Here is a 45,507-nt window from a genome sequence, read left to right as displayed (position 1 = left end):
AACTCGCGAATCATTTTTCCTTTATTTCGTCTTCTTGCAAAATTGGGATGCTCCCAACGAAACGGCTAATTCAATGAGATGTAGTGTCATAATCTTGCGGAGATCAAATGAATACTAAAGTTTTTGAACGGTCATTTCAGAATTCTAAACACAACCAAAGCCAAGTATTTCATCGTGAAATCGAGGTAGCTAATACTAAAAAGAAATCATTACAACTGGTTGAAGCTGGCAGAACACCAGAAGAAGCTACTTTTAACCTGTCAACCTATTTATCCCAACGACAAGGCTTAGTTGAAGAGGCGCTTGAGCGCTCAATTACTGTGGTCTATCCAGAAAAAATCTATGAGGCTATGCGCTATTCCCTGCTGGCTGGGGGAAAACGCCTGCGCCCAATTCTGTGTCTTGCCAGCTGTGAATTATCTGGAGGCACAGTTGATATGGCGATGCCTACTGCTTGTGCGCTGGAAATGGTTCACACCATGTCTCTGATCCATGATGACTTACCTGCTATGGATAACGATGACTATCGGCGAGGCAAACTGACAAACCATAAGGTTTATGGTGAAGATATTGCCATTCTAGCTGGTGATGGACTTTTAGCCTACGCCTTTGAGTTTATTGTGGTGCAGACAAAAGGAGTTCCAGCAGAGCATTTGTTGCAGGTCGTTGCTAAGTTAAGTCATGCGGTTGCTGCAACGGGTTTAGTAGGTGGTCAAGTTGTTGATCTCGAATCGGAAGGATTGAAAAATATTAGTTTAGAAACCCTCAACTTTATTCATGCCCACAAAACCGGGGCTTTGTTGGAAACCTCTGTTGTCACAGGAGGGCTTTTGACGGGAGCTGATGAAGAGATTTTGCAACGGCTTTCTCGTTATGCTTGCAATATTGGTCTTGCCTTTCAGATTATTGATGATGTGCTTGACATTACCGCAACTGCAGAGCAACTAGGTAAAAGCGCAGGCAAAGATTTACAGGCGCAAAAAGCAACTTACCCCAGTTTGTTGGGCATTCAGGAATCTAAAAACCAAGCGAAAAAATTAATTGAGGAAGCTAAGGCTGAACTAGCTCCCTTTGGAGAGAAAGCTATCCCTCTGATGGCGATCGCTGACTACATTACAGATCGAACTCACTAGTGGTCTACCACATTGATTTTGAGGGGTGATTAAAAAACCGCAAAAACGCAAAGAGGAGGACACCTCCGTTCGGAGGTTCCTCCCGCCCTTGGAGAGTGTCCGTCACAAAATTAAGAGGAAAAGAAGATGAGTCTGAACATCGTTTTACCCATCAGAATTAATGTGGCGAACCACTAGTTTCAAAAAAGTTTTGTCTAGGATTTAGTATCGAAGGAGGAATCAATGATCACCGAATCAATGACCACCAAAATAGTAACTGCAGCAGAAATGCCGAACTGTTATGAAACAAGTAAAGCTTTTTTAAAACAAGGATTGCAGCGAATATTCACGTATGACATTGATACCAACGAAAATTGGCTTGTTTTATATCAGGCTTTATATCAGGTTTATCCAGAGTACCAGTATGCGCTAGTAGAATCAGCTACGCAGCAGATGATCGCTCTTGGAAATTGTATTCCCATAGCATGGAAAGGAACCTTTGAACAGTTGCCCGACGAAGGTGCTACTTGGGCGGCAACTCAGATGCTTACCGACAACCACTCACAAGGTCATCAACCTAATATTTTATGCGCTGTAAACATTGGCGTTCTACCCGAATATCGCGGTAGGCAAATAAGCAGTTTTATGCTCCAACAGATGAAGAAAATCGCTCAGGTTAATAAGCTTAGTTCGCTTATTGTTCCTGCGCGTCCAACCCTAAAACATCTTTATCCTCTCACGCCTATGGAGCGCTACATCACTTGGCAGAATGAAAACGGTCTTCCCTTCGATCCTTGGTTACGTACTCATGTCAAGCATGGAGCTAATCTAGTTGGTATTTGCTCTAAATCCGCGACCATTATCGATACTATTAGTAATTGGGAAGCCAGAGTTAATATGCGTTTTCCAGAAACAGGTGACTATGTTATTCCCGAAGCATTATCCCCTCTAACAATTGACTTTACAAACAATCAAGGAACTTACATAGAGCCTAATGTGTGGATGCACTATAATCTTGCTTAACGGGTGTGGTCAAAAGTAGTTAGTGGGTGCGATAAGCCTCTGGCTTGACGCTACGCGTATCGCTCTTTGTACCAGCAGTGCTCGCTTGAAGCCCTAAACCAAATTCTTTTTCCAAGCTCAATCATAATAATAATCAATGTAGCAGAGGCAGGACAAAGCAGAGCATTGCTCCCCCTCCTCCTCTCCTTTTTGGAATCCAAAGGGTCGAGATGAAAGGCTGCGTGTCATTATCCTGCTTATGGGTCGTAGTTAGAAGAGAAAGTGTAGCCTCATGAATCTGAATTAAGACTTCCTCAACTTCAAAAGTATACTTGGCCTCACTCAGTAAATTCAAGAAACTAAGTTGAATGTGAACTGAAGCTGGATTTGATAGTTGTGATTGGCGGCTTCAACTCTTTTAACACGACTACCCTGGAAGAAATTGCGATTTGAGAGAAGGCTATCCCTAGAAATGGCGATCACTGATTACGTCACAGCTAAAACTCATTAGTTTCAACAAAGTTGTGCATAAGATTAAATATCAAAGGAGGAATAAATGAGCACCAAACTTGAGACAGTCAAAAATTTGACCTTAACTCAACCGGAAAGGGAAGTTAATAAAAGGGCGATGAATCTTCCTGCAAGCTGGTACGTTGCCATGCCCTCCAAAGCTTTGGGTAAAAAGCCAAAAGAAATAGAGTTGTTTGGTCAGCCACTAGTTGCTTGGCGGGATCAAAATGGTCACCCAGCAATCATGCAGCGTTACTGTTCACACAAGGGCACTAGTCTGGCGATTGGTAAGGTAGTAGACGGTTGTATTCAATGTCCTTTCCATCACTGGCGCTTTGATAGCTCCGGGCAGTGTGTTTTCATACCTGAAGTAGACAAAATTCCCCCAAAGGCTCGTCAGGCTAACTATGTCACAGCCGAAAGATATGGTTACATTTGGGTATGGTACGGCTCTGAGACTCCTATGTTCCCTTTGCCTGAGTTTCCAGCTGCTGAAGACGACAGACATAACTATATGCCTTTCCGCTTTGCAGACCTAACCAAAACAACAGTACGACATGTGATTGAAAACGGTTTTGACCAATATCATATTATTACAGTACACGATCTGAAGATTTCTGAACCTATAAAATTTACTCTGCTTACTGACCAGTACACAGCAGAAGTGAGCGAACCACCGATTCCAAAAGAAGCCAGGTTTGCAGCAAAAGTTGAATTCCCAATCCATGATTTAGATCCAGTAGCCCGGACACTTGGGTTTAATGCTGAAAACTTTACGGTACTGCTAGATAGTTGGCCTGCAGGACAGAGGGTTACGGCATTTGTAGACGGTAAGGAGGTGTATAAGTTGGTAGTAGGAATGACTCCGATTGCTGAAAAAAAATCAATCCAGCACATATTGGTAATGGTAAAGAAAACTGGCAAATTCTGGCTGGACATATTTCATTACGTGGTTTTTAGTTTGCAAAACAAACTTGGTGTGAAGGAAGATATGCCAATCTATGACAACACAAATCAAAACTTTGGAGTGGCTGACGTCAAGCACGACCTGGGAGTCTTGAAGTTCAGAGAATTCTACCAAAGATGGATTGATAAAGTCGAGTAATGTGACAGAAAAACCAGGGCTGGCACTATGAATTATCCAGCTAGCCCACGAAATTTTAATTCCTGTAGCTGGAGTCAAAGTGAAATAGCCTTGGCTATTGTAGTTGTGAAATGAAGAACGGCAAATGAACATAAAAGCATTTAAGCGATCGCTCCATAGTTCCGAACGTTACTATCGCAAGGGATTTGGGCATGAAGCAGAAGTCACCAAGATGCTGTACTCCGAGTATCAAAGCAGCTTAATTCAGCAGATACGGGAGAACAACTACACATTGCAAAAGGGTGATGTCACAATTAAGCTGGCAGAGGCGTTTGGATTTTGCTGGGGAGTAGAACGAGCGATTGCTCTGGCTTACGAGACACGCCAGCAATTTCCCACCGAACGTATTTGGATCACCAACGAAATCATTCACAACCCCTCGGTCAATCAAAACTTGAGGGAAATGCAGATTGAATTTATTCCAGTCAACGAACAGGGAAAGAAGGATTTTTCTGTTGTTGCTACGGAAGATGTTGTGATTTTACCTGCTTTTGGTGCTAGTATTCAGGAAATGCAGCTGTTAAACCAAAAAGGCTGCAAAATTATGGATACGACTTGCCCTTGGGTATCCAAAGTGTGGAATAGCGTTGAGAAGCATAAAAAACGTAACTACACTTCAATTATTCATGGCAAGTACAACCACGAAGAAACAATTGCAACCAGTTCCTACGCAGATAAATATCTCGTTGTCCTAAACCTGCAACAAGCAGAGTATGTCTGCAACTATATCCTTCATGGTGGAGACCGTGAAGAATTCTTGAGGTTATTTGCCAAAGCTTATTCTCCTGGATTCGATCCAGACATCGATTTAGAATGGGTGGGTATTGCCAACCAAACCACTATGCTCAAGGGAGAAACCGAGCAGATTGGTAAGTTATTTGAGCGTACGCTCATGCGTAAGTACGGTCCTGCCCAAATCAATGACCATTTCTTGAGCTTCAACACAATCTGTGATGCTACCCAAGAACGTCAAGATGCAATGTTTAAGGTTGTAGAAGACAAGCTGGATTTGATGGTAGTCGTTGGCGGTTTTAACTCTTCTAACACAACTCACTTGTATGAAATCTCAAGCGATCGCGGGATTCCCTCTTACCATATTGACAGTGCAGAGCGCTTGGGACCTGGTAACCGCATCCAACACAAAAAATTACATCGAGACGACATAGAAGTGCTTGAAGATTGGTTACCTAATGGTCCAATTGTCGTAGGAATTACTTCTGGAGCTTCGACACCAGATAAAGTGGTTTCTGATGTCATTGAGAAGATTTTTGCCATCAAAGCGGCTATGAACTGTGTTTTAAACTAGTCGAACGTCCCTAACTGGAAGAAAGCATCACATAATCCCATTTTCCAAAAAGGTTTGTGCGGTCTATGGGCTACCTATGGGCGGCACAACCTCTCCACTCACTCATAACACAACAACAACTACAACCTTTGAGGCGAACATATGCGCTCTTACTCCTTGATTGCTTCAGCAAAAATTAATTTGTATTTGGAGATTATTCGCGATCGCCCAGATGGCTACCATGATTTGTTAATGGTACTCCAAAGCATCGACCTAGCAGATCAAATTGATTTGCGCCCACTCGGAACCGATGCCATCCGCCTGTATTGCGACCATCCAGAAGTACCACAAGACCATCGTAACCTTGCTTATAAAGCGGTGGCAATCATGGCAGAGAAATTCCCTGACGCCTTTGCCAAGTATGGAGGTGTCGATATTACAATTCACAAGCGGATTCCCGTTGGAGCAGGACTGGCTGGTGGTTCAACCAATGCTGCTATTGAACTGCAACCGCAAAAAAACATTGACCTGACCGTCGCGGCTCAAACATATGCCCTTAGGGCAGGCACATTACAAAATTAAAAATATGCCCTACGGGCACACTACACGCAATTCAAAAGCTCCTGTGCAGGAGACACAAAATTCAAAAATTGGAATTTTACTATCATGAAAACAATATCTCTCCTTGGCTCAACAGGTTCTATTGGTACCCAAACTCTCGATATTGTTAGCCAGTACCCCAACGAGTTTCGGATTGTGGGGTTGGCAGCTCTACGGAATGTAGAGTTGCTGGCTCAACAGATTCGTGAGTTCCAACCTGCAATTGTGGCTATCTGTGACGCACAAAAGTTGCCGGAGTTAAAAGAGGCGATCGCCGACTTAGATCCGCAACCAATTCTTTTAGCAGGAGAAGCCGGAGTCATTGAAGTGGCTCGTTACTGCGAAGCTGAAGTTGTGGTGACTGGTATTGTTGGTTGTGCAGGTCTACTACCTACAATTGCAGCAATTAAGGCAGGCAAAGACATAGCTTTGGCAAACAAGGAAACTCTGATTGCAGGAGGACCAGTGGTTTTGCCTTTGGTGCAGCAGCATGGTGTGAAGCTTTTGCCTGCAGATTCAGAGCATTCAGCGATTTTTCAGTGTTTGCAGGGAGTGCCAAACGGGGGACTGCGGCGTCTAATGCTGACTGCTTCTGGGGGAGCGTTCCGGGATTGGTCTGTTGATAAGTTATCAACAGTGACTGTTGCTGATGCCTTGAAGCATCCCAACTGGTCAATGGGTCGCAAAATTACAATTGATTCCGCCACTCTGATGAATAAAGGATTGGAGGTCATTGAGGCTCACTGGCTTTTTGGTTTGGATTACAACCATATTGATATTGTCATACATCCCCAAAGCATTATCCATTCTTTGATTGAACTGCAAGACACTTCAATGCTAGCGCAACTGGGGTGGCCCGATATGCGTTTGCCCCTGCTGTATGCTTTGTCTTGGCCAGAGCGAATTTACACTGCTTGGCGGCAGTTAGATTTGGTCACGGTAGGGGAGCTGACTTTTCGTGCCCCAAACCACCAAAAGTACCCGTGTATGCAACTAGCTTATGCTGCGGGTCGAACTGGGGGTTGCATGCCAGCAGTACTGAACGCTGCGAATGAGCAAGCTGTAGCTTTGTTTTTATCAGAAGAAATTCAGTTTCTGGACATTCCACGTTTGATTGAACGGGCGTGCGATCGCTATCAAGTCCACAACTACTCCTCGCCAACTCTTGATGATATCATTGCAGCAGACCAATGGGCAAGACAGGAAGTTGTAGCCGTGAGTAAAACCTTGGGGCGTTACACGATCACAGTGTGAAATTTTTAACTCAGTCGGCTAAGTCCCCACTTATAACGCGAAGCGTTTAGGTGTGGGATATAAGCCGGACAATTAGGAGGTAAACCCGAATCAATAAAAAAGGTCGCTACCCATGAACATTAGGATCGGCAATGGTTACGATATCCACCGTTTAGTTGTAAATCGCCCCTTGATTTTAGGAGGGGTGGAGATTCACCATGAATTGGGGTTGCTCGGTCACAGTGATGCTGATGTGCTGACTCACGCGATTATGGATGCGATGTTGGGAGCTTTAAGTTTGGGAGATATTGGTCATTACTTTCCACCCACGGACTCTCAGTGGGCAGGTGCTGATAGTGTAGTTTTGCTGACTAATGTGCATCAACTAGTACAGGATCGAGGGTGGCAAATTAGTAATATTGACTCTGTTGTGGTGGCAGAGCGACCTAAAGTCAAGCCCCATATTCAGACAATGCGTGCCAAACTCTCAAGTGTTCTAGAATTGGAACCGGATCAAGTCAGCATTAAGGCGACCACAAATGAAAAACTCGGTCCTGTCGGACGGGAAGAGGGAATTGCTGCCTATGCAACAGTCTTGCTATTGAGCCATACCCCCAACTAAAAGTTGGGGATTTGGGCACCGTAACTTTAGCTATCGGCTAGAGGTAACCTCTCGTAGAACTTTTTGTCAAGAGGTTGCCTTGACTGTTCTGCCAATCGTTGCCGGAGGATGAATTCAGCGATCGCTAAATCCACAGGCGTCGTCACTTTCAAATTTGTCTCCTCCCCTTCCACAATCTGCACAGGCAGCTGGCATTGTTCAAACAAGGCAGCATCATCTGTGACTTCCCAACCTTGGCGACGACCTTCAGCATGACACTGCTGTAGTCGCTCTACTTCAAATCCTTGAGGGGTTTGAGCCGCCCAGAGTTGACTTCGATCTGGCGTACTGGTAATCAGATGTGTCTTTTGATCTACAACTTTTATGGTGTCTTTGACAGGAACAGCGGCAATCAGACCTTGACAATGGAGAATTGCCTCAGCACATCGGTCAAACAAATTTGGTGTTGCCAAACATCTCGCTCCATCATGAATCAACACGTGTTTTGCCATGGGGGGTAGAGACTGCAACCCGTTGTATACCGAATCTTGACGGGTTGCTCCTCCTTGAATGAAATGCACTGGCTTACTCAGGGATAGGTTCGACACGATTGTTTGTAAATCAGCCCGGTCTTGTGGCTGAAGAATTATGCCTATCCAATCAATGGACTCAGAAGCATCAGCGGCCAAAAGTGTCCAAGCAATTAAAGGTTGGTCTAACAAGGTTAGCAGTAGTTTATTTCTACTACTCCCCATTCGGCGACCGCTTCCTGCGGCTGGAATTAGTAAGTACACAACTATTTAAAATATATGCAAATTCAATAAAACACTACCATTAAAAAGGCAGCAAAATTAACGCTTCCAGGGCGTGAGCACTTTTTTCTACGCTTGCTGCCGAAACGGAGAGATGTCTTAACCGAACGGTATTGACTCTGTTCCCTTAACTTCCTGGTTAACTCCCGGATCTTTGCTTGTCTCAAGTTTGATGTTTTGTTACTTTGTAGTTAGATTTGAAAACAAAATATAAGTTTTGTTTGGAATTGATATTTTTTATCGAGATGACCTTGATAAAAATTTAGAGTGTGATACAATTGAAGTGACGGTTGTGAAAAAACAAAATTTTCCATGACAACATAAGCTACTTCCAATTTTCTAGGAAGAAGCTTCTCACGGTTTTTCAAGTCACTATCAAGTTTCTAGATTTTTTCGCTAAGCGAAAAGCAGCTTTTGCCTGCGTCAAGCAAGGTAATTGTCGCCTTCGTTTTTGGTATCACATCGCACACAATTGCCTACTCAGGAAACTAGTTCATACAAGATGACCAGAAGGAGCGTTTTTACCTGACGCTTACTGTTCTTCTATTCTACTACCCTAGAGTGCAATGATCAGATCCCAACGGCTTCTACAAGGCTCGCCGTTGGCATAGTATGAGCGAATGGCTTTACAGCCTATCTTTGTATCCCTAATGACCATCCAATCCAAATAAGTTGAGTCGAGACATAGTTGCAAAGCGCGTAACTCTCTAAAATTCTATAGCAACCCCAAGTAGCTATGAGTCATAACTCTTTAACTGACATTCAATGGGCGCGTATTACACCTGACAAGGTAGTAGTGGCGACTGCCAATCGCACTTGGTTACATCAACTTGATCCAGCAAGGAGCGACGATCCTTTTGCCCAACAGATGGTCAGCGCAGGTAGTGTAGAGACAACCCGCAGGCTCTTAGAGGGGGCTGTCGCATCTGCTCATCGCGCTGTTTCGCCAAGTAACGAACCACCTACATTAAGCCCGAGGCGTTGGGTATGGCGACTTGCTGGTTCTTACCATCTTAACCGCTGCACTCCACAACTGCTAGAAGCTGTATGTCCTTGCAAACTTCTCAAAGCTTGATTAGTGTCGATATCCCACAATTTGACCGTGTGTTCATGAGTGCTAGTAGCGATCGTCCGGTTATCCGGACTAAAGGCAATAGATTGTAGCCAACTCGAATGTAATTGCAAAATTCTCAGGCATTCACCGGTGCTGACACTCCATAACCTTAACGTTTGATCCGGACTAACACTCGCTAGTATCTGACCATCCGAACTAAAGGCAACTGACCAAACCCAACTCTTATGCCCGACCAAAGTCCTGAGGCACTCACCTGTGTTGGGATCCCACAACTTGATTGTGTGATCCCAAGAGGCAGTTGCGATCATTGTCCCTCGAGGACTGAAGGCAACTGACCAGATCGCAGCTTCATGTCCCAAGCAAGTTCTCATGGCTTGACCTGTACTGAGTTCCCACAACTTCATTGTGTAGTCCTCACTACCACTGACCACCATCTGACCACCAGGACTGAAGGCAACTGACCGAACTGCAGCACCATGTCCCTGGAGAGTTTTCATGACTTGACCTGTGCTAACATTCCACAGCTTCACCGTTTTGTCTGCACTACCACTAACCAGGGTATTGCCTTGTGGACTAAAAGCGACTGAGTATACCCAATTGGTGTGTCCGTAGAGAGTCTTCAAAATATCACCAGTGGTGACATCCCACAACCTTACCGTCTGGTCGTTACTGCCACTCACCAGCCTCTGACCGTCCGAATCAAAGGAGACTGAGAGTACCTGATTGGCATGCCCTTGGAAAGTTCTGAGGCATTCACCGTTACTAACGTTCCATAACCTCACCGTCTGATCCCAGCTGCCACTAGCCAACATCTCACCTTCAGTGTCGAAGGTGACTGAAAATACCCAGTTAGAATGTCCCTGAAAAACTCTCAGACATTCACCAGTGGTGACATCCCATAGCCTCACCGTCTGGTCGTGACTGCCACTAGCTAAGGTATCACCTTGTGGGCTAAAGGCGACTGCATATACAGGATTGGTATGTCCTTGGAATGTTCTGAGACATTTACCGGTGCGGATACTCCATAGCTTTATCGTCTGGTCATCACTGCCACTGACCAACATCTGACCGTCAGGACTGACAGCTATTGACCGTACTCCATCATGATGTCCCTGGAACGTTTTGAGGCATTCCTCAGTATTTATATCCCACAATTTGACTGTTTGGTCTTCACTACCACTCAGCAGTGTCTGACCATCCGGACTAAAGGCAATAGAGAGTACCCAATTGGCATGTCCTTGAAACGTTTTGAGGCATTCACCAGTGCGAACACTCCATAGCTTTATCGTTTGGTCATCACTACCACTGGCGAATACCTCACCATCCGGACTAAAAGCAACTGACCAAACCTCATGATTGTGTCCCTGCAAAGTTTGAAGACATTGACCTGTACCAACACTCCATAGCTTGACAGTATTGTCACTACTTCCGCTGGCAAGAATTGTCCCATCAGGACTAAAGGCAAGTGATAAAACCCAGTTAGCATGTCCCTTACAGGTGAGGAGTGGTAGACCATCCGCAACTTGGTACAAGCGAATATCACCATTAGTATCACCCATAGCCAAAACTTTGCCTTCAGGGCTAAAGGCTACCGACAAAATACCACCAAAGGTTTCAGCAAACAAAGACTTAGCTAAATTTGCATTTTGAAAATTGACATCATGTAATTTCACATTTCGCAAGTCTGTTTGCCAAACAGTCAGATCAGAAAAATCATAGTTGCTCAGATCAATCTGTAGATGACAAAGTAGATTAAGAATATTTCCAGCGGTGTAACTTTGTTCTAGCAGATATTTTTCTCGCAGCATTGCTAAAATTTTCTGCAACTGATTTTCCAAGCTTTTTTTACTTCTAAAAATCATCAGCAACTCATGTGTAACAGGTTGGAGGATGAGGCGAATTTGAACTTCTCTAATGTAATCTTTCGCCGTTGCCTTCATTAAGGCATGACTCCTAAAAAAATCAAGATTTTGAGTGACAATCTCCTCACAAACGTGCTCTATCAATCGCTGAGTGACATACTCCATGACTACAGGTTGTAGAGTGACGAGTGTTGCACTTTTCTCAACTAGCGTTCGCCGTATCAGAGATTCCAAACTTTCCAGTAACCTTACCTGTGGTACTGATGAGACCATGTCTTCTTGCAATTGTGAAAGCGCAATCGGCTCACGGTTAATAGCTAGCCAGTACATTATGTTTTTTTCTAAATTAGACAAGCGCTCAAATTGCTGGTCTAAAATATCACGGATCTCTCCAAAAACAGTTGTTTCTTGTTGCAAAAATTCAGTAATATTACCACCAAAGACATCTTGAATTGTGGTAGCAACTATCTTCAAGGCTAATGGATTGCCTGCATAGCGCTGTATCATTGGTGCCCATTCATCTTGTGCTGCAGATAGCCCCTTGATTTTAACGATTTCCCACCCGTCCACTACCTGCAAACCACTCAGTTGTAATGAGCGAACAGGTAATGCTTGTCCTTCCATTGATGCCACTTCTTTAGGTTTTTCCCGACTAGTTAGCACTAAGCAACTTTGGTGAGTTGCTTCTCCTACGAGTCTTATGAACTCACCATACTCCTCATATCCCTCTAGGTATTGTCCCACTCGGATACCACTGCGTAAAATCGACTCCAGATTATCGAGTATCAGCAGACACCGATGACTTCGTAGATAATCAAGTAGCCGGGATACCCTCTCGCTTAAGCTTTCTGGTAAATTAACTGGTGTTTCCTGCTGCTCGGATAAAAACTGGATTAGATTAGCCAGGATAGCTTTTATCGACGGGGCTTCCCGTAGTGAACGCCAGATAACGTACTCAAAGTTCTCCTGAATCTGTTGAGCAAGCTTTACAGACAGAGCCGTCTTACCAATGCCTCCCATTCCCAATAATGTCACCAATCGGCAGCGCTCATTGAGAATCCATTGCTCTAACAGGGCAAGTTCTTCTGCTCGTCCATAAAAAACCGATGTAGAAATAGCTTCCCCCCAATCTATGCGCGTATTAGAGCTTAAATAGTCACTCTTATCTAGTTTTATCTGAAAAGCTTTAAAAAGCTCCTCAATACTTCTTTTATCAACTCCTCCTTCGCGATTTAGTACCTTGGAGATTGTACCGGTATACAACCCACACCGGGCGCTTATTTCTTCAAAGGTATACCTGTTGCCAAAATTTTCCTCTGTTTCCGACTTGCGTTTTGTCTCCTGAAATTTTTCTAAACCCTTAGGAGTTAGTACAACGCCACGCTTACGTCTCCAATTCTGGGAATTCATATATGAAGTATTATAAAGAACTTCTTTTTTAGAATAACCCAAGTTGCGGGTTAGAAATTACAGAATTATTTAACTTAGATTCGACACCCGAAAATGTCACCTAGCGTTATTACTGAAATTATTTTTTACAGTGATTCAAATAATACTAATTACAGTGAAACAAAGATTACATTGCTATTCATGCAGGTTTTCAAACAAGCTGATTCGTTTCTCAATAAGCACCAACGAAAAATAATAAAGAAGCAAGTAATATTTGTCTGGATTTGATAATCAAAATTGATTGTGACTGTTGGATTTTAGACTCATGAGTACTAAGCTGTTGCGCTTTTAATTTGCACTTTGGAATCTACTGCCCAATACAAACATTTCCACTCGCCAAAAATTCTTGGTTATATGTTTTGTACCCAGCTTGACAACGTTAAGTAGTCAAAGTGCGGCACAATACCCATCAGTCTGAGTATTCGTCTTGTTGCTGAGTGTTGAGTACCTGTTGAGATGCCATGACTATGGCTGACAGCTCAGACTCGCTCAATCCGTTATTGGCAGCCTCTATAATCATCCTAGCTAGTTGCTTTGGTGTTAAGTTTTTGATACTAATTGCCATGGAAGCGATCGCTGCATCCGATGTCTCGTGGGAAATAGCAACTTGATTTTCTATACTATCTGAAGCTTCCATGTCCCAGATGCTGCTTTACCTCAATTAGCTTCTGTCCAATATCGATAATATCTTGAGAATTACGGCGCATTAGCGTCTTAATTTCGTTGGTGCACTGTTGAACAACTAGTCGCGTTTGGGCTTCTAAAATACCATATTCAAAGTTTACAGTTTGCCCAGAAGGCAATTGGTCTAACAGTTGTGATTGTAAATCAGTATGATTCATGTGATACTAACTCCGTTTTTTAATGGTAATGGCACTTTAGAAACTGAAGTTTAGACTCAAGCCACGTGATACACGATGAAGTTAGAAGATTACAGCAGGCTTCGCTCACGCCAAGGCTAAAACCAAAATCCTTCATGTGTCTCCTCATCCTTACTAGGGGTTAGTGAAATTAACTTATGCACCTAGAGCCTGTTTCTCAAGAAATGTAAAGTGAATAAATTAACATTGTCATACCAATTCTCTAAGAAACATTTATAGATACAAGCCATTTGAGTAATGCATGTAGCTATCGTGCAGTAATTCAAAGAGTACTTCCTGCAACACATCCAGCACTGTACGATGGATCGCGCGGCGGCTACCCAAGTCTGAATTTTATTCTTTTGTGTCACTAAACTCCAAGAGCGAATTATGTTGTGTCATGAACCGTTTCTTTGCTAATTCCGTAATTGAGACGGGTGCAATATCTGAGATAGCGAAATTCGATTAAAGCAGCCCGATCACATTCACGTTGTTCTAAGTGTAGTTAGTACCAACGCTTGACTGCTTTCAGATTCTTATAACGATTTGTCAGATTCTTACAGTGTTAGCTAACTTGCTTTGGGGTCATTCCGGTGAATCGCTTGAACTGTTCCATCTTCAGATTGATTAATTGTTGTGCTATAATGCAAGATGTCCAATCGTCGAACAAAAGACATCATCTGGATTGTATCTCCGTTTGAGGTTGAGCAAGCGCTCATACTGGGACTTAGACGACAAAAAACACAGATAAAATAGCCTCAAACGTATATCCTAAAAGACTTTGACATCGTTTTGCTTGGTTTGTTAATAGATCTGGATTTTAGCCACTTTTACATTTGGTGTATTTTCATTGCCCTACAAAGGTTTGAGGCTTGTTTCTGACCTAAAAAATGTTTAAGTCCCGCTAGTCAATCATTGAAACCCTCTTGCCATCTGCCATCTGTCATCTGCCTTGCTGTTGTGCATTTTGAATACACAACAGCTTAATCGCTTGTCTTCCGAAGCCCACCTGACAGTTTAAGCAAAGCCCACCCTACATAAACAAAGCCCGTCTACGCGGGCTTTGTTCATGTTGCCCCAAGCTTGAGCTTATGGGCATATATGGACATTTTTCTACTTGCTACCCGCCCCTGTCGGCATACCCAAAATATCTTCAATCTTGGGCATTTTTTCCAACGGAATCACTCTACCTTCATCCTCAAAACCAGCAATTTGATCAAAGTTCAAATACCGATACAAATTATCAGCAAAAGGATGAATCTTATTCGCCACAATCTCAAGATATTCTTGCACCGTGGGAATTCTTCCTAACAGTGCACAAACAGCTGCTAATTCCGCTGAACCGAGATAAACTCGCGCATCTTGCCCCATGCGGTTATTGAAGTTGCGGGTGGAAGTAGAAAACACCGTCACACCATCAGCAACCCGCGCCTGATTACCCATACACAAGCTACATCCTGGCATTTCTGTCCGCGCACCCGCAGCATTGAAAATGTCATACACACCTTCTTCTTTAAGTTGGTGTTCATCCATGCGAGTCGGCGGACAAATCCATAACCGAGTCTTCACAGAACCTGCACCTTCTAAGACTTTACCAGTTGCGCGATAATGACCGATATTTGTCATGCAAGAACCAACAAAAACTTCTTGCACTGGATCATTGGCAACTTCCGATAATAATTTGACATTATCGGGGTCATTGGGAGCAGCGACAATAGGTTCTTGAATTTCGTTTAAATCAATTTCAAGAACTTCCGCGTATTCTGCGTCTGCATCCGCTTCCAAAAGCACTGGATTTGCTAACCATTCTTCCATCTTGGCAACGCGACGCATAATAGTACGCTCATCGTGATAGCCCCGTGCTACCATGTTCTTCAACAGCGTTATGTTGGAACGCAAATATTCAGAAACTGTCTCAGTACTGAGCTTGATAGTACAACCTGCACAAGAACGTTCGGCGCTAGCGTCGGTGAGTTCAAAAGCTTGCTCAACTTTCAAATCTGGTAAGCCTTCTATTTCCAAAATCCGCCCAGCAAAGACATTTTTCTTGTTCTTCTTCTCTACTGTCAGTAAACCTTTTTGAATTGCTACATAGGGAATAGCATTCACAACATCCCGCAAAGTGACGCCAGGTTGCAACTCACCTTTGAAACGTACTAAAACAGATTCTGGCATATCCAAGGGCATCACACCCAACGCCCCAGCAAACGCCACTAACCCAGAACCGGCGGGAAAAGAAATACCCAAGGGAAAACGGGTGTGGGAGTCGCCACCAGTTCCCACAGTGTCGGGAAGTAGCATCCGGTTTAACCAGGAGTGGATGATTCCATCACCGGGGCGCAATGCGACACCGCCACGAGAAAAGAAAAACTCAGGTAGTTCTTGATGAGTTTTAATATCAACAGGTTTGGGATATGCTGCTGTATGGCAAAAACTTTGCATCACCAACTCAGCAGAGAAACCCAGACAAGCGAGTTCTTTTAACTCATCGCGGGTCATTGGTCCTGTGGTATCCTGGGAACCAACAGTCGTCATCATCGGTTCACAGTAGGTACCGGGACGAACACCTGATAAGCCGCAAGCTTTGCCCACCATTTTCTGTGCTAAGCTGTAGCCTTTACCTGTGTCAGCAGGTTGCTGGGGACGGGTAAATACTGTGCTGGGTTCTAAACCAAGTGCAAGTCTTGTTTTGTCGGTGAGAGTACGTCCAATCAGTAAGGGAATACGTCCACCTGCGCGAACTTCATCAAGAATAGTGTCAGGTTTGAGGGTGAAGGTAGAAATCACTTCGCCTGCTTCATTGGTGATACTTCCTTTATAGGGATATATAGTTATCACCATCCCGGTTTCCATCTTGGAAACATCGCACTGGATGGGGAAAGCACCAGCATCTTCAGCAGTGTTGAAAAAGATGGGGGCTATACTTCCGCCTAAAATATATCCACCTGCTCGTTTATTCGGTACAAAAGGAATATCATCCCCAATGTGCCATAATACAGAGTTGATTGCTGACTTGCGGGAGGAACCTGTACCAACGACATCTCCCACGTAGGCGACAGGGTACCCTTTTGTCTTTAACTGGGCAATAGTTTGCAACGCCCCAGGCATTCTACTTTCCAGCATTGATAATGCGTGTAAAGGAATATCTGGGCGAGTCATAGCTTGGGGCGCAGGGGATAAGTCGTCGGTGTTTGTCTCACCCGGAACTTTGAAAACGATGACGTTGATGAATTCTGGGATAACTGGACGAACGGTAAACCACTCGGTTTGGGCCCAAGAGTCTATCACTCGTTTAGCGAAAGGATTGGTTTTGGATAATTCCAAAATATCGTGAAAGGCATCATACACCAACAGGGTTTTGCTTAAGGCGGTGGCGGCGTATGCTGCTATCGGTTCTTTTCCTTGCCCACCCATCACCAAAGGAGTTTCAGAAGATGATGATAAGGATACGCTAGGAGTTTGTAAAAGTTCGATTAATGATTGGACATTGTAGCCACCTATCATCGTCCCTAGTAATTGTACAGCTTCGATGGGTGAAATGAGGGGGCTAGTGATTTCTTCTTTGGCTATGGCGGTGAGGAAACCAGCTTTGACATATGCGGCTGGATCGACTCCAGGAGGAATGCAATCGCGCAACAACAGCAGTAATGTCTCTTCTTCACCCGCAGGGGGATTTTTTAGTAGTTCGCACAGTTCGGAGGTTTGATTTGCATCTAAAGGTAGGGGGGGAATTCCTTGTGCGGCTCTTTCGGTAACGTGTCTGCGGTATGATTCCAGCATTCTGATCTCCAAATATTCGATCCAAAATTCGATTCAGTGTTTACAGTGACTTCCCATTTGTTATGGGTGATTTTTGCTAATTGTCAATAACAAGCTAGATGAACAGGTGAGAAATTTCCCGAGGTGAAGTTTTTCGTCTAGCAAGGACTTATAATTATCACTGGATAACGCCCTAGCGAGTCAAGCTCTTTCCAGTTAAGTTTATTGCTGGCGATTCTTTATTGAGTTGTCCATCTTTTTCTAAGATAAGATATTTAACTTGTCCGTTGCACAGCACTGCTATTGTATATGTCCAAAACATACACCGTTGAAATTATCCACCAAGGCAAAACTCATACTTTGCAAGTTCCCGAAAATGAAACCATTCTATCAGTGGCTGATGCGGCTAAATTGGATTTACCAAGTTCCTGTCATGCTGGTGTTTGTACGACTTGTGCTGCCCAAATTCTATCCGGAAGCGTGGATCAAAGTGATGGTATGGGTGTAAGCCCAGAACTGCAAAAAAAAGGTTATGTATTGCTTTGCGTTGCTTACCCTCGTTCTGATTTAAAAATTGAAACCGAAAAGGAAGAAATTGTTTATCAGTTGCAATTTGGTAAGTAGAGATGTTTGAGACACCTTGTCTGTACATCAGTATTGGTGTTATATAATTAAGTAATACCAATTTTGTCTGAAAATGCGCCCAAGTCTATGAGGAACAAACCACAAAGGGCGCAAAGACACGTAAGCGCAAAGCGCACGCCAAGGGCGAACGCGCGGCGTGTCCCCTTGGGACTCAGTGGCTTCCCGCAGGGTAGGACACAAAGAAATCAAGAAAGAAGAAATCAAGAAAGAAGAAATCAAGAAAGAAGAAATCAAGAAAATTTGGTTGCCTTACAAAGAAATCGTATAAGGAGTGAAAAAATGACAACCCATTTTATTACCGCAGAAATAGATCTACAGGAAACTCCCACAGAACTCCAAAAAGCAATTGAAGTAGAGTTGAAAAAACAGGGAGAACCTTTGCGTTGGGCAGTGACATCCGTGGACGTGAAACAACAATCATGCACTGTTGAAGCTGTTGTTACTACAGAAGGCTAATGGATAATAACTAATAGCAACACTCCCTCACTCGTTATTTCAAGTAAGGTGGTAAACCTCACCCTGCCTCCGGCTTCCCTCTCCTTATTAAGGAGAGGGATTGAAGATAAAATCTGATATTAAGATTAAATGAGACCTGCCTACTGAGAAATAACTAAATAACTACAGCCTTCCTAAATAGGATATGAAGATCCTCCTCTTCTTCTCTTTCTTTTCTTTGCGTCCTTTGCGCCTTTGCGGTACCCTGCGGGAAGCCGCTCCGCGTCTACGTTTTTTTATTCACGACTTATCTAAGATTGCTGTATCACAAGTAAATAGCAATTTCTTTTCAGTTTTGACTTTATTCGTGCGTCAATACACCGCTATCTTAATTATTCCCACAGGCATTGGGGCTGCAATAGGAGGTTATGCAGGAGATGCATTACCAGTTGCTAAAGCTGCTTCACAGGTTTGCGATCGCCTCATCACCCACCCCAATGTCCTCAATGGTGCCAGTCTGTACTGGAACCTGCCCAACACTTTCTACGTTGAAGGTTACGGACTTGACAAATTTGCCGCTGGGTGCTGGGGTTTACGTCCAGTTCATCAAAATCGCATAGGTTTGCTTCTTGACCAAGCGATAGAACCAGAATTACGGCTACGACACTTACAGGCAGCAGATGCAGCCAGAGCAACTCTGGGATTATCCATGACAGATTACGTTATAACTGATGCACCATTAAACGTAGAATTACGTGAATCAGCATCAGGGATAAGTTGGGGAACGATAGGCAACCCAGATAGTTTATTACGGGCGGCGGAAGTTTTAATTAAAAAAGCGGGGGCGGAGGCGATCGCAGTTGTTGCCCGTTTTCCTGATACTCTGGATGAACAAGCAGACCAAAACTATCGCTTAGGTAAAGGAGTCGATCCCATTGCTGGCGCAGAAGCTGTCATCAGCCATTTGATTGTCCGAACTTTTCAAGTTCCTTGTGCCCATTCACCTGCTTTTTTCCCTTCACCTGTAGATCCCAATTTATCTCCCCGTTCTGCTGCTGAAGAATTAGGTTATACTTTTTTACCATGCGTGCTTGTTGGCTTGAGCCGCGCACCCCAGTTTATAACTGAGACGTCATACGAATTGTCCGAATTTGGTGATATTTGGGCAAACCAAGTTGATGCAGCAATTGTACCAGCAACTGCTTGTGGCAACAGCGCTTTACTGAGTTTAAGTCAGAGCAGGCGATGCCAAATTATTACTGTGGAGGAAAATCAAACTCAGGTAGAGGTTCGACCCCAACCTTTAGGTATAAAATCAATACAGGTCAACACATATTTAGAGGCAGTAGGTGTATTAGCCGCCCTCAAAGCAGGCATTAACCCATCTGCTCTGAGCCGCAATATATCGCCTTTACAATCTCTAATAAATAGTTAAAAAGTTATTTTTTCTCCTTGTCCTCTTGTCCCCTCATAGATTATCGTGGCACAACAGCAAAAGCAAGAGCCAGAAATCCCCTATTTGACACGCACTCAAGTGCTGGTGGCGATGGGAGTGACTGCAGTTCTTTTATGGATAGTCGCCAAAGTGTGGCTACAATTTGGTAACTTTGCCCTCATGCGTTGGCGTTGGGATCAAACAGAGTTGCTTTGGGGTGTGTTGTTAGGTTTAGGCATCACCGCCTTAAGTACCATTACTTATCGCCTATGGCTTCCCTATCGTAAAAGCGCTGATTTTTACTTAGAAATGGTGCTAAAGCCTTTGGCTTTGCCAGACTTGATATGGCTGGGGTTGCTACCTGGATTAAGTGAAGAATTGTTATTTAGAGGTGTGATGTTACCAGCCTTTGGATATAGCTATGCGGCTGTGATTATCTCAAGTATTTGCTTTGGTGTCTTACACCTGAGTGGTTCCCAACAATGGCCTTATGTTATTTGGGCAAGCATTGTGGGAATATTATTAGGTTCTAGTGCTCTCCTTAGTGGTAACTTGTTGGTACCAATTGTTGCTCATATTCTGACCAATTTGATTTCTAGCTACTCATGGAAGATTAGGCAATCTCAAATTGTTAAAAATTGAAGAGGAATTGGGAAGTGGGAATCTAACTCTTAGCCGCTTCGCTGATGAAAAGCGCTCTCAGCGAAACGACGCTTATTCAAGAAGTCTAAAATGGTAGCGAGTGCTAGAATTGCAAGACTGACTTGGATTGCAAGGTTCCACTTTGACTAGAAAAACTCCGCCCTTGCGATCGCCTGTTTGCGAAAACTGAATCTTTCCCGTTGCTCCTGGCGCTGAAAATTTTGGGTTAGATAAAGCTTTTTGCAACTCCTGGCGGGTGTTACCTTCTTTCAAGCCAGTGATAATTGTTTGAAGTGCATCATATGCTGTCGCAGTTCGTGGACTCACTTCTCCACCCCACAGCCCAACGGCTTTTTGAGCAAAAGATTTGTTTCCAAGAGCATCATTATGCCAAGAGACTCCAAGCACCATTCCTTTGACATCTGCTTGCCCATACTTTAAAGTTCTTTCAGTGTACATTCCTTGGAAACTGAAAAGTGGTAGTCTACCTTTATTTTCTCGTGCCACATCAATAGCTAAGTTCAGTTTATCTGGTCTAGGAATGAGTATCAAACCTTCTGCTCCATCACTGATGGCTTGACTGAGAAAAGCACTAGGTTGAAAATCTGGAGCGCTCAAATCGCAAGCTGTACTGGTAACTTTACCTCCATATTTTTTGATGGAATCAGTATATTGTTCTACAATTTCCTGACTGACTTTTTCCTGATTAACTATAAATGTAGAGTCACTACAAATAGCGATGTTGGTGAGGCGAGTTTTTTGAATGATATAACTGGCGATCGCATCACTAAAAACATCAAACTTTGGAGTCGCATAAAAAACGTATTTTGTTGGTTGAGATGGCTTTTTTGGATTGACTGTTGAAACCATTACCAAACCACCTTTATTATAAATTGATGGGTCGCGGCTAAACCCTACAACAGCGACGATACTGGTATCCTTAACCAATTCCGTGCTGAGTTCTTTCATCACATCAAAGTTATCAATACTAATAATCTCAAGTTGCAACGGTAGACCATTAATTCCTCCACTGCTATTCACTTCATCTTGAGCTTGAGCCACTCCGCGTAAAGTCTCTTCTGCTTCATTTAAAGAAATACCAATTGGTACAATGACAGCAACCTTTAGGGATTTCGATGTCCCTATTTTGGCATTATTTAAATAAATTAATGTCTCAGGATCATTACGTTTAGCTTGCAAGGATAATTGGAATTTACTAACCGCAGTGCTAAAGTCACCAGCTTCAAATGCCTTGCTTCCAGCATCTTTCTCAGGGGGTCTTTCTTCCCTGACAAAAACTTTCTCACCCAAGCTCATCCGGTTTTTTAAAGGTGAGTTGATATAAGATGGAGAAATTGAAGCACTATTTGGTTGAAATTGCCCAGAATACTCTTTATCTGGACGAATGACTCTACCCATTAACCATAAAATACCTGCTATTAGTAATCCAGCCAGTCCTAAGGAAATAAGGAGGCGAATATTTTCTTGATTTTTCATATAAGATGACGACCTCAGCCAACCAAAAATTATCTCTAAAATTAGAAGTATTTCGAGATAAAGCTGTTCAAGATTTGAGAAACAGTTAAGAGAGTAAAAGTTAGTAATCCAGCAAGAATGGCTAGCAAGATTAAAACTAAGAATCCATCTATTCCTGCTTTGAGAAGATTAACAATGTAAAAATTCTTGTAGATAAATACAACAAATAATGTTGTGATTCCGGTAACGATAAATAAATAAGTTTTTTCAAAAACTGAATAAGGCTGGACAAAGATGAATCCTACGAAAACGAACAGCCATAAACTAGAACTAATCCACATAGTTCCGACAGAACTGAGAAGGGCGATCAAAAGAAACGAACTCCCTGAACCTGTCATAATTGCCCAAGGCAATAATTTCTCTACAGAGAACTGCCCTTGATATTGTGGTGGTTGCTGTTGAATTTCTTGCGTCAGTGTTTCTGGTTGAACAGGCGAGAGTATTGTATGCTGTAGGGGAGAGTGTGGGGACAACACAAAAAACGAATCTTGTAAAACAGCCTCTGCTGTCTGATAACGTTGATTATAATCCTCTTGCAATAATTTATCAATAATCAGCCCTAATTCCTCAGTGATTGGTTCTGTTAAATACTGCCGCCAGGTAGAAGTCCAGCTATAGCCTTGTTTCATCCATATCTCCCACGGTGAAACACCAGTCAACAAATGAAAAGTCGTTGCTCCCAAGCTATAGAGATCACTCGCAGGATAAGCTTCACCCGAGTACATTTGCTCATAGGGTGCATAACCAAAAGAACCAATACTCGTTCCTGGTTTCGGGTTCACTGTTCCAGTCTTTCGCTTCGACACTCCAAAATCAAGCAGCACCAACTTACCATCACTTTCACGGCGAAGGATGTTTTCTGGCTTAATATCTCGGTGAATCACCTGCTGCTGATGTACCGCTATCAGAACAGGTAATAAATCTTGCAAGAATTCTTGAATCTTTGCTTCGTCAAACACACCCTTGTGTTTTAATTCCTGCAACAGATCGTCCCCTTCGATAAACTGCTGCACCAAATAAAGGTAGTTACGTTCCTTAAAATAGGCATAGAGGGTAGGAATTTGGCGATGTTCCCCTAAATGTTGTAAACGTTTTGCTTCTTGCTGAAACAACTCCATCGCCTTTTGGCGTGACCAGCTTCCTTGAACTTGTGGTGCTAGTTGCTTGACAACACATTTCTCATCAAGCTTATCTGCATCCTCAGCAAGGTAGGTGCGAGCAAATCCGCCGCCTCCTAATGGTTTGATAATGCGGTAACGACCCCTGAGTAACTCAATCAACTCTGCCCCGCAATTCTCACAGAACTTTGTTCCTTGTGAATTTAGGGGATAAGAGCATTCGGGATTTAGGCAGCAAATCATAATATTGTTGCTGTCTTTGATAAGTGTTATTACTGTCTTTTATTAATCGTAATCAATATACATCAAGTTTTCTGAACTTTCCGGATTTCTGATCTGCGAATGTAACAAATCTCAAATCTTGCGCCTCATGACTCTTATAATTACAAGTCTGATTTCAGAGAATCTAGGTTCCCTTACCGAAAAAGGGAATAGGGAACAGGGAACAGGGAACAGGGAACAGGGAATAGGAAACTCTTAACGCTTAATATAAACTCAGATAGGAATCTTATATGTAGTAGTTCTTGTTTGAATCAGATAGTAGAGACTGTACTGTACAGTCTCTACAGTATTGTTCACTCATCACTCATGACTTTTAAAGAGCTTCGGGTGGGGCAATATCAGGTCCAACGGTGATACTAACACGATTAGACAGCCCTGGCTTAGAAATTGGTTTTGTTTCCTGCGATGACTTAGTGAATGATGAAGAGGGTGGAGTTGCTGCATCTTTATTGATCATTTTGTCTGCACTTGCTTGTTGGGACGCCATGATTGATAGTCCTCCGACGGATCCAGCGACAAGGGCTGCATAGCCTAGGTAAAAATGTACCGGATGCAGTGCTATTCCTAATCCGAAATTACTTTTATGCTCATACTTGGCAGGTAAAATTGCTTTTACTGGCTCTGGCGCAGGCAAGGAAGCAGCTAAATCTGTGCCATTTAATCCAAGAGCGTTAGCCATGACACGGACGAAACCACGAACATACACATCCTCTGGTAATAACTCCCAATCACCCTTTTCCAGTGCCTCCATATGATGCAGGGGTACGTGAGTGTAAGCGTGAAGTTGGCTCAAAGAAAGTCCTTGGGATTCACGAGCCTGCCGTAGTTGTTGACTGATTTGACGCCGAGTTTCTACTCGCTGCTCAACTGCCATTTGCAAGGCTAGTTCAGCTTGTTTCCGTTTTTTACCAAAACCTCGCCACCCAATTTTCGTTTTCGTTTTGGGACGGTTTTGTTTGGTTTTTGCGGAATCATTTGCCTTGTGACTTTCTACTTGAGATTCTGATGGTAAATCAGCTTTCTCATCAGTCTTGATAATCGTTTTTTGGTCAACCACACTTCTGAAATTTTGTGATGAATCATTACATGATTCATCGGTGGAATTTGTCTTTTCAATAGTTGATGTTTCAATCGTGGTGTCTTCTTGCGGCTTCTCTTTAACTTTTTGATACTGCTGCACAAATTGCCGAAATGCTAAACCAATCGCTTCTCTACCTACTGCTTTAAACAAAACATTGGCTTGCTCAGTTGAAGAACCTAGTAATTTTTGCAATATGACTACAGCACGGCGATAGACTTTACTCTGATGCAGTTCAGCTTCTATTTCACCTAAAAGCGTCCGCAATTCATCTTGAGAAATTTCAATAGTTGGATTGTCGAGAATTTTTAACAAATATGATGTAGTAGCCATTGTAGGGAGCCTCTTGCGGCAATTAAACAAAGGGAAGTTCTATCTGTATAATCTCTTCTACAGTGTCCTGATTTTTCCGGATTGTTACTGAGTTTTTTTTCTCAATATAAGAAAAATCAAAAAAAATCAAAAAAAACAATTATGCGAACTCTATAATGTCGTGTTTATTTATGGGTTTTATACCAATAATCAAATAAATTTTTACAGTTGAATTTTGGCATGATATTTTACCTCATTTTTAAAATTGTAGAGGTCATGCTAAAATTTGCAGGAATTGTTTTTTAACAGTTATCAGTTACCAGTTATCAGTTACCAGTTACCAGGCAGGAAACGGACTCGTCCACCCCTTGTTCACTGCGATGCACTGACTCGCCCTGAGCGTAGCCGAAGGGGCTTGTCGAAGTGTTCACTGCGTAGGTAGCTGTTCACTGGTTGAACAAGGAAGAATCAAAAAGTAATTCTGTACAACTGTGTGCGAGGTAGAGTGGTAAAACTCAAGAACACCAAATTTTAAAATAGGCGTGGTCTTCTATGAGTGTGGATCTTAATTCCCCACTCATAAATTCTGAGTTCTTCTTTTTGCTAAAGTTTGTACTCAAGAGCTAAGAATTCTGGACTCAGCAAGAATAATAAAAGAGCGAACAGCTTCTAAATATACAGAAGGAGCGACTTGTGCTACGTTATTATGTGCTGCACCAGGAACGAGAATCAATTTTTTTGGTTCAGGAGCAGCAGCATACAATTCTTGGCTCATCAAAGCAGGTACGATGACATCATCAGTACCATGAATAAATAAAACTGGGATTTTTAAGTTTGGCACCTTCCTAATCGAATCAAAATGCTGTCTCAGGATTATATCGACTGGAAACATTTTAAAATTGTTCCTGTAAGCAAGAACTTTCCGGATCGAGGTAAAAGAGCTTTCTACAACTAAGCCAGCAGCGTTTGGTTGTTTGAGAGCCAAATCAATAGCTACTGCACCTCCCAGGGAGTGTCCGTAAATAAAAATTTTGCTGGGTGGAATCTGTTGCTGGTAGACTAGGTAGTCCCAAGCTGTAGCTGCATCTTGATAAACCTGTGATTCATTGGGAAAGCGACCTTCACTACGACCATAACCACGGTAATCAATTAGTAACATTGAAAACCCTAGTTGATGAAACCAATGTGCACGAGTAACATTTGCACCAATGTTGACACTATTACCATGCAGGTAGAGCAAAACTTTGCCATTTGGTTGGTTTGCTTCTATCCACCAACCATGAATCTGTTCTACCTTACCTGATTTAGCTGACACAGGCAACCAAACATCTTCATAAGGTAAGTTATAAAACTCTGGTGTTGTGTCAATAACAGCAGAGGGAAAAAAAATAAATCGCGTTTGCTTGAGAAAAAGAAATATACATACAGCAAAATAGCTAATTGCTACAACGACTCCTACATAAATTAAGAATGGAAATATTAGTTGCACTGAATCTTGCAGCTTATTTATTTTCATGTAAGTATTTATAAATACAATATTTTTAGCGGTACCAAAGAACTCTATCAAGAGAAAGTGATGAATCCATTATCAAAAATGATTTAAAATACAGATGAGTCAAAAAATGTACATAAAATTAAGTAGCTTGTGATTGAATGAGAAAACATTAACAAAGAACAAGGAGAAGAGAGTGAAGCTGTTAAAGAAAGATCAACAGGAGCAACTGGTAGAAATAGTTGCACATCTACGGCAAGTACGAGAGGAAAGATCGGTAGGTCTAAAAGAACTCGCAGCTTACACACGTATTCAACCCGCCATCTTACAAGCTATGGAAGAAGGGCGATTTGAAGAATTGCCCGAGCCAATTTATGTCCAAGGGTTTATCCGTCACTATGCAAATGCTATAGGACTTGACGGTGCTGCTTTAGCAAAAACTGTTGCAAATATTTGTTTGACTCCTGAAGAATCAAATAATGATCATCAAGTGGTAGATGAAAAACCAACCATATATATACCTCTTTTTGTACCTTACGTCCTGTTATTAGCTGTCGCTTCCTTTGGATTGTTTTATCTTCTCAATCCACAACGTTCAGTTCAATCTTCTAGTCAAAAAGACTTGTCACCGCTTGCGGCTGAACAAAACACGGAATCTGCAACTCAAGCTTCATCATTAACATCCTCCCAACCAAAAACTCGTCCACCTGTCACTTCATCAACAACCAAGGCTTTATCACCTGCACTAACTACTATAACCCCAACTCCATCATCTGCACTAACTACTATAACCCCAACTCCATCACCGCAAGAGGCGACAACAACTCCAGTCGAAGTTACTCTTGAATTGCAGGACAAATCATGGGTACGAGTGAAAGTAGATGGCAAAACTGAGTTTGAAGGGGAATTAAAGAAGGGAGATAAGAAAACCTGGACAGCAAAAAAAGAGGTGATGGTTCGTTCTGGTAATGCTGGTGCGGTATTGATTTCTACGAACAAGAAGCAACCAACACCATTAGGAAGTGTGGGTAGTATCAAGCAAGTGACATTCACTCCAGAAACAGCTAATAGTCAATAGTAATGAGTCACGACTCATCACTACTAATATAAAAGATATAAATGACTATAGTTGCGGCGATCGCTCTTTCCAAGTCGTTGATTGCTCATAAGCATAAGCGACTTGAAACAGTTGGTCTTCTCGCAGCACATTACTGATCAGCTGTAAACCAATTGGTAACCCATTGTTATCAAAACCGCATGGGACGCTTATACCCGGTAAACCAGCAAGATTGACGGGAATAGTCATCAAGTCAATTAAGTACATACTTAATGGATCTGAAGTTTTTTCCCCTGCTTTAAATGCAGTGGTGGGAGCTGTCGGACAAACTAAAACATCAACTTTTTCAAAAGCTTTTTCAAAGTCTTGCTTAATCAGGGTGCGAATTTTTTGAGCCTTAAGATAATATGCATCGTAATAACCAGCCGAAAGGGTGTAAGTTCCAATCATAATCCGGCGTTTAACTTCTGCGCCGAAACCAGTCGCACGGGTGCGAGCATACATTGAAATCAAGTTATCTGCATCAGGAGCGCGGTAGCCATACTTAACGCCATCGTAGCGAGCTAGGTTTGCCGATGCTTCAGATGGAGCAATAATGTAATAGCTGGGTAAGCCATAGCGAAACCGAGGACAAGAAATTTCTTGAATTTCCGCTCCCAACTCTTTTAATTGTTTAATCGCCTTGTTGACAGCTTCTTCGACTTGTGGATCCAAACCTTCACCAAAAGTTTCTTTGATGACACCAATTTTGAGCTTTCCTTTAGGGAACTCTGGTTTTAAGTTAGCAGTGTAGTCAGGAATTTCGACTTTTAGGCTGGTGGAGTCTTTGGGATCGTAACCGGCGATCGCCTTCAATAATATCGCTGCATCTTCCACTGTGCGTGCAAATGGTCCAATTTGATCCAAAGAGGAAGCGAAAGCCACCAAGCCATAGCGAGAAACGAGTCCATAAGTTGGCTTCATTCCCACAACACCGCAAAAAGAGGCTGGTTGTCTAATCGAACCACCAGTATCAGAACCCAGAGAGACAACACATTCTCCTGCTGCGACTGCTGCTGCTGAACCACCAGAAGAACCGCCTGGAACCCGCGACAAATCCCAAGGATTAGCTGTGAGTTTGAAAGCAGAGTTTTCTGTGGAACCTCCCATAGCAAACTCATCCAAATTGGTTTTACCTACCATCACCGCACCAGCATCTGCCAGTTTTTGGGTGACAGTTGATTCATATGGGGGTACAAAATTTTCTAAAATTCGAGAGGCGCAGGTGGTGGGAATTCCCTTGGTACACAGATTATCTTTGATCCCAATCGGAATCCCTGTGAGTATGCCGATTTCTTCCCCAGCAGCGATTTTAGCATCCACTTGCTGCGCTTGCTCTAATGCCTGTTGTGCAGTCACGCATAAAAAACTGTGCAATTTTGGCTCTAATGCTTGAATGTGGTCTAGAGCTTCTTGAGTAATTTCAACGGCAGAGCGTTCTTTCTTAATTAGCTGTGTGTGCAACTCGCGGATGGACGCCATGATTACTTTATATTACGACTCAAGTCCTTGATTTTAGTACACTTTGACGACTTCTGCCCACTTGATTGGGCTGTCCAGGTATTCTCCTTAAATGCCAATTGGACTAAATTAATATTTATTTCTGTAAAAATGGGCGTTACAGGCTTTTGACAATTTTAGAAATTAATTGATTTTATAGGTTTTAGGGGCTGGAAAAATGGTGAAAATTGTAACTCGAAAAACTCTCAGCACGCAAAATGTTTATGACATAGGGGTAGAGCGCGACCATAACTTTATTATTAGAAATGGCTTGGTTGCTTCTAATTGTTTCAATAAATCCCATTCAACGGCATATGGTTATGTCACATATCAAACTGCGTACTTAAAAGCGAACTATCCGTTGGAATACATGGCGGCGCTGTTGACGGCTAACAGCGATGACACAGACAAGGTGCAGAAATATATTTCCAGCTGCGCAAGTATGAATATTCATATAGAGCCGCCAGACATCAATCGCTCTGGTGAAGATTTTACACCGTCAGGTGACAACATTTTGTTTGGATTGTCCGCTGTTCGTAACGTGGGAGAGAACGCAATAAAGTGTATTTTGGAAACGAGAGAGGAAGGAGGCGAGTTTAAGTCTCTAGCTGATTTTTGCGATCGCATCGATTTGCGTACTGTCAACCGCCGTAGTTTAGAAGCACTGATTTCTTGTGGAGCGTTTGACACCATTGACTCCAATCGCAACCAGTTACTTCGCGATTTAGAACTAGTATACGACTGGGCACAATCTCGTGCCAGAGACAGAGCAAGTGGACAGGGAAATCTGTTTGATTTTTTAGGCGGTCCATTTTCTACTGCTGCTACTACCAATCAAAACCAAAATAGCTTTGATACAGCTCCCAAAGCTCAAAAAGTTCCTGATTTTCCCCCACAGAAAAAGTTGCAAATGGAAAAGGAGCTTTTGGGATTTTATGTATCAGATCATCCACTCAAAGCTATTCGCAATTCAGCACGTGTTCTAGCCCCAATTAACCTTTCGCAGCTTGGGGAACAGAAAGAAGAAAGTGCTATTTGTGCGGTTGTCATGCTCAATGGTGTTAAGAAAGTGATGACCAAAAAAGGCGATCCAATGGCGATTTTACAAATAGAAGATTTAACGACACAATTAGAAGCAGTCGTCTTTCCTAAAATTTACGAGCAGATTCATTCTTTGCTCCAAATTGACTCTAGGTTAATTGTTTGGGGGAAAGTAGATCGACGCGAAGACCAAAATCAATTGATTGTTGAAGACGTAGAACTAGTCGAAACAGTACAGTTGGTGATAGTGCAATTGAATCTTCAACAAGCAGACACCATTGAAGAACAACATCGCCTCAGAACAATTTTGCAAGAATACTCAGGAGAGAGAGAAAAAGCAAAAGTTCCTGTCATAGGGATTGTACAAGCCGGAACTTCCCGTCAACTTGTCCGTTTTGGACGACAATTTTGGGTGCAAGATTCTAGAACAACTGTTCAGGCTCTTCAAAATGCCAGATTCTCTGCTTATCCACAATCGCTTGCTGATGTTTAATCAAAGAGCGATTGTAGTCTGTGTCATTAATTTTGAGGGGGTGTAGGGTTTAGTTTGTAGACCTACACCCCTAATTGTTGACTGTCCTCACAAATCAATTTACAACTTATGGGCGCAACACCTGACTACCAAAAAGTCAGCATGCAACTACTTACTAAGCATTAACACTGATTAAATTGATATAATTATTACAAAAATACTCTCAATATTTTACCGTAAGTAAATGAAAGGAGAACCGTTTTTTAGTTACTTCTGCGGATGTTTGGTTTCTCACATACAGGGTATATTTTTACTCATCAGGCTTGTGTGTTAATAAGGAGGAGGAAACAAAAACTGCATGATCGCAGATGAAGTGAATAATTTTGTTACACATTGTAAAAGAATTCAACCCCAATCTCAGGAAGAGATTAAAAAATTTTTTGAGGGTGTTGTTAGTTTTCCTTACGATAACGAACTGCTATTGCAAGCTTATTTGTTCTTGAATATCGAACGGATATTTCCTTTCTGCTCTGAACTACTGTTATTTGAAAAGTCCCCAATCGCTGACTATACAGATTTGGGGAAGTGTGATTTCGTTTATCTGAGTTCATTCGGTAATATCTTCTTAATAGAAACTAAATTTATTGATACAGAAGCAACAGGAGCAACAGAAAGGAAAAGAAGAAATAAGCATAGAAATAAAGTTTTTGAGCAAGTCATAACTTTGAAAAGCAGATTTAGTGAGTATTGGAATATTAAGCTAGATCAATTAGAATGTGCTGTTTTTACAACAGATTCAGAAGTTGCTTGGCGAGGAACTGGAGTGAATGTTGTCACAAAATCAATTTCTATGGATAAACTCAAATATTGGAGAAGAAATTATAAAACAGAAGTCACAAGTCATAAGTCAGAATTCAGAATTCAAAATGAATTAGGTGGGTGTAAGTAAGTCGGCGTTAAAAAATCACCTATGTAACGAAATGTAAAATTAGCAAACAGCTTAGAAATAGGTTATTTCACAGTTTTTACAAAACTCAACATACATTGGTTTTATTGTGCCGACTTACTTATAACAGCCCAGAGAACTGAACGGGATAACCCTTTGGATCTCTCCTCCACAAGATGCTGCTTTGTATACCTGCAGGCATACAAAGCAGCATGTCTGTAAACGCATACGGTCAAAGCATTTTGTCACCGTGTAAGTATATAGCGCTTCTCGGTTGCCTGTAATACACTGTAGAGACGTAGCCCTAGTGGGTTGGGCAAACCCTCGACAAGGATGGACAACCCTTGTATTTTTGCGGCTTCCAATCAACTAGTTTGATTCAAATTTTTTGGTAGTGCCCTTCGGGTTCACCAGTCGCCTCAACGGGGGGGAACCCCCGCACGGCGCTGGATTCACCGCAAAAATACATCCAGATCTCGGGTTTTACGAGTAGACATTGTGGAGGGTTGTCCATCCTTGTCTATGAAAAATGAAGCGGAACGGTCACGCCTTACGGCTATTGTTTGTAGTGCCCCACTCTTAAAAAGTGAGGGCATTTTGGCGAAGATATTGACTATGAGAACTAGAAATACTCATTGTTTGAGTAACAAGAGTCCGGATACATCCGGAAAATCCTCAACTTGTGCGAAAAATAAAACGTTCCCCTTGAAGCTTTATTAGTAGAACTATAATCTCTGGAGGTATTAATGCCGCATTACTTTAGCACTCAGCCAACAACTGACCCCTCAAATACTCACTCTAAGGGTTCTACTGATGCCCATACTAATAATCTCATAGGGTTATCTATCATTTCCTTTCCTCTGTTTGTTTTACTAGGAATAATTACTTATAAAAAGTCTCGTGTTGCTGTTTACCGTAGAAGAATTGCTTTTCTAGAAAAAATTTGGTTAATGGATGTTAAAAATAATACTTATAGACAAGATTAAATACAAAAATAATAAAGTGACTTGTGCTTTTGTACAGCCACACACTTAGAACAAAGTTTAATAAAGGTTTCATAGGAATGTAGGGGTATAAGGAAAATGCATTTATTTTCTTATTCCCTTATTCCCTCACATCCCTAACTTTTCTCGTGGACAGCAGTTGCACGCTTTGCCTAGGGTGTCTGTAGGTATATTTTTAATTTTTTCTATGTGGGCGCAAGGCGTTGCGCCTGTGCACCCCTATACTCACTTTAAACTGCTACAATTCCCTGACGACAGGCTGACCATCTTTGACTTCGCCTACCAACACCACATCAGCACAGTTGACGAAGATACCATTTTCCAACACGCCGGGAATATTATTCAGTATTTTTTCGATATTTTCTGGGTCATCAATAGTGTCAAATTTGACATCTATAACCATGTTGCCTTGGTCGGTAATCACTGGACCAGCTTTTTTCACACCCATACGCAGTTCTGGTTTGCCACCAAGTTTTTTAAGTGCCAGGGTGACGGGAGTCACAGCCATTGGTATGACTTCTACAGGAACTGGAAAAACAGAACCCAGTCTATCAACTAATTTACCACCATCGACAACGACAATGAATCGGCTGGCTAAATAATCTACTACCTTTTCGCGGGTATGTGCTGCACCACCACCTTTAATCAAATTTTTTTGTGGATCAACTTCGTCTGCACCATCAATTGCAATATCAATGTGGTCAATCGCGTCTAGGGTGGTGAGTGGAATACCGTACTGCTTCGCCAGCACTTCTGCTTGAAACGAAGTGGGGACACCAACGATATCTTTGAGTTCGCCGGATTTGAGGCGATCGCCTATAAACTCAATTGCATATGCTGTCGTTGACCCCGTACCCAACCCAACAATAGAACCTGATTGTACCAGGGCGGCAGCGGCTTTGCCAACTTCCTGCTTGCTCAACTTTACGGGGTCTGTTGCTGCTGTCATTCCCAAAGCTCCTGAAAAACTTGCTATACAACATAGTAGAGGGCAAACCTGTTGTCGTAGAATCCGTTGCCTTTTTGTCAAAAAAGGTACTGCTAAATGAACTAGATAACAGTCAAAGTCAGAAGTTTACACAAATTTTCCGACTCATACAGACTATCATTGCTTTGCCGTCTAAGCTGGAGAGGCGATTGCCGGAGGCGCAGCTAGCTTAACGCGCGAAGTCTGCCGTGTCGAAGTTTCGATGCGGCGAGCTTCCTGTTTTTTGACAAATCGATACCGGACGCAAAATTTTTCGACAAACCAAAGTATCAAACTGCGAACGTAATACTTGGGCTGTGGTTGCATCATTTAACAACACACCCGCTTCAATGGTGTAATATCCAAGCTAAACAAAGGACAAAGATAAGATTTTCCCTTTTCTACATCTAAAACTTGCGGAAAGGACAAAGCCCACACTGCTTCCTGTTGACCTTTTTGCCCTTGGGTAACTTTTTGTCGTAGCTCTGAGAAGGTATCTGGCTCAATTAATACATGGTCGCGTACTAGGCTGACACCGCGCTGTTTTATTGCATCGCTATTAGCTTCAATCTTGGCGTTACTGTAATCATCTAGAGCTATGTAATCAAACCATGCGTTGAGAATTGCGTCTACCTTGCTAACTGCGTTCAAAACTATCTCCTGGTTGTTGTACTAGTTTCAGCTTCCTTATATACAACAGGTTTCAGTGATAATCCGGAAAATTAGCGCTAAATTATATTTTTTTTATTTGCACAGATTATGTGCTATGTAGCATAAATCACACCTAATCATCTTTCATGGTTACGCTTTTCGATTTCGGCGAAACCTTCTTCAATTAGCAGGACGTACCACACGAATCAACTTACAAAGCAAAGGTTCTTCTGTAGCGTAGACGCGTAGCGGTGAGACAGCGCTGCGGGAGGGTTTCCCTCCGCAGGCGACTGCGTTCACCGAAGGTGTGCCGAAGGCATACCCGAAGGGCTTGTCGTCAGACATCGCTTAGCTCAAATCTGAAGGCTACATACCATGAGCAGCAATCAAACCCTCCTTCGGTTACAATCAAAGAACCATTTGTGTAGGGTAAAGCAATGATAACTCAACTCATGGTACAACCATCATCGTTTATCCGTTCTGGAGTTAGGATGAGCCAGTTGGGTGAAGTCTACATCTTCAAATTTACTCATGAGTTGCAAGCTCGGTTTGAAGAATTACTCAACAAAAATAAGCAGGATGCGTTATCTCAAGCGGAACGGGCAGAACTAGATGGTATCTCTGAACTATCGCGGATTTTTACTTTAATTAATGCTCAATTGGCAGCGCAAGCAAAATGGTGTCCAAGGCAACTCGAAGATTTGTCCGACAACGAGCTAGATTCCTCTGCGAGTACTGCCATTCCCCCGAATACCTAAGTCCAGATCGTTTCACACTTGACCACATTTTGCCCCAATCTTTAGGCGGTTCAGATGATGACGAGAATTTAGCGTTGGCTTGTCATCGCTGCAACGAGCGTCACTATAATTTTACAACGGCTGTTGATCCAAAAACTCAGGAAAGCGTACCACTATTCAATCCACGTCAGCAACGCTGGGCAGAGCATTTTATTTGGACAGCCGATGGTTTGAGAATCTTGGGTGTGACAACTGTTGGACGTGCAATGCGTCACCTCAAAAATTGTGTTATATGTTGATATAGTAACATATACAACTCGAAATGATGCCTTTCCAGAAAAAAAATAAACTTGGAGCAACTTCTTTAAATGAAGAACCTTTTGACAAGTCCCCCGTGTGTTTCAATGTGCGGATAGGTGTAAAAGAAAAGCTAAAAGCCGTCCCTGACTGGAAGGAACGGTTAAGAAAATTGGTGGATGAGTTGATCGAAGAAACTGGGAATACTTCTCAATGAATGACGAGGCTTGTCTAGGTTATTGGCTACTTAGGACAAGCTCAATCACCTACCTGAACAAGATGACAAAGCCTTCTTGAGCAAAGTGCTGGTCATGGGTTAAAACTTCTGTGATGCCCAGTTGTCGCATAGTATTCATGGAGATACAGTCAGTTAGGCTATAACCTTTATCAAAACGGCTACGATATAACTCCAAACCAGCCAGGAAAGAAGCATGAGTCTGTTCAATTACTTGAATTTTGGTATTATTAAGAATATTGTCCACAAACTCCACAGTACGTTGCCGCATTCGAGTACCCGCTTCTGAGTAGAAAGTGAGCACTTCTGTCAACACTTCATCTGTAGTCACAATTTGGATTTGCCCCAGTGAGTTGCTGGTATTAAGAACTCGATTGTACCAATCATCTCCTGGATTGATTAAAGCAACCCAGTAGAAAGTATCTGCAAATAGCGTCTTCATGATTTCCGTTTAGGAATGCCATAGATGTAATGATCATGTTGCTCGGCACCATCTGATGGCAGTTGACGAATTTCTTCTTCGGTCATATCTTGAGTGATTTGTTGAGCGATTTCCCAGATAGGTTTATCCGTTCCAGAATCTATCTGATGTTCTTGTTTTTTCAGGTAAGTGCTGAGAATTGTCTTGAGAGCATCAACAACACTTTCAACAGAATCACCTTGTACTTGACTCCCTTCAATTTCAGGGCTGTAGGCAGAATAACCTAATTGAGTTTTTTCAATTTGGATACTAATTTTTGCGTTCATTGTTTTGTCTCCTTTTCTCTATATTGGCATTGGCGTTAGCCTGTGTGAAGCACGTATCGTTTTACCGTCAACAAAATCATGGCAGCATAGCTTAAGTAGAAATTACGCATACTCATTTTTCACGCTTACGCTTTTCGATTTCGGCGATCGGCAAGAATATATTTGTCTCAATTTCCTTTGTAACTTCATCACTTTTAAGAAAACCATTTTTCAGACAATCTACTAGTATATTATTAGCCAAATAATACTGTTTTAATAGATTTTCATGCTCTGAACTAAATATCCAGATATAATCAATATAATTTTCCTTCTTCTTCTGTTTTGGTTGGGTTTCTCTAAGCATTGTTTTAATTTTAATAATGTTGTGAGCGTTATAGAAAACGCCGCAGATAATACCGTCTGAAGTAGAAGATAGGTGACTAGCTATCCTAAATTTATAAGTGGAATTCAATCCACCATATAGTTCAAAATAAAACGCTCGAATAACTTCTAGTTTATAGGGAAAATCAACTATTTGAGATGTTTGAAATATCCAAAAGAGAAATTTCTGTATTTTCGATTCATCAACTACAAGGTGATCGGCTTTTTGTTTCATTAACTGTAATAAAACATCTACAGGCTCATACATCATAACTACTAATAAAAAAATCTCTCGCCAGTTCATCTCTATAATATGATTCACTAAATCATTCCAGTTACTCCGCTCGCAAAACCACTTCGCCACAAAATACTCTTGAAACGTTAGATGTGAAAACGACCAAACCTTCTGCGCCCTTTCAATCAATAACCCATGCTGCGCCTCAATCGCCCGCAACACCACTCGACTATCCCGCCGCGAAATCTCCAAAAACTCTGCAATATACCCTTCAATCTCCTCCTGCTCAAACAGCACATATTGTGGTTGTTCAAACTTCTTCACCGCCAAATAGCTCAAAAGTTCCTGCTTTCGCTCTACGGATAAATCTCGATAAATTTCATCCCGCTCAATTTCCCGCGACTTGTCCCACTTCTCCAGTAGTAACTCTAATCCTTCCTCATACAGTTTCGATCGCTTTGAGTAAAACTTCCCCTGCACCTGAAACACAGCACAGGTTAAACTTAGCAGAATTGGCGTAATCGCTAACTCCCGAATGGGCTTATTTTCTTCTATATAAAGCTTGTCTAAAAATTGCCTTGCCTTTGCCTGTCCTTCCTCTGCATCAGAACAAACTGCCTTAAACCAGTGTTTTGCAAATGCGTTTACCTGCGTTTCATCAAAGTCTGCTACTTCCACATAGTCGAAACGCTCAAATCGCGATTCTTGGCTTTGCGTTCGACAAGTCACAATCAACTGATTCTGTGGATAGGTACGGGTAAATTGTTTGATTTGTTTGGATATCACCCGTCCATCTACCCCCGTCACCTCATCTAAACCATCCAGCAAAATCAATGCTTTGCCTTGACTCAGAACTAATTCAGTCTCAGCTTCAGACAATCGCCATTGTTGAGTGAGATAACGTTCTAGACTATATTCAAATTTACGACCATCATCCACAAATTCCCGCAACTTAATCAACACAGGAATCCGATGTGGCTGCAATCTTCCTTCATTGCATTCGGTGACAATATGCTGTAGATAAGTTGTTTTACCGGAACCCGGCTTCCCCAGTACCATCAAATTGGTATTTTTCGCCAGCACTGTTAACCCAGATACTCGTTGTTGATGCTTTCCTAAGCCAATGCGATCCAAACTGCGATCACTGGAATATTCTGGAACGCTAGCGATAAAATCTTGCCACAGATCACCTAGTTCTGATTTGCGACTACTGCTGACTTCCTGCAGGATATTAACATTCACAAACAACTCACCCAAATCTACCCAATGATCAACGCCCAAAAGTGGCATCGTACCATGTAAGCGTTGGATGTCATCGTGAAAACGTAAGCGCACCTTTTGCACAACGTCATCAACTGAAAGCTGGTTTTGGTTTAATTTTGCGGGTTGAATTGCTTCTGTATCTGCATTTTGGGAAAAGCGATAAGCCGGAGGCTTTAGCTTGTGCGTATCGCCAAACTGACTATTTTGCGCTTCAGTGACATTATTGATGTACTTGGCGACTTGAAAATTTATCGACTGGTTGCCCTTAAAGCAAGCCTTCAAAGCTTCGATTTCCTCATCACTTGGAGTGCGTCCCACAAGGTTTTCAAAAACAACTTTTAGTTCATCTAGTTCATCAGGGGTAGGCATTGCTCATTTGCTCATTCTTCTTCTAACTAGAGAAATTAGTTTTTGTGAATGACATCACCAAAATGAGCATCCTTGACTTCGTTAATGTTATTGATTTGTTTAGCGTGCTGGTTTATAGTCTCAGCAATTTTATTAATTTTTTGTGTTGCTTGTGGCTTAACTTCTTCCCATCCCTTATCAGGTAAACCTTTCCCACCTCGCAGCTTGGCAATAACAAAATCTCCTCCTGTCATATCAAATTGAGGAGTTTGCTCTTTATCTAACTTTCTCGCACTTTCAGGTACGGTTTTACCCAAATGATTCATCAAATTAGAAAGTCGTATTCATCATCAACCTGTACCGCAATATAATTGCCTCGGCTAGACGACACCCCATTGCCGCATTTTCAAAATCTAATCCCAGGTAACATTTTTGTACAGCGACATTTTCATTTCGTTGAGCAAGCATTTTTACAACTCCCACAGTGATTTCTGTAAAAGGTGCGATAAGCCGGAGGCTTGACGCTACGCGTATCGCACGTTGGGTTGTTGTTAAAAGTTTGAGTCCACTTTGAAACAGTTGAACAATTTCAGTGGCTCAAACTCCTGATTCCTCGTTCTACAGTGTAAATGCTATGAAAAAAAATTGAACAATAACTGTCTGACTGATTAGGCACAGCCATTTGCTCACATATAAACCTGTTGAACAATTTTAGAACCGAAAGACCTTAAATTTTCGCATCCCACCATGTAGATGGTAGAAAAATCGTGGTGAACGTGGCTCCAGCAATTGTTAAACTGTTTTATCCATTGTTTAATCGCATTTTTTATTGTTCAACCGAATTATTCCTCCACATCCTCCACATTAGCTGAAATTATATTATTCCACCGTCACAGACTTCGCTAAATTCCTCGGCTGGTCAACATCCAAACCGCGAAGCGCCGCAATATGATAAGCCAACAATTGCAGGGGAATAACTGTGAGAATTGGGGAAAGCAATTCATCAACTTTGGAAACTGGGATAAAGTCGTTAAAGATTTCTGCTGCTTCCCCATGATTAAATGGAGTCACTCCAATTAAGCGAGAATCACGCGCTTTGGCTTCTTGGGCGTTAGAAATGACTTTTTCGTAAACACTTCCGGGTGTGGCGATCGCCACAACTGGAACTTTCGCATCCAACAAAGCGATCGGTCCATGCTTCATTTCTCCAGCCGGATATCCTTCTGCATGAATATAGCTAATTTCCTTTAATTTCAACGCCCCTTCTAAAGCAATAGGAAAGTTAATCCCTCTTCCCAAAAAGATGAAATCTTTGGTTTCTGCAAACTCATGCGCTAATTGTCCAATAGACTCTTCTTGCTTTTCCAAAGTTGCTTCAATTTCACCAGGAATTTGCCGCAACCCGTCAATAATCTCTTGCAATTTCGTAGAAGAAATCGTTTGACGAAGATATGCCAAATCCAATGCTAATGCATAAAATGCCATCAGTTGGGCAATAAAAGTTTTCGTTGCGGCCACCCCAATTTCAATTCCCGCCAGAGTATTAATAATTTGAGTTACCATATGACCCAGAGTACTTTCTGGGCGATTGGTAATTCCTAATAATCGTGCTTGATATTTTGGTTCTTTATCCTGACGACGTTCTTTTTCCATCGCCAAGGCTGCTAGCGTATCAGCGGTTTCACCAGACTGCGTAACACCAATCGTCAGAGTATTGGGTGTCAGGGGTGATGGTGCATAACGAAATTCAGAAGCGTAATGTACTTGCGTTGGAATTCCTGCCAGTTGTTCAATTAAATATTTACCGACTAATGCTGCGTGCCAACTTGTACCACAAGCAACAATTTGAATTTGTTCTAAATTAGCGTAAATCTCTGCAGGTAAACCAAGTTTAATGGGAGAATTTGTAGAATCACCAACACTCCAATCAGCACTGAAGTAAGCATCCAAACAAGCCCGTACAACTGCTGGTTGTTCGTAAATTTCCTTAAGCATGAAGTGCTTGAATCCCTGCTTTTCCACCATTGTGGGATTCAAGTTAAGCAGGCGGGGCTGTTTTTTCAACCTTTCACCTGCAAAGTTGTAAACCTCAACACCCAGAGGTGTCAGACGTGCCAATTCCCTATTGTCTAGAGGTAAAACCGCACGGGTATGAGAAATAATCGCTGGTGTGTCGGAAGCGCAGAAGAATTCTCCTTGCCCAAAACCAATCACCATAGGTGCTTGTTGTCGGACGACGATGAGTTCGTCGGGGTAGTCAGCACTGATGAGTGCGATCGCAAACGCCCCCCTAAGTTTATCAACAGTATCCCGAACAGCTTCAAGCAACAAAGAAGGACAGAAGGGAGAAACAGAAGAAGGGGGATGTTTGAAAAACTCAGCGATTAGGTGGGGGATAACCTCAACATCAGTCTCTGAGAGAAACTGGTATCCTTTCTGTTTTAGTTCCTCGCGCAACTCGCTGTAATTTTCAATAATCCCATTAACCACTACTGCTATTCGCATAGCCGCATCCATATGGGGATGGGCATTATACTCCTCAGGTTTACCATGAGTTGCCCAGCGAGTGTGACCAATACCAATTTGAGAAGGTGTTTCGACTTGTTCTAGCTTAGAACGCAGATTATAAAGTTTACCCTTTGCCCGGACACAATTCACTTCACCTTCCCATATCGTGGCGATTCCCGCAGAATCGTATCCCCGATACTCTAGTTTTTCCAACCCAGATAGCAGAATTTCTGTTGCTGCTTGAGTGCCAATATACCCAACGATTCCGCACATTTGATCACACCACTCTTGTTATAGGACTAATAAACACAGTATAGTCAACAGCACAAAGGTAGCATTTTGGCAAAAAAATGACTTTGTTGTATACAGTTATAGCTATATGAGGAAAGCCTGTCAGTGCGTGCAACCAGATGCAATCTATAGCAGTTGCCAGGTAGGTTAGGACATGAACTAATGAGAAAATACGGACACCACGAGACTTTCAAGCCTGTTCCCTGTTAAGCGTTCCCTGTTAAGCGTTCCCTGTTCCCTGCTATATCAGTATTGCGATTTCTTTCAAAATTTTACATTAAGTTCATAAAATTGCAGGCTGGACATGACTCACCATTGTTGTAAATGGTACGTAATGCCCAGCCCCCACTACTAATAAGTGCTTGCTATCGAGAGAATAAATTGCCTTCCGAAGGGAAAATTTAGTAAGCCAAACCCATACTACGAGTCGTTTCAGCTCCTAAATAAACGCGGATGCTTAAAAAGTCGGTAGGACAAGCCGTTTCACATCGCTTGCAGCCCACACAATCTTCTGTGCGGGGAGAAGAAGCGATTTGAGCAGCTTTGCAGCCATCCCAGGGAACCATCTCTAGTACGTCAGTGGGGCAAGCACGAACGCATTGTGTACAGCCGATGCAGGTATCGTAGATTTTTACGGTATGAGACATTGAAAAAAAGCTCCTTTGAGAGAGTTTTTCTGGTGTGAAAGAATCATAATCATGGCTTAGTTTACCGCAGTGGCTGATCTTCCGTAATTAAAAGGCTACATAACTTTAAAGAATGTAATAAGCACCTTTAAATTGCAGTCAAGCTATTGTGCATTTAAGTAAGGATGTATTGCGTAGCTCTAATGACTGTCTGGCATGGATTTGGTGATGATGAATTTTGAGTTTTGGATTGCCTAAGTTGAGTATTTAGTCCTGTATCAATCTCCTTTCAAGCACCAGCTTTTTGAGCACGGGTCGTATTATATAGACATGTGAATCAAAAGTCAACAAAAAGGAGTGCTTGGGGGCGTTGAAGATATAACTTGTTTGTTAATAACTTTTTCAAGAAATGGCAGTTCTGCGTGTTCAAATGACTGAGATTTTTATCAAAATATTAATTAATGTAAATAATCTTAGTAAAGATTTGGATTCATCATATGAGAGTGCGTCAAGCCGGAGGCTTATCGCACTCTCATACCAAATACGCAAAAATAGTATTGTGTCATTTGTAATCCTAATAGATAGGGCTTGAGTCTACTGACAGAATAAGCTATATACAGTGGAACCATCCCAAGGCGTGTGAACTGCATTTGGCTTCAAAAGCGAACATTTAGGATGGTTCCGATACAGTGACAAGTTCTTGAACACACGGTGACTTAAATGCTGGGTCAAACAATATGTGGACGCTACCGCATTATCCGACAGATAGGAAAAGGTGGGTTTGGTGTCACTTTCTTAGCTGAAGATACGCAACGACCGGGAAATCCTCAGTGCGTTGTCAAGCAATTGAAACCTCAGTCTGATGACTCCTACACTCTACACCACGCGAAACGTTTTTTTGACCAGGAAGCAGAAATACTGGAAATCTTAGGAAATCATGACCAAATCCCAAGACTTTTAGCACATTGTACAGAAAACCAAGAATTTTATATCGTTCAGGAATACATTAAAGGTCAAGACCTCAACCAAGAAGTCTTTTCCAAAAGACAACTCAGTGAAGCTGAGGTGATAAAGCTTTTAAAACAGATTTTAGAGGTCTTAGCCTTTGTTCATCAAAAACGAGTTATTCACCGCGATTTAAAACCCTCGAATATTATGCGACGTGAGTCAGATGGCAAGATTGTATTGATTGACTTTGGTGCAGTCAAGCAAGTCACCACTCAAATCGCTAATCCTCAAGGAGAAACTCAGTTTACTGTTGCTATTGGTACTCCTGGTTATGTGGCAAGCGAACAAGCAAACGGCAAACCAACATTAAGCAGTGACATCTATGCACTTGGAGTTATTTGTATTCAAGCTTTGACAGGGATTCATCCCGATCCAAGACGCCGAGGATTCCCAACAGACTCCAAGACAGGAGAAATTATTTGGCGAAATCAAGCACAGGTTAGTCCAAAGCTAGCCAATATTATAGACAAAATGGTTCGTTATGACTACCGTCAGCGTTACCAGTCAGCAGATGAAGCTTTGGAAGCTTTAAAAACATTACTACCTAAGAAATTTTTAATTGGATCGGGAATTGCAGCAGTACTTGCTATAAGTCTTCCTGCAATTTCTATTTTTAAACCTCCTACTCCAGAAAGTTTTCTACAATATGAAAATTCTAATTTTGGAATAAAAATAAAATATCCTCAAAGCTGGCAAAGGCAAGATATAAACAACCCTGTTACCAAAGAAGTGGTTGCATTTGTATCACCCCAACAAAGCGATGTAGATAAATTTAAAGAAAAGGTAATTATAAGCGTTGAAGAGTTCTCAGGAACGTTAGATGAATTTAGCAAGTCTTCAGTTCAAGAAATTAAAAAGAATACACCAGATGCCAATGTCAGTACAAGTGAAACTTCTTTTGCCAATAAACTAGGAAAGGAATTAGTGTTTCCTGGGAAAACAGGAGAAAATAGTTTACAAAATTTGCAAGTTTTTACTTTAAAAGGTGATAAAGCATATGTCATTACTTACACAGCAGAAAAAGATAATTATGATGAGTTTCTCAAAACAGTAGAGAAAATGATTAAATCATTTGAAATTCAGTAACGAGCATATAGCAGTCCGAATGGAATCGTGAGAAAATACGTAGGTTTAACATCAAAAATAAATGTAAAATTTAATTGATTTATGGCGATTAAAAATCGCGGCTACACAGACCAAACCCGCCTGCGCGGGTTATTTTTTTAAGTCCACGTAGGTGGTGAGACAGCGCTGCAGGAGGGTTTCCCTCCGTAGGCGACTGCGTTCACCGAAGGTGTGCCGAAGGCATACCCGAAGGGACTTTGTTTGTGTAGTAGCGAATTCTATTCGCCCAATTGTTTCCAAATTTCTCATGAATGATTTAGGATTGCTATATGTCCGCCGCGAGTGAAACGTAAGCGCTAAGCGTGCCGTATTTCCTGCAAAGACGCTGCGATAGCCGTAAGGCGTGGCCGTTCCCACTAGGCATACAAAGCAGCGTGTCCCTTTGCGACTGGTGCTATCGCAAGGATTTTCGGGACTTTACTTCCCGTTACAATAGAATACTAGTTAGGAGGAATAGCTATGCCAACTACTGACCAAAGTATCCAAGAAGTTTATCGATATGTTGTCGATACCCTGTCACTGAGCGAGAGGCTTCGTCTAGCAGCTCTTATTCTGAATGATTTAACCCAGCAAAATATTACTGTCATTGATAGTAGCGATACTTGGAGTGAGTCAGATCAGCTTGAATTAACAACCTTCTCCTTACAGTATGCAGCTAGTCTTTTCTCTGAAAGCGAGGAGACAACCCAGTGACATTCAATCCTGGTGATGTCGTCACAGTCGATTTTCCTGGTGTCACTGGTGTTATATGAAAGCATACGAGTTTCCAGCTAAAGTCACAACCGAAGGCAAAATTGAATTACCTGATACAGTTTTGCAGCAGTTACCGCATAATCAGCAAGTTAAAGTTATTATTCTAGTTAATGAGCCGAGCGAAGACAAAGAAGATGACGAAGCTTGGCGTCGTCTTCCTTCCGAGCAATTATCCAAAGGCTATAGCGAAAAGGCTCAAGAACATATAGAGGAACTTTTAATTGAGGGACTGGAGAGTGGAGAGACAATTGAAGTTACTGATGAATGGTGGGAGCAAAAGCGCACATACCTGATGAACAAGCTACGTCAGGGACAATAATGACAAAGCGGATAATTATCACACCTAAAGCAAGTTTGGATATAGATGAGCATTTTGCTTACATTGCCCAACAAAACCCTGATGCTGCACTCCATTTTTTTGACGCTGTTAGAGAAACTTTTGCACAGTTAGCAAGAATGTCTGGAATGGGTAGTTTGTATCAAGTGCAGAATCCTCGTTTACAAGAGTTGCGTAAGTGGGCTGTCAAGGATTTTAAAAAGTATCTCATTTTTTACTTTGAACAAGACGAAAATATCCAAATTGTACGGATTCTCTATGCAGGCAGAGATATTGAGAGGATTTTAGAACAGGAATGATAATGGGTAGGCGACGCTTTTCAGGTAGCCGGATAGCTTCCAGTACAGAATCAGGAATCGATAGTTGCAGACTCATGTTGTTTGCTTACCCAATAGCAAAACTGCTGATGTTTCAATTATGCTGTCAAAATCCAATAGCAAGTCACGTCCTGACTAAGAATCATCTACCCATCACTCCGCCTGCCTACTGCTGAAGCTTTCTAATCAACTCCAGCACTTTTTGGTAATTAGCTGTATTTCCTTGTTGTCGAAACAAGTCAGCTGCTTTCTGCAAATCAGCAATTCCTCCCTGCTTGTCTCCCAACTCGGCGCGGGCATTACCCCGGTTGCCATAAGCTAAAGCATTGTTGGGATTAATCCGCAGTGCTTGGTTGTAATCAGC

Annotated in this window: 44 protein-coding genes and 1 pseudogene; 23 read left to right on the top strand and 22 right to left on the bottom strand. The window is 42.1% G+C overall.

The window, feature by feature from the left end:
- Nucleotides 1-107: 107 nt before the first annotated feature.
- The 7 genes and pseudogenes from crtE to ispF all read left to right on the top strand — a co-directional run bounded on the left by crtE (nucleotide 108) and on the right by ispF (nucleotide 7,508).
- On the top strand, nucleotides 108-1,133 hold the full coding sequence (gene crtE / locus DP116_RS03060; RefSeq protein WP_169153767.1) for a geranylgeranyl diphosphate synthase CrtE: 1,026 nt from the start codon (nucleotides 108-110) through the stop codon (nucleotides 1,131-1,133).
- Nucleotides 1,134-1,355: 222 nt separating this feature from the next.
- Complete coding sequence (locus tag DP116_RS03055; protein ID WP_211173044.1) at nucleotides 1,356-2,135, top strand: GNAT family N-acetyltransferase; 780 nt, start codon at nucleotides 1,356-1,358, stop codon at nucleotides 2,133-2,135.
- 535 nt (nucleotides 2,136-2,670) lie between these two features.
- Complete coding sequence (locus DP116_RS03050) at nucleotides 2,671-3,729, top strand: Rieske 2Fe-2S domain-containing protein (protein WP_169153766.1); 1,059 nt, start codon at nucleotides 2,671-2,673, stop codon at nucleotides 3,727-3,729.
- Nucleotides 3,730-3,853: 124 nt separating this feature from the next.
- On the top strand, nucleotides 3,854-5,074 hold the full coding sequence (locus tag DP116_RS03045; RefSeq protein WP_169153765.1) for a 4-hydroxy-3-methylbut-2-enyl diphosphate reductase: 1,221 nt from the start codon (nucleotides 3,854-3,856) through the stop codon (nucleotides 5,072-5,074).
- Nucleotides 5,075-5,215: 141 nt separating this feature from the next.
- A pseudogene (locus DP116_RS03040) lies at nucleotides 5,216-5,560 on the top strand (4-(cytidine 5'-diphospho)-2-C-methyl-D-erythritol kinase); the annotation flags it as partial.
- A gap of 159 nt (nucleotides 5,561-5,719) precedes the next feature.
- A complete protein-coding gene (locus DP116_RS03035; RefSeq protein WP_169153764.1) occupies nucleotides 5,720-6,907 on the top strand; it encodes a 1-deoxy-D-xylulose-5-phosphate reductoisomerase in 1,188 nt (395 codons plus the stop codon).
- A 112-nt stretch (nucleotides 6,908-7,019) separates the two neighbouring features.
- The gene (ispF, locus tag DP116_RS03030; RefSeq protein ID WP_169153763.1) at nucleotides 7,020-7,508 is read left to right on the top strand and encodes a 2-C-methyl-D-erythritol 2,4-cyclodiphosphate synthase; all 489 of its coding nucleotides are present in this window, start codon (nucleotides 7,020-7,022) and stop codon (nucleotides 7,506-7,508) included.
- Between the two features lie 26 nt (nucleotides 7,509-7,534).
- Here the strand turns inward: ispF and ispD are convergent, their stop codons facing one another.
- Nucleotides 7,535-8,281 carry a 2-C-methyl-D-erythritol 4-phosphate cytidylyltransferase gene (gene ispD / locus DP116_RS03025; RefSeq protein WP_169153762.1) on the bottom strand — a complete coding sequence of 249 codons (747 nt, stop codon included), beginning with the start codon at nucleotides 8,279-8,281 and terminating at the stop codon, nucleotides 7,535-7,537.
- Between the two features lie 754 nt (nucleotides 8,282-9,035).
- On the opposite strand from ispD, the gene DP116_RS03020 reads away from it, so the two are divergent.
- Nucleotides 9,036-9,374, top strand: a complete 339-nt coding sequence (locus DP116_RS03020; RefSeq protein WP_169153761.1) for a hypothetical protein — start codon at nucleotides 9,036-9,038, stop codon at nucleotides 9,372-9,374.
- On the opposite strand, the gene DP116_RS03015 is transcribed toward DP116_RS03020, so the two are convergent.
- The 4 genes from DP116_RS03015 to acnB all read right to left on the bottom strand — a co-directional run bounded on the left by DP116_RS03015 (nucleotide 9,305) and on the right by acnB (nucleotide 17,325).
- Complete coding sequence (locus DP116_RS03015; protein WP_169153760.1) at nucleotides 9,305-12,646, bottom strand: WD40 domain-containing protein; 3,342 nt, start codon at nucleotides 12,644-12,646, stop codon at nucleotides 9,305-9,307. The two genes, DP116_RS03020 and DP116_RS03015, sit on opposite strands and share 70 nt — an antisense overlap.
- 448 nt (nucleotides 12,647-13,094) lie before the next feature.
- The gene (locus DP116_RS03010; protein ID WP_169153759.1) at nucleotides 13,095-13,322 is read right to left on the bottom strand and encodes a hypothetical protein; all 228 of its coding nucleotides are present in this window, start codon (nucleotides 13,320-13,322) and stop codon (nucleotides 13,095-13,097) included.
- Nucleotides 13,306-13,527, bottom strand: a complete 222-nt coding sequence (locus DP116_RS03005; RefSeq protein ID WP_169153758.1) for a hypothetical protein — start codon at nucleotides 13,525-13,527, stop codon at nucleotides 13,306-13,308. Before DP116_RS03005 ends, DP116_RS03010 begins: the two co-directional genes overlap by 17 nt.
- 1,131 nt (nucleotides 13,528-14,658) lie before the next feature.
- Entirely contained in the window at nucleotides 14,659-17,325 is a 2,667-nt protein-coding gene (acnB, locus tag DP116_RS03000; protein WP_169153757.1) for a bifunctional aconitate hydratase 2/2-methylisocitrate dehydratase, read from the bottom strand.
- A 288-nt stretch (nucleotides 17,326-17,613) separates the two neighbouring features.
- On the opposite strand from acnB, the gene DP116_RS02995 reads away from it, so the two are divergent.
- The 4 genes from DP116_RS02995 (at nucleotide 17,614) to DP116_RS02980 (ending at nucleotide 20,461) form a co-directional block, all read left to right on the top strand.
- Complete coding sequence (locus DP116_RS02995) at nucleotides 17,614-17,928, top strand: 2Fe-2S iron-sulfur cluster-binding protein (RefSeq protein WP_169153756.1); 315 nt, start codon at nucleotides 17,614-17,616, stop codon at nucleotides 17,926-17,928.
- 300 nt (nucleotides 17,929-18,228) lie between these two features.
- The gene (locus DP116_RS02990) at nucleotides 18,229-18,405 is read left to right on the top strand and encodes a DUF8621 family protein (RefSeq protein ID WP_169153755.1); all 177 of its coding nucleotides are present in this window, start codon (nucleotides 18,229-18,231) and stop codon (nucleotides 18,403-18,405) included.
- Nucleotides 18,406-18,751: 346 nt separating this feature from the next.
- Nucleotides 18,752-19,819: a DUF3326 domain-containing protein gene (locus DP116_RS02985; RefSeq protein WP_169153769.1), complete on the top strand. Its 1,068-nt coding sequence runs from the start codon at nucleotides 18,752-18,754 to the stop codon at nucleotides 19,817-19,819.
- 45 nt (nucleotides 19,820-19,864) lie between these two features.
- Complete coding sequence (locus DP116_RS02980) at nucleotides 19,865-20,461, top strand: CPBP family glutamic-type intramembrane protease (protein WP_169153754.1); 597 nt, start codon at nucleotides 19,865-19,867, stop codon at nucleotides 20,459-20,461.
- A gap of 72 nt (nucleotides 20,462-20,533) precedes the next feature.
- On the opposite strand, the gene DP116_RS02975 is transcribed toward DP116_RS02980, so the two are convergent.
- The 4 genes from DP116_RS02975 to DP116_RS02960 all read right to left on the bottom strand — a co-directional run bounded on the left by DP116_RS02975 (nucleotide 20,534) and on the right by DP116_RS02960 (nucleotide 26,303).
- Nucleotides 20,534-21,958, bottom strand: coding sequence for an ABC transporter substrate-binding protein (locus DP116_RS02975; RefSeq protein WP_169153753.1), 1,425 nt, complete (start codon nucleotides 21,956-21,958; stop codon nucleotides 20,534-20,536).
- Nucleotides 21,959-21,999: 41 nt separating this feature from the next.
- On the bottom strand, nucleotides 22,000-23,358 hold the full coding sequence (locus tag DP116_RS30090) for a protein kinase domain-containing protein (RefSeq protein ID WP_169153752.1): 1,359 nt from the start codon (nucleotides 23,356-23,358) through the stop codon (nucleotides 22,000-22,002).
- A gap of 352 nt (nucleotides 23,359-23,710) precedes the next feature.
- Nucleotides 23,711-24,808: a helix-turn-helix domain-containing protein gene (locus DP116_RS02965; protein WP_169153751.1), complete on the bottom strand. Its 1,098-nt coding sequence runs from the start codon at nucleotides 24,806-24,808 to the stop codon at nucleotides 23,711-23,713.
- A gap of 595 nt (nucleotides 24,809-25,403) precedes the next feature.
- The gene (locus DP116_RS02960; protein WP_169153750.1) at nucleotides 25,404-26,303 is read right to left on the bottom strand and encodes an alpha/beta hydrolase; all 900 of its coding nucleotides are present in this window, start codon (nucleotides 26,301-26,303) and stop codon (nucleotides 25,404-25,406) included.
- A 172-nt stretch (nucleotides 26,304-26,475) separates the two neighbouring features.
- On the opposite strand from DP116_RS02960, the gene DP116_RS02955 reads away from it, so the two are divergent.
- Nucleotides 26,476-27,357: a RodZ domain-containing protein gene (locus tag DP116_RS02955; RefSeq protein WP_169153749.1), complete on the top strand. Its 882-nt coding sequence runs from the start codon at nucleotides 26,476-26,478 to the stop codon at nucleotides 27,355-27,357.
- 45 nt (nucleotides 27,358-27,402) lie between these two features.
- On the opposite strand, the gene gatA is transcribed toward DP116_RS02955, so the two are convergent.
- On the bottom strand, nucleotides 27,403-28,857 hold the full coding sequence (gene gatA, locus DP116_RS02950) for an Asp-tRNA(Asn)/Glu-tRNA(Gln) amidotransferase subunit GatA (RefSeq protein WP_169153748.1): 1,455 nt from the start codon (nucleotides 28,855-28,857) through the stop codon (nucleotides 27,403-27,405).
- 196 nt (nucleotides 28,858-29,053) lie between these two features.
- Between gatA and DP116_RS02945 the strand changes: the two genes are divergently transcribed.
- The 3 genes from DP116_RS02945 (at nucleotide 29,054) to DP116_RS02935 (ending at nucleotide 32,320) form a co-directional block, all read left to right on the top strand.
- Nucleotides 29,054-30,409 carry a helix-hairpin-helix domain-containing protein gene (locus tag DP116_RS02945; protein ID WP_169153747.1) on the top strand — a complete coding sequence of 452 codons (1,356 nt, stop codon included), beginning with the start codon at nucleotides 29,054-29,056 and terminating at the stop codon, nucleotides 30,407-30,409.
- A gap of 337 nt (nucleotides 30,410-30,746) precedes the next feature.
- A complete protein-coding gene (locus tag DP116_RS02940) occupies nucleotides 30,747-31,337 on the top strand; it encodes a hypothetical protein (RefSeq protein ID WP_169153746.1) in 591 nt (196 codons plus the stop codon).
- Nucleotides 31,338-32,080: 743 nt separating this feature from the next.
- Nucleotides 32,081-32,320 carry a hypothetical protein gene (locus DP116_RS02935; protein ID WP_048868164.1) on the top strand — a complete coding sequence of 80 codons (240 nt, stop codon included), beginning with the start codon at nucleotides 32,081-32,083 and terminating at the stop codon, nucleotides 32,318-32,320.
- Between the two features lie 256 nt (nucleotides 32,321-32,576).
- On the opposite strand, the gene rpiA is transcribed toward DP116_RS02935, so the two are convergent.
- The 4 genes from rpiA to DP116_RS02915 all read right to left on the bottom strand — a co-directional run bounded on the left by rpiA (nucleotide 32,577) and on the right by DP116_RS02915 (nucleotide 34,301).
- On the bottom strand, nucleotides 32,577-33,287 hold the full coding sequence (rpiA, locus tag DP116_RS02930) for a ribose-5-phosphate isomerase RpiA (RefSeq protein ID WP_169153745.1): 711 nt from the start codon (nucleotides 33,285-33,287) through the stop codon (nucleotides 32,577-32,579).
- Nucleotides 33,288-33,458: 171 nt separating this feature from the next.
- Nucleotides 33,459-33,635 (bottom strand): hypothetical protein, encoded by a 177-nt coding sequence (locus DP116_RS02925; protein ID WP_169153744.1) that lies wholly within the window; start codon nucleotides 33,633-33,635, stop codon nucleotides 33,459-33,461.
- Nucleotides 33,636-33,956 carry a hypothetical protein gene (locus DP116_RS02920; RefSeq protein WP_169153743.1) on the bottom strand — a complete coding sequence of 107 codons (321 nt, stop codon included), beginning with the start codon at nucleotides 33,954-33,956 and terminating at the stop codon, nucleotides 33,636-33,638. It lies immediately after the preceding gene.
- Nucleotides 33,957-34,136: 180 nt separating this feature from the next.
- Nucleotides 34,137-34,301, bottom strand: coding sequence for a hypothetical protein (locus tag DP116_RS02915; protein WP_169153742.1), 165 nt, complete (start codon nucleotides 34,299-34,301; stop codon nucleotides 34,137-34,139).
- A gap of 92 nt (nucleotides 34,302-34,393) precedes the next feature.
- Between DP116_RS02915 and DP116_RS02910 the strand changes: the two genes are divergently transcribed.
- The 3 genes from DP116_RS02910 to DP116_RS02900 are packed head-to-tail and all read left to right on the top strand — an operon-like array spanning nucleotide 34,394 to nucleotide 35,207.
- The gene (locus DP116_RS02910; protein ID WP_169153741.1) at nucleotides 34,394-34,714 is read left to right on the top strand and encodes a hypothetical protein; all 321 of its coding nucleotides are present in this window, start codon (nucleotides 34,394-34,396) and stop codon (nucleotides 34,712-34,714) included.
- A gap of 29 nt (nucleotides 34,715-34,743) precedes the next feature.
- The gene (locus DP116_RS02905) at nucleotides 34,744-34,992 is read left to right on the top strand and encodes an HNH endonuclease (RefSeq protein WP_339381591.1); all 249 of its coding nucleotides are present in this window, start codon (nucleotides 34,744-34,746) and stop codon (nucleotides 34,990-34,992) included.
- Between the two features lie 23 nt (nucleotides 34,993-35,015).
- Nucleotides 35,016-35,207, top strand: a complete 192-nt coding sequence (locus tag DP116_RS02900) for a hypothetical protein (RefSeq protein ID WP_339381590.1) — start codon at nucleotides 35,016-35,018, stop codon at nucleotides 35,205-35,207.
- Between the two features lie 49 nt (nucleotides 35,208-35,256).
- Here DP116_RS02900 and DP116_RS02895 read toward each other — a convergent pair whose 3' ends face one another.
- From DP116_RS02895 to psaC, 7 genes are all read right to left on the bottom strand, one after another.
- Nucleotides 35,257-35,667 carry a type II toxin-antitoxin system VapC family toxin gene (locus tag DP116_RS02895; RefSeq protein ID WP_169153739.1) on the bottom strand — a complete coding sequence of 137 codons (411 nt, stop codon included), beginning with the start codon at nucleotides 35,665-35,667 and terminating at the stop codon, nucleotides 35,257-35,259.
- Complete coding sequence (locus DP116_RS02890; protein ID WP_169153738.1) at nucleotides 35,664-35,972, bottom strand: hypothetical protein; 309 nt, start codon at nucleotides 35,970-35,972, stop codon at nucleotides 35,664-35,666. The genes DP116_RS02895 and DP116_RS02890 overlap by 4 nt, the downstream gene beginning before the upstream one ends.
- A 112-nt stretch (nucleotides 35,973-36,084) precedes the next feature.
- Nucleotides 36,085-38,199, bottom strand: coding sequence for an NACHT domain-containing protein (locus tag DP116_RS02885; RefSeq protein ID WP_169153737.1), 2,115 nt, complete (start codon nucleotides 38,197-38,199; stop codon nucleotides 36,085-36,087).
- Nucleotides 38,200-38,234: 35 nt separating this feature from the next.
- The gene (locus tag DP116_RS02880) at nucleotides 38,235-38,507 is read right to left on the bottom strand and encodes a hypothetical protein (RefSeq protein ID WP_169153736.1); all 273 of its coding nucleotides are present in this window, start codon (nucleotides 38,505-38,507) and stop codon (nucleotides 38,235-38,237) included.
- 1 nt (nucleotide 38,508) lies between these two features.
- Nucleotides 38,509-38,646 carry a hypothetical protein gene (locus tag DP116_RS28945; protein ID WP_246275452.1) on the bottom strand — a complete coding sequence of 46 codons (138 nt, stop codon included), beginning with the start codon at nucleotides 38,644-38,646 and terminating at the stop codon, nucleotides 38,509-38,511.
- Nucleotides 38,647-39,057: 411 nt separating this feature from the next.
- On the bottom strand, nucleotides 39,058-40,959 hold the full coding sequence (gene glmS / locus DP116_RS02870) for a glutamine--fructose-6-phosphate transaminase (isomerizing) (protein WP_169153735.1): 1,902 nt from the start codon (nucleotides 40,957-40,959) through the stop codon (nucleotides 39,058-39,060).
- A 419-nt stretch (nucleotides 40,960-41,378) separates the two neighbouring features.
- Entirely contained in the window at nucleotides 41,379-41,624 is a 246-nt protein-coding gene (psaC, locus tag DP116_RS02865; RefSeq protein WP_012411495.1) for a photosystem I iron-sulfur center protein PsaC, read from the bottom strand.
- A 699-nt stretch (nucleotides 41,625-42,323) separates the two neighbouring features.
- Between psaC and DP116_RS02860 the strand changes: the two genes are divergently transcribed.
- The 4 genes from DP116_RS02860 to DP116_RS02845 all read left to right on the top strand — a co-directional run bounded on the left by DP116_RS02860 (nucleotide 42,324) and on the right by DP116_RS02845 (nucleotide 45,125).
- Nucleotides 42,324-43,697: a serine/threonine-protein kinase gene (locus tag DP116_RS02860; RefSeq protein ID WP_169153734.1), complete on the top strand. Its 1,374-nt coding sequence runs from the start codon at nucleotides 42,324-42,326 to the stop codon at nucleotides 43,695-43,697.
- A gap of 498 nt (nucleotides 43,698-44,195) precedes the next feature.
- A complete protein-coding gene (locus DP116_RS02855) occupies nucleotides 44,196-44,429 on the top strand; it encodes a hypothetical protein (protein ID WP_169153733.1) in 234 nt (77 codons plus the stop codon).
- 55 nt (nucleotides 44,430-44,484) lie between these two features.
- Nucleotides 44,485-44,808, top strand: coding sequence for a hypothetical protein (locus tag DP116_RS28940; protein ID WP_169153732.1), 324 nt, complete (start codon nucleotides 44,485-44,487; stop codon nucleotides 44,806-44,808).
- Nucleotides 44,808-45,125: a type II toxin-antitoxin system RelE/ParE family toxin gene (locus DP116_RS02845; RefSeq protein WP_169153731.1), complete on the top strand. Its 318-nt coding sequence runs from the start codon at nucleotides 44,808-44,810 to the stop codon at nucleotides 45,123-45,125. Before DP116_RS28940 ends, DP116_RS02845 begins: the two co-directional genes overlap by 1 nt.
- Nucleotides 45,126-45,309: 184 nt before the next feature.
- On the opposite strand, the gene DP116_RS02840 is transcribed toward DP116_RS02845, so the two are convergent.
- On the bottom strand, nucleotides 45,310-45,507 hold a 198-nt coding region (locus DP116_RS02840; protein WP_169153730.1), incomplete at its 5' end, for a tetratricopeptide repeat protein.

Origin of the sequence: Brasilonema bromeliae SPC951 (assembly GCF_012912135.1) — a bacterium.
GTDB lineage: Bacteria > Cyanobacteriota > Cyanobacteriia > Cyanobacteriales > Nostocaceae > Brasilonema > Brasilonema bromeliae.
The sequence above is the reverse complement of the archived record's forward strand: the minus strand, read 5'-3'. Positions and strand labels throughout refer to the sequence as shown.

What these genes read in the sequence shown, in the direction of transcription:
- crtE (WP_169153767.1), top strand. Translation starts at nt 108, where the DNA reads ATGAATACTAAAGTTTTTGAACGGTCATTTCAGAATTCTAAACACAAC.
- DP116_RS03055 (WP_211173044.1), top strand. Translation starts at nt 1,356, where the DNA reads ATGATCACCGAATCAATGACCACCAAAATAGTAACTGCAGCAGAAATG.
- DP116_RS03050 (WP_169153766.1), top strand. Translation starts at nt 2,671, where the DNA reads ATGAGCACCAAACTTGAGACAGTCAAAAATTTGACCTTAACTCAACCG.
- DP116_RS03045 (WP_169153765.1), top strand. Translation starts at nt 3,854, where the DNA reads ATGAACATAAAAGCATTTAAGCGATCGCTCCATAGTTCCGAACGTTAC.
- DP116_RS03035 (WP_169153764.1), top strand. Translation starts at nt 5,720, where the DNA reads ATGAAAACAATATCTCTCCTTGGCTCAACAGGTTCTATTGGTACCCAA.
- ispF (WP_169153763.1), top strand. Translation starts at nt 7,020, where the DNA reads ATGAACATTAGGATCGGCAATGGTTACGATATCCACCGTTTAGTTGTA.
- DP116_RS03020 (WP_169153761.1), top strand. Translation starts at nt 9,036, where the DNA reads ATGAGTCATAACTCTTTAACTGACATTCAATGGGCGCGTATTACACCT.
- DP116_RS03015 (WP_169153760.1), bottom strand. Translation starts at nt 12,646, where the DNA reads ATGAATTCCCAGAATTGGAGACGTAAGCGTGGCGTTGTACTAACTCCT.
- DP116_RS03010 (WP_169153759.1), bottom strand. Translation starts at nt 13,322, where the DNA reads ATGGAAGCTTCAGATAGTATAGAAAATCAAGTTGCTATTTCCCACGAG.
- DP116_RS03005 (WP_169153758.1), bottom strand. Translation starts at nt 13,527, where the DNA reads ATGAATCATACTGATTTACAATCACAACTGTTAGACCAATTGCCTTCT.
- acnB (WP_169153757.1), bottom strand. Translation starts at nt 17,325, where the DNA reads ATGCTGGAATCATACCGCAGACACGTTACCGAAAGAGCCGCACAAGGA.
- DP116_RS02995 (WP_169153756.1), top strand. Translation starts at nt 17,614, where the DNA reads ATGTCCAAAACATACACCGTTGAAATTATCCACCAAGGCAAAACTCAT.
- DP116_RS02990 (WP_169153755.1), top strand. Translation starts at nt 18,229, where the DNA reads ATGACAACCCATTTTATTACCGCAGAAATAGATCTACAGGAAACTCCC.
- DP116_RS02975 (WP_169153753.1), bottom strand. Translation starts at nt 21,958, where the DNA reads ATGAAAAATCAAGAAAATATTCGCCTCCTTATTTCCTTAGGACTGGCT.
- DP116_RS30090 (WP_169153752.1), bottom strand. Translation starts at nt 23,358, where the DNA reads ATGATTTGCTGCCTAAATCCCGAATGCTCTTATCCCCTAAATTCACAA.
- DP116_RS02965 (WP_169153751.1), bottom strand. Translation starts at nt 24,808, where the DNA reads ATGGCTACTACATCATATTTGTTAAAAATTCTCGACAATCCAACTATT.
- DP116_RS02960 (WP_169153750.1), bottom strand. Translation starts at nt 26,303, where the DNA reads ATGAAAATAAATAAGCTGCAAGATTCAGTGCAACTAATATTTCCATTC.
- gatA (WP_169153748.1), bottom strand. Translation starts at nt 28,857, where the DNA reads ATGGCGTCCATCCGCGAGTTGCACACACAGCTAATTAAGAAAGAACGC.
- DP116_RS02945 (WP_169153747.1), top strand. Translation starts at nt 29,054, where the DNA reads ATGGTGAAAATTGTAACTCGAAAAACTCTCAGCACGCAAAATGTTTAT.
- DP116_RS02940 (WP_169153746.1), top strand. Translation starts at nt 30,747, where the DNA reads ATGATCGCAGATGAAGTGAATAATTTTGTTACACATTGTAAAAGAATT.
- DP116_RS02935 (WP_048868164.1), top strand. Translation starts at nt 32,081, where the DNA reads ATGCCGCATTACTTTAGCACTCAGCCAACAACTGACCCCTCAAATACT.
- rpiA (WP_169153745.1), bottom strand. Translation starts at nt 33,287, where the DNA reads ATGACAGCAGCAACAGACCCCGTAAAGTTGAGCAAGCAGGAAGTTGGC.
- DP116_RS02925 (WP_169153744.1), bottom strand. Translation starts at nt 33,635, where the DNA reads ATGATGCAACCACAGCCCAAGTATTACGTTCGCAGTTTGATACTTTGG.
- DP116_RS02915 (WP_169153742.1), bottom strand. Translation starts at nt 34,301, where the DNA reads ATGTCTGACGACAAGCCCTTCGGGTATGCCTTCGGCACACCTTCGGTG.
- DP116_RS02910 (WP_169153741.1), top strand. Translation starts at nt 34,394, where the DNA reads ATGATAACTCAACTCATGGTACAACCATCATCGTTTATCCGTTCTGGA.
- DP116_RS02900 (WP_339381590.1), top strand. Translation starts at nt 35,016, where the DNA reads ATGATGCCTTTCCAGAAAAAAAATAAACTTGGAGCAACTTCTTTAAAT.
- DP116_RS02895 (WP_169153739.1), bottom strand. Translation starts at nt 35,667, where the DNA reads ATGAAGACGCTATTTGCAGATACTTTCTACTGGGTTGCTTTAATCAAT.
- DP116_RS02890 (WP_169153738.1), bottom strand. Translation starts at nt 35,972, where the DNA reads ATGAACGCAAAAATTAGTATCCAAATTGAAAAAACTCAATTAGGTTAT.
- DP116_RS02885 (WP_169153737.1), bottom strand. Translation starts at nt 38,199, where the DNA reads ATGCCTACCCCTGATGAACTAGATGAACTAAAAGTTGTTTTTGAAAAC.
- DP116_RS28945 (WP_246275452.1), bottom strand. Translation starts at nt 38,646, where the DNA reads ATGCTTGCTCAACGAAATGAAAATGTCGCTGTACAAAAATGTTACCTG.
- glmS (WP_169153735.1), bottom strand. Translation starts at nt 40,959, where the DNA reads ATGTGCGGAATCGTTGGGTATATTGGCACTCAAGCAGCAACAGAAATT.
- psaC (WP_012411495.1), bottom strand. Translation starts at nt 41,624, where the DNA reads ATGTCTCATACCGTAAAAATCTACGATACCTGCATCGGCTGTACACAA.
- DP116_RS02860 (WP_169153734.1), top strand. Translation starts at nt 42,324, where the DNA reads ATGCTGGGTCAAACAATATGTGGACGCTACCGCATTATCCGACAGATA.
- DP116_RS02855 (WP_169153733.1), top strand. Translation starts at nt 44,196, where the DNA reads ATGCCAACTACTGACCAAAGTATCCAAGAAGTTTATCGATATGTTGTC.
- DP116_RS28940 (WP_169153732.1), top strand. Translation starts at nt 44,485, where the DNA reads ATGAAAGCATACGAGTTTCCAGCTAAAGTCACAACCGAAGGCAAAATT.
- DP116_RS02845 (WP_169153731.1), top strand. Translation starts at nt 44,808, where the DNA reads ATGACAAAGCGGATAATTATCACACCTAAAGCAAGTTTGGATATAGAT.